A 57,382-nucleotide genomic window follows, 5' to 3' on the forward strand; every position below is an offset into this window, starting at 1 on the left:
GGTTGCCGAGGCGCTGGAATACGGCATGGTCGGGGTCAACACCGGGTTGATTTCGACCGCGGAAGCACCGTTCGGCGGCGTCAAGCTCTCCGGCCTCGGCCGCGAAGGCTCCAGATACGGCATCGAGGAATTCACCGAGATCAAATATGTCTGCCTCGGCGGTATCGCCTGACGCATTTGCAGCGTGAAACAATCAGATCGCGAAACCGGCTGGAAAGTTCTGGCCGGTTTTTTTGTTTGCCGCTAGAGAAGTTGCAGTCGTGAAAAGAGGAGATGACGCGATGCCGGCACCAGGCAACCCCTTCAAGGCAGCCCTTCGCGAACAGCGCTTTCAGCTCGGGCTCTGGGTCGCGCTGGCAAGCCCCTATGCGGCTGAGGTCGTCTCCGGCAGCGGCTACGACTGGCTGTTGATCGACGGCGAGCACGCGCCCAACGATCTGCCGCTGCTCTCGGCGCAGTTCCGGGCCGTTGTCGCATCCGCCAGCCACCCGATCGTCCGTCTTCCGGTTGGCGATACCGCGATGATCAAGCAGATCCTCGATGTCGGTGTGCAGACGCTGCTCATTCCGATGGTCGAAAGCGTCGAGCAGGCGAAAGAGCTGGTTCGCGCGACGCGTTATCCGCCGCATGGCATTCGCGGCGTCGGTGCGGCACTGGCGCGTGCGTCCGAGTTCGGCCGGATTACCGACTATCTCCACACCGCAAACGAGCAGATCTGCCTTCTGCTGCAGATCGAGAGCCGCGCGGGTCTTGCGGCGATCGACGAGATTGCCGCCCTTGAAGGCGTCGATGGCCTGTTCATCGGCCCATCGGATCTGGCCGCCGACATGGGCTATCTCGGCAGCCCGGGGCACCCGGAAGTGCGCGCGGCGATCATCGACGCCTTCGCGCGCATCGAAAAGGCCGGAAAGGCAAGGGGTATCATGACGCTCGATCTCGCACAGGCCCGCGACTACCGCGATCTCGGCGCCGATTTCATGGCGATCGGGACCGATGTCACGTCGCTGGTTCGGGCGACCCAGGCGCTGCGACAGGAGTTTACCGGCGAAGAAAGCCCGAAGGCCAACAAGATGGAATCCGGCTACTGATCGCAGATCGTGGTTAGCATCGGCATCGAAACGCCCGGGCTCCAGTGGCGGAGTCCGGCAATCCTCCTCACGATCTTTTCAGAGTGATGGTTGGCGATATCGGCGAGCCGATGATCGAGGAACGGATTTCGGAAGCGGTCGAGCGTGGTTTCGACATAGGCGCTGGCCTGTTGCCCAAGGCCCTTGGCGGCGAAGGCAGGAACCACTTCCCGGTCGTAGATATCGTCGAGCCGCCTGGCGATATCGGCATGGCCAAGGATCTGCCGGACCGTTTCGCCGGGATCGCGCCGCCCCCTGATCCATATATCCGCAAGCACCGTATGGCCGAGGTTGAGGATATGCAGCTTGAGCTTTTCATAGGGTGTCAGGTCGTCGACCAGCAGCACGCATGCGTGCGCGCAGGGCGCCTTCAGCCCGGGCTGTTTCTCGATCGCCCATAGGGCGTAAGGCTCGGCCACGGCGCCGGCCGGCTCGATCGGTTCGGAGACGATGCGGTCGACCAGCGTATTGGCCCAGATGACCTCGTTCGCCAGCCAGTCCGAGAGACGAGTGTCGTCAAGCCGCTCAAGCGCGAGCTCCAGCACGATCGCTTTCAGCACATCGCCGTTGCGCGACACCAGTTCGCAGGGAAGGACAGTGAGCGGCTGGCCGCCGGCGTCGAAACGCGCTTTCAGAAGCAGCAGCAGTTTACCGGGAAAAGACCTCGGCACGGGCGCCGAAAGGTCGTCGTCTGATGTGTCGTATCCAGTATCGCCGGTGTTCGAGATCAGAAACTCGGCCTCGGCCGCCACGACATCACGAACTGCATCCCAGTTGCCGTCGGTCGACAGCGCGCGGGTGACGCTCGTGACCCGCTCGACCTTGTCGACCGGTTCGCCGTCGACAAGCCCTCGGATCACCACCGGATATCCGCCAGGCTGCGTCAATGCCGCAAGACGTCCTGCTCGCTCGGCTGAACCTGTGGTCTGGACGACTGTGATGTGTCCGGGTGCCGCCTGCCGATGGAGCGCTTCGCTGATGAAGAGATCGGCATGGGCCTGGAGAAAACGGCTCGTCCCAAACTGCACAAACGGTGTCTTCATCATGGCGTTCCGGTAGCTGGCTATGGAATGGATTGCAGCAGCGTCTCGCGCGCCGAGCGCAGATGACGCCTGCAGGCTTCCTCGGCGCGTTTGGCATCGTGCGACCGCAGCGCTTCGATATAGGCAAGATGTTCTTCCAGCGCCCGCGCGTTTCGCTGCCGCGCGTTGGTCTTGTTCCATTGGTAGTGGTAGTGGAACACGATCGAGATGATGTCGTAGAAATCGACGATGAAACGATTGCTCGACGATTTGTGCACGAGCAGATGGAAGCGCTCGTCGAGCTCGGAGAATTCCTTGTAGCGGTTGTCGATGTCCGCGAGGATCTCGTGGTGCAGCGCTTCGATCCTGCTCAACTCCTGCCAGGCCGAATGGCTGTCCGGCAGCGCCACGAAGCTTGCAGCCGAGCGAAGCTCGAACATCTCGCGGACCTCGGTCAGTTCCAGCGCAAATTCGCGGGTAAAGCCCTTGAGGATCCAGTGGCTGTTCGGTCGCTTCTCGATCAGCCCGAACCGGCTGAAGCGGATCAGGAATTCCCGCACGCTGGTGGTGCCGGTACCGATTTCGCGCGCCAGTTCCAGCTCGTTGATCTGCATGCCCGGCTCGGCGCCGCCGGCCAGAATCCGGCGCATGAAGCTGCGCTCGATGATCTCGGCGAGTGAATCCGTTTCTTCCGTCGGGAAGTAATCGTCAGGCCGCGGTTGGCGCAGCACGATCTTCTTGCGCTTGTCCCAGGTGATCAACTTCGCCTCTTCGAAGCGGCCGAGAATGGCCCGCACCGTCGTCCGGCTGACGCCGAGCACCTGTCCCAGCTCCGGTTCGGAAGGCAGGGAGGATGTTTCCGCCAGCACTTTCAAGCAGCGGTTATAGGCATCCTTGAAGACAGTGTTCTGCTTTGCCATTACCAGGGTCCGGGCGGTTGAGGTTTCGCGGGCGACGGAGCGCTGATGCGATCAGCCTTCGTCGGCCGCCGATCTAGCCTGCCGCAACGCACTTGTCTTCGTCTGTCGCACGAAAATCATGACGTTTCTCCCCTGTGGTCGCTGTGCTCGCGGGCGCACGTCGTACCGCTGCACTTGTATCGCCGCATAATACCCATTGACGGCAATCTGTCTATTGTGGATAAAAGACAAATAAGCCCTTCTCGAAATCGCAGCAATTTTCACGGAGAAATTCAGGGTGTCTGTGCCGTCTTCAATCCTTCTGGCGCCCGAGGACAATGTGGTCGTGGCAACGCTTACGATCGCACCCGGTGAAGTTCTGCCGGGCGGCGTCCGCACGGCGACGAAGATCGATCCGGGCCACAAGGTTGCGATCCGGCCGATTCATGCGGGCGATCCCGTGGTCAAATATGCCCAGGCGATCGGACGCGCGACCAGCGACATAAAAGCCGGCGAGCATGTGCATTCCCACAACCTCTCCTTCGATCAGGATCGGCTGGCGATCAGCCCGCAAGGCGCGCCGGAAGAGGCGAGCGCTACCGACAGGGCGCGCACTTTCATGGGCTACCGACGCGGCGACGGACGGGCGGCGACGCGCAACTATATCGGCATCATTGCCAGCGTGAACTGTTCCACCACGGTCTGTCGCGCGATCGCCGAGGAGGCCAACAGGCGCATCTTGCCGAAATACGAAGGCATCGACGGCTTCGTCCCCATCGTCCATGACCAGGGCTGCGGCATGTCTTCGACCGGCGACGGCATGATGAACCTGCACAGGACGTTGGCGGGCTACGCAAGGCATGTGAATTTCGGTGGCGTTCTGATGGTCGGGCTGGGCTGCGAGGTCAATCAGCTGACGCTCTACGGGCAAAGCGGGGCAGGGCAGGAAAAGCGCCATTTCAATATCCAGGAGGCTGGCGGCTCGCGGCGTTCGGTCGAGCGGGCGCTCGGCATGCTCGACGAAATTGCCGAGGAAGTCGGCCGGCAGCATCGTGTTGCCATTCCGGTGAGCGAGATCATCGTCGGTCTGCAATGCGGCGGCTCTGATGGCCTGTCCGGCATCACCGCCAACCCGGCTCTGGGGGCGGCGGTGGATATCCTGGCGGCCGCCGGCGGCACCGCCATCCTGTCCGAGACCTCGGAAATCTACGGTGCCGAACATCTGCTGCGCAGCCGGGCCGCTAACGACGCGGTTGCCGCCAAGCTCGATGGTCTGATCGCCTGGTGGGAAAACTATGTGGCGCTGCACGGCGCCTCGCTCGACAACAATCCTTCGCCGGGCAACAAGCGCGGTGGTCTGACGACCATTCTGGAGAAGTCGCTGGGGGCTGTGGCCAAGGGCGGCCGTTCGCCGCTCAATGCGGTCTACGGCTACGCCGAGCGCGTCACCGAACACGGCCTCGTCTTTATGGATACACCCGGCTACGACCCGGTATCGGCGACCGGCCAGGTTGCCGGCGGCGCCAATGTGATTGCCTTTACCACTGGCCGCGGCAGCTGTTTCGGCTGCAGGCCGGCACCGTCGATCAAGCTGACCAGCAACACCGCGCTGTTTCAGTCGATGGAAGAAGACATGGACATCGATTGTGGCGTGATCGCCTCCGGGGAGGCGACGATCGCCGGTCTCGGCCGCGAGATCTTCGATCTGATCATCGATACCGCGTCAGGAAAGAAGACCAAGAGCGAACTCTTCGGTTACGGCGACAACGAATTCGTGCCCTGGCATCTCGGGGCGACACTCTGACGATGTGATTTCGCGCATCCTTGGGGGAGGAGACAAGGGAATGCAGACGAGAAAGATCGGTCGCACCGACCTGTCGGTGACCGAATACAGTTTTGGCGCCGCCGGCCTTGGCGGGCTCTATCGGGAGTGCACGCGCGACGCGGCGATGGCAACGCTTGATGCCGCCTGGGCCGCCGGCTTGCGCTACTTCGACGTTGCGCCGTACTACGGCCTCGGGCTTGCCGAGCGTCGGGTCGGAGACTTCCTGCGCGACAAGCCGCGTGACGAGTTTGTGCTGTCAACCAAGGTCGGGCGGCTGCTCCACCCTGTGCCTGAGGGCACGGTGCCGGACTATTCCTACGTCAAGCCGCTGAACTTCGACGTAGCGTACGACTACAGCTACGATGCCATCATGCGTTCGGTCGAATTCAGCTATGCGCGCCTCGGTCTCAATCGCATCGATATCCTCTATGTGCACGATATCGGCGTCTACACCCATGGCGCCGCCCGCAACGCCGTCTACCTGAAGCAATTGCTGGATTCGGGCGTGAAGGCATTGGAAGAACTGAAGGCTGCTGGCGTCATCGCCGCCTACGGTCTGGGGGTCAACGAGGTCCCGGTTTGCCTCGAGGTGATGCGGCATGCCGATATCGACTGCATCCTGCTTGCTGGCCGCTATACGCTGCTCGACCGGTCCGCCGTCGCCGAGCTTCTGCCGCTCTGCGAAAAGAAGAAGACGTCGCTTATCGTCGGCGGCGTGTTCAATTCGGGCATCCTTGCGACCGGCCCCGTCGATGGCGCGCATTTCGACTATATGCCGGCCAACAGCGAGGTCCTTGAGAAGGTCGGCGCGATGGAGCGGATCGCCCGGGAGTGGGGTGTACCGCTTGCCGCTGCCGCCATGCAGTTCCCGCTCGACAATCCGGTGGTTGCCTCGGTCCTGCTCGGGACAGCGAAACCGGAGAGCTTGCGGCGCAACATGGATGCGCTGAGGCACAGACTGTCTACGGACGGTTTCTCGGCCTTTGAGCCCTACACGCTTGTGGCGCCGGCGCTTGGACTGGAGGCTGTCCGGGCCTGACGCTTCGGGAGCCGGATCAGCGATCTTCGCGGGTAGGGTTCCCAGACGCCGCATATCGAAACGCAACGCCGGAGGAGGCAGCACAGTCACGCAAATCGCAGCAACGACTGCTTGCAAAGCGGACAGTGTTGTATTAGCGTTTCGATATGTTTTTTATCGATAAAAGATCGAACTGCAAGCACCTGGCAGATCGATCTCCATAAGATGGAACGAGGTGCACTGAGAGGAGAAACCCAATGAGCATAACCAAGCACATTCTTTCCCGTCGTGCCTTCACCGCTCTCGCCGGAGCTGCGATGATCGCCACCATGGCGCCGGCCGCATCCTTCGCGCAGGATGTCACCATTCCGATCATCGTCAAGGACACCACGTCGTTCTACTGGCAGATCGTGCTGGCTGGTGCGCGTGCAGCCGGCAAGGATCTCGGCGTCAACGTTCCCGAACTCGGCGCACAGTCCGAATCCGATATCAACGGTCAGATCAGCATTCTCGAAAACGCCGTTGCCGGTTCCCCGGCTGCCGTCGTGATCTCGCCGACGGAATTCAAGGCTCTGGGCAAACCGATCGACGAGGCCGCTAAAGCGGTTCCGATCATCGGCATCGACTCCGGCGCCGATTCCAAGGCCTTCTCCTCGTTCCTGACGACCGACAATGTCCAGGGTGGCAGGATCGCAGCCGATGGTCTGGCTGCAGCGATCAAGGAAATGTCGGGCAAGGAAGAGGGCGATATCGCCATTATCACCAGCCTGCCGGGCGTCGGTTCGCTTGACCAGCGCCGCGAAGGCTTCCTCGACCAGGTCAAGACGAAATATCCGGGCTTCAAGGTCGTTGCCGACAAATATGCCGATGGTCAGGCAACCACTGGCCTCAACATGATGACCGACCTGATCACCGCCAACCCGAACCTTGTCGGCGTCTTTGCCTCCAACCTGATCATGGCGCAGGGCGTTGGCCAGGCGATCGCCGAAAACAAGCTCGGCGACAAGATCAAGGTCATCGGCTTCGACAGCGACGAGAAGACCGTCGGCTTCCTCAAGGAAGGCGTTTTGGCTGGCCTCGTCGTCCAGGATCCCTATCGCATGGGCTATGATGGCGTGAAGACAGCGCTTGCGGTCTCGAAGAAGGAGAAGGTCGAGGCCAATGTCGATACCGGCGCCAATCTGGTGACCAAGGCGAACATGGCTGAGCCGAAGATCGACGCTCTGCTCAACCCGAAGGTCAATTGACGGCAATCGGCGGCAAGCGCGCGAGCGTCGCCTGCCGCCGAGAATACGGGTGCCAGCGGTCGGATACGAGGACCGGCCGCTGGCAGTCCGCACGATGGGGAGGAGTGCTGAGATGCCAGGTCTTGACGAGGTCAGCGATATCAAGAGCGACGGTTTGAGGACGGCTGCCCGCCACCCGGTGCCGAAGGGCGAACCGATCCTGGAAATGCGAGCGCTGCAGAAGAAGTACGGCGCTGTCGAAGCATTGAAACCCGCCTCAATCACATTCCTGTCCGGAGAAGTTCATGCCATCGTCGGCGAAAACGGCGCCGGCAAGTCGACGCTGATCAAGCTTTTGACGGGTGTCATCCGCCGCACCTCGGGCGAAATCTACTGGTGCGGCAAGCCGGTTCAGCTCGACAACCCGCAGGAGGCGATCGCGCGCGGCATCAACGCCGTGCATCAGGAGGTCGTGCTTTGCCCGCATTTGAGCGTGGCTGCCAACATGTTCCTCGGCGACGAGATCAACAGCGCCGGCCTGATGCGCAAGCGTGCCATGACCGAGGCGGCCCAGAGCGTGCTTGATGATCTCGGCTTCAACCTGCCGGCGGCCGCAACGCTCGGCAGCCTGACGATTGGCCAGCAACAGCTCGTCGCGACCGCCCGCGCCGCCATGCGCGGCACCCAGTTTTTGATCTTCGACGAGCCGACCGCCTATCTGACCCGCCAGGAATCCGCCCAGCTCTTCCGGCTCATTCGCCGGCTACAGGGCGAGGGGGTGACGATCGTCTATATCAGCCATCGCATGGAGGAAGTCTTCGAGCTGGCCGATCGGGTCTCGGTGCTGCGCGACGGCACCCATGTCGGCACACGAAAGATCGGCGAGACCAACGACGCCGAATTGATCACCCTGATGATCAACCGCACGATCGAGCAGATCTATCACAAGGAACATTTTCAAGCCGGTGAAACGATCCTCGAAACCCGGGGCTTGAGCGGCCCCGGCTTCGAGGATGTGTCGCTCACTGTTCGTGCCGGGGAGATCGTCGGCCTCTACGGCTTGATCGGTGCCGGACGAAGCGAGTTTGCCCTTGGCCTCTACGGCCGCCATGCGGCGACTGCAGGCGAGGTCTACTGGCAGGGACGCAAGGTCAATATCGCCAATGAACGCAAGGCGATGGACCTCGGCATCGCGCTGGCGCCCGAAAGCCGGCGCGATCAGGGCCTTTGCCTCAACCTGCCGATCGGCCTCAATATCAATCTGCCGATCTTCAGTCGATTGACCCGCGGTCTGACCATCAACCGTCAGAAGGAAATCGAGAATGCCGACCGACAGATCAAGGATCTGAAGATCAAGACGCCGTCGCGTCGCGTGCTGGCGTCCGCGATGTCCGGCGGCAATCAGCAGAAGATCGTCATCGGCAAGTGGCTGAGCCACGGCGCCAAGCTGTTCATCTTCGACGAACCGACGGTCGGCGTCGATGTCGGCACCAAGGCGGAAATCTACCGGCTGTTCGCCCGGCTTCTGGAGAACGGCGCAGGGATCATCCTGATCTCCTCCTATCTGCCGGAGGTCTACGAACTCTCCGATCGCCTTCACGTGTTTCGGCGTGGGCGGCTGGTCGCCAGCCACGATTATCGCGCGGCGAGCCATGAGGAAGTGCTGACGCAGGCAATCGGCGTCTGATTTCGACAATGAAAATCAAGGGCAAGCAGGGAGAACGACGATGAGTGCTGAAACGGTCGAAAGCGGAACGGGTCCGGCGCCGCGGAAAGGCGTGAGCATTCTGTTCGGCCTGACGCTTCTCGGGCTCCTGCTTTTCCTCTGGCTGCTCCTGGGCCTTGCCACCAACAGTTTCTGGACGCCGAACAACATCAGCAACCTCTTGCGCCAGGGTGCGATGACGGCGATCCTCGCCGTCGGCCAGACCTTCGTTATCATCACTGCCGGCATCGATCTGTCCGTCGGTGCCGTTGTCGGCTTCACCAGCGTCATCGTCGCCTGGCTGCTTGCCGCCGGCGTGCCGCTCTGGATCGCCATCATCCTGACGCTCGCCTTCGGCGTCTTGATCGGCGCTTTCCATGCCTTCGGCATCGTTCGCATGGGGCTGCCGCCGTTCATCATCACGCTCGCAACGCTGACGTCGCTGCGCGGCATCGGGCTCTTGATCACGAACGGCTCGACGATCTCGATTACCAACGAGGCCTTCACCAATTTTTCCCGCGCCGATTTTCTCGGCGTGCCAAGCCTGTTCTGGATGGTGATCGTGGTGGCGATCCCGGCCTATGTCTTCCTGCACCTGAGCCGCTTCGGCCGCTACCTCTTTGCCGTCGGCTCCAACAGCGAGGCGGCGCGGCTTTCCGGTGTCAACGTGCATCGCACCATCTATCTCGCCTACATTCTGTCTTCGACCTGCGCCGCCTTCGTCGGCCTGCTCCTCGCCTCTCGCATCGGCATCGGCAACGCCACCCAGGCCGAAGGCTGGGAACTGCAGGCGATTGCCTCCTCGGTCATCGGCGGCACCAGTCTCTTCGGCGCGGTCGGCTCGGTGCATGGCCCGCTGCTCGGCGCCTTCATCCTCGCCACGATCAACAACGGTGCCAACCTGCTCAACGTCAATTCGTTCTGGCAGCGCATCATCACCGGCGTGCTGATCATCGTGATCGTCTATTTTGACCAGCTCAGGCGGCGCGGCGCCCGTTAGGCGCCCGGCTCCCAACAACATACGGAAAATGCCATGAAAGCCGTCCTTTGCCCGCAACCCGGTCGCCTGGAGATCGTTGACCGTGCGCCGGTGCCGGCCCCACCCGCGGGTTGGATCAGCGTCGCCGTCAGCCATGTCGGCATCTGCGGCACCGACTATCACATCTTCGCCGGCAAGCACCCGTTCCTGGAATATCCGCGCGTCATGGGCCACGAGATCTCCGCCACCGTGCTTGCTAACGGACCGGGAACGGTGATCGCGCCAGGCACGCCTGTCGTGGTCAATCCCTATCTCTCCTGCGGCCTGTGTGTCGCCTGCCGCCGTGGAAAGCCGAACTGCTGCACGGCGATCAAGGTGCTCGGTGTCCACACGGACGGCGCCTTCTGCGAGGAAATCCTCGTGCCCGAAGGCAATCTTTATCCGGCCATCGACCTCACGCCGGAAGCGGCCGCGACGGTGGAGTTTCTCGCCATCGGCGCCCACGCTGTGCGCCGGGCTGCCGCACCGGCCGGTGCGCGCGCCCTGGTCATCGGTGCCGGGCCGATCGGGCTTGGAACGGCCATTTTCTCGCGCATCGCCGGCCACGTCGTCACGCTGATGGATACCAGCACTGAAAGGTTGGCTTTCGCGACCGACCGACTCGGTTTCGGCGGCGGCCTCGTCGCTGACGAAGCAGCCGGCCGCCGCATCGCCGAAGCCACGGATGGCGACGGATACGACGTCGTCTTCGATGCCACCGGCCACGCCGGCTCGATGGAAGCTGCCTTCGGCCATGTGGCGCATGGGGGAACGCTGGTGTTCGTCAGCGTCGTCAAGGACGAGATCCGCTTCTCCGATCCGGAATTTCACAAGCGGGAGATGACGCTGATCGGCAGCCGCAACGCCACACGCGAGGATTTCGACCATGTGGTCAATGCGATCAGGCAAGGGCTGGTGCCGGTGGAGGCGCTGATTACCCATCGAACGACGATGGACGCGGTGGTTGAAGATTTGCCGCGCTGGGCAAACGAGAAATCCGGCCTGGTCAAGGCGATTGTCCGGATCGCGGCGGCGTGACGCCCCGGTCCTGCTGCAATGCGGAAGATCGGATTGGGGCCTGGCGGCCGTGGGGCGCTTCAGAAAAAAGCGTCTGCCCGTGCCCAAAAACGCGAATTTCTGAAGAAAACGGACGGTTTCGGCCAGCTCCGGGCAAGTCCGTTTGTTAAATATCAGCAATCCGGGCGCATTCTCGCAGAAGTCGCTTGTATCGAGGTGAAACGGGTATACTTGTTGCAGTGCACAAGAAACATGGTAGTCTTGCAAGGATTGCGGACACCAAGACAAACAATCGCAAGCTTGCGTCCGACTGGGAGCGGCGTTGTCGTTGATTGAACCAAGGGGTACGCTTCCTATGTTCTACCAGCTCTACGAATTGAACCATGCGATGATGGCGCCGTGGCGGACGGCGGCGGATGCCATGCGGCTTGCTTTCAGCAATCCGATGAACCCGATCTCGCACACCTATTTCGGCCGCGCGACAGCCGCTGGCCTCGAGGTCTTCGAACGAACGACGCGTCGCTACGGCAAGCCGGAATTCGGCCTTCCCGAAACGCTGATCGACGGACAGCCCGTCGGCGTTCACGAGCGCATCGTCTGGCGCGAGCCGTTCTGCAACCTGATCCATTTCGAACGGGCGCTGCCCAAGGGCAGGGCTGCCGATCCGAAAGTGCTGATCGTTGCGCCGATGTCGGGCCACTATGCGACACTGCTGCGCGGAACCGTCGAAGCCCTGCTGCCGCATTCCGATATCTACATCACCGACTGGATCGACGCGCGCATGGTGCCCTTGAGCGAGGGCAATTTCGATCTCGATGATTACATCGACTACGTCATACAGATGCTGCACTTCCTTGGGCCTGACACGCACGTGATCGGGGTCTGTCAGCCGGCGGTCCCGGTGCTCGCAGCGGTCGCAGTGATGGAGGCGGCTGGCGATCCGCTGTCACCGGCCTCGATGACGCTGATGGGCGGGCCGATCGATACGCGCATCAACCCGACGGCCGTCAACAAGCTGGCCGAAGAGCGGCCGATCGAGTGGTTCCGCGACAATGTCGTCATGCCGGTGCCGTGGCCGCAGCCGGGCTTCATGCGTATGGTCTATCCCGGCTTCCTGCAGCTCTCGGGTTTCATGTCGATGAACCTCGACCGTCACCTGATCGCCCACAAGGAGTTCTTTGCCCACCTGGTGAAGAACGATGGCGATGCCGCCGAGAAACACCGCGATTTCTACGACGAATATCTTGCCGTGATGGATCTGACGGCTGAGTTCTACCTTCAGACCGTTCAGGTCGTCTTCATGCAGCATGCGCTGCCGAAGGGCGAGATGATGCATCGCGGCCGACGCGTCGATACCACGGCGATCAAGAAGGTCGCGCTCTTGACGGTCGAAGGCGAGAACGACGATATTTCGGGTCTCGGCCAGACGAAGGCGGCGCAGACGATCTGCACCAACATCCCCGAGCATATGCGCATGCACTATATGCAGCCTGATGTCGGGCACTACGGTGTGTTCAACGGCTCGCGTTTCCGTCGTGAGATCGCACCGCGCATCGTCGCCTTCCAGCGCGAGCATGCCCGGCATACCAACCCGGTAAAGCAGGTGATCAAGGGCGGAAAAACCGCCTGATTTGTGAAAATCAGGGCTTTTGACCGCGTAGTGTCAAGGGCTTGTCCGATTCCGGGGAAGGGCGTCTTGTAGTCGATAGCGCGCCTTCCCACATCGTTTTCACCGGGCTGCAATGGGTGGTCCGGTTGATTGCGAGGAATCCTGAAGATGAACCAATCTGCTTTGATCCGTCCGGATTGGACGCCTGCGACCATTGCATTGATGGTGCTCGGTTTCGTGGTTTTCTGGCCGCTCGGCCTGGCCATGCTCGCCTACATCCTCTTCGGCGAGAAACTGAAAACGTTCAAGAAAGACGCCAACGGCACGGTCGACAGCATGTGCTCAGCCTTCAAGCGCGGCAATCGCGCCAACTGGACGCAGCCGCATCGCACCGGCAACGTTGCCTTTGATGACTGGCGTGAAGCCGAACTTGCCCGCCTCGACGAAGAGCGCCGCAAGCTCGATGAAATGCGCGAAGAATTCGATTCCTACGTGCGCGAGCTTCGCCGCGCCAAGGACCAGGACGAGTTCGACCGCTTCATGCGCGACCGCCGTAACGGCGGCTCCGGTCCTGTTGCCCCGTTTGAGGCAAACTGAGTGATGAAAAAGACATCCGGTGTTTCACATGAAACGCCGGATGTCGCGATCGGCATAAGGCGCCACCTGTCGCTTCAAACGCGCAAATGGCGCCGTCTCATGTCGATCAGCAACACCGGCAATTCCCTGGATCGCGGCGCGCTTTAGGGAATTATGCATTAGCCGAAAAGGCCGCGAATCGGATAGAAAGCCGTCATGTTCCCTTCTTTTACGCGGCGGCGCACCCCTCCAGTTCCTGTCGACACGACCCGAGAAATCGAAGTCGCGGGCAAGATGCTTCCGCTGACCATAAGGCAGAATTCGCGCGCCACCCGCATGACGCTGCGCATTGAGCCCGGTGGCCGCGCGCTGAAGTTGACGATCCCGCAGGGGCTTGCCGATCGTGAGGTGAACGCCTTCCTCACTCGCCATCAGGGCTGGCTGATGACCAAGCTGGCGCGGTTCTCCGGCGAAAGCCAGCTGGAAGAGGGTGGTTCGATCCTGATCCGCGGCATCGCCCATCGGATCGAAAGAACAGGAAAAATCAGAGGGTTGACTGAAGCAGTGATCGACGGTGACGAGGCGATACTGCACGTCAGCGGCGGCGAGGAACATCTGCGCCGCCGTATCGTCGATTTTCTGAAGAAGGAAGCGCGGCACGATCTTGATCGCCTGGTCGCGGTCTATGCCGGGCGGATCGGCCGGCGGCCCAAATCGCTGAGCCTGAAGGATACGCGCAGCCGCTGGGGATCCTGTTCGGCCGATGGGGCTTTGAGTTTTTCATGGCGCATCGTCATGGCGCCGCCGAAGGTCATCGCCTATCTCGCCGCGCACGAAGTGGCGCATCTTCAGGAAATGAACCACGGGCCCGATTTCTGGGCGCTTTGCGAGAAGCTTTGCCCCGACACAAACGATGCCAAGCGCTGGCTGAGGCGCAACGGCACGATGCTGCACGCCATCGATTTCAACTAGACTGCTCTTTGAGATCAGCCGCGACTGCGGCCGGCAAGCGCTGCCTGGATCTTCTCGTCCGTCTTGTATTGGCTGAGTGCGTAGACGGACCAGATCGCTGCCGGTACCCAGCCGATCAGGGTCAACTGCAGGACAAGGCAGATGATGCCGGCAAAGGGACGGCCGATGGTGAAGAACTGAAGCCAGGGCAGAATGAGGGCAAGCAGCAGACGCATTCGTCTCTCCGTTGTGATAGAATGCATATGGTGAGCGCAGGCCGAGACCGCAATGCCGCACCCTCTGGACGACGGTGCGCAGGGTGGTTTTTGGCTCGACTCCAGCGACATTTCATGCAAGGTCGCTTCTCATGAAAACCGAAGTGAAGATATGCGGCCTGAAGACCGCGGAAGCGGTGGATCGCGCGGTTGCGCTCGGCGCATCGCACACGGGCTTCATCTTTTTTGCCAAGAGCCCGCGCAACCTCGAACCCGATGACGCCGGCCGTCTGGCGGACAGGATCCGCGGCAAGGCCAAGATCGTCGCTGTCACCGTCGATGCCGACAATGACGATCTCGACGAGATCGTCGCAGCGCTCAATCCCAACATTTTGCAGCTTCATGGCAGCGAAACGCCCGACCGGGTGCTCACCGTCAAGGCGGTCTATGGCCTTCCGGTGATGAAAGCCTTGTCGATCCGCGACGCCGACGATCTGAAAAAGGTCGAGCCCTATATCGGCATCGCCGATCGGTTTCTCTTTGATGCCAAGCCTCCGGCAGGATCGGAATTGCCCGGCGGCAACGGTGTTTCCTTCGACTGGACGCTGCTCGATGCGCTTGACGGCAGCGTCGATTACATGCTTTCCGGTGGTTTGAACGTGAATAACATCGGTGAAGCCCTAGCGCAGACGCGCGCCCGTGCCATCGATACGTCCTCCGGCGTCGAGAGCGCGCCGGGCGTCAAGGATCTGAAGCTCATGGAATCGTTTTTCGATGCCGTTCGCCACGCGGAGGCGATTACGGCACGGTCAGGGAGCAAGACGTGAACGAGGCGCCAAAACTGAATTCCTTCCGGGCGGGACCTGACGAAGACGGCCGTTTCGGCATTTTCGGTGGCCGCTTCGTTGCGGAAACCCTGATGCCCCTGATCCTCGACCTGCAGGCCGAGTGGGACAAGGCCAAGAACGATCCGGCGTTCAAGGCCGAACTCGACAATCTCGGCGCCCACTACATCGGTCGTCCGAGCCCGCTTTATTTCGCCGAGCGGCTGACGGAAGAACTTGGCGGCGCCAAGATCTACTTCAAGCGCGAGGAGCTGAACCATACTGGTTCGCACAAGATCAACAATTGCATCGGCCAGATCCTGCTGGCCAAGCGCATGGGCAAGACACGCATCATCGCCGAAACCGGTGCCGGCCAGCACGGCGTGGCGTCTGCGACCGTCGCCGCCCGCTTCGGCCTGCCTTGCGTCGTCTACATGGGCGCGACCGACGTCGAGCGCCAGGCGCCGAACGTCTTCCGCATGAAGCTTCTCGGCGCCGAGGTGAAGCCGGTCACAGCTGGCAACGGTACGCTCAAGGACGCCATGAACGAAGCGCTGCGTGACTGGGTCACCAATGTCGACAACACCTATTATCTGATCGGCACAGCTGCCGGTCCGCATCCCTATCCGGAGATGGTCCGCGACTTTCAAGCCGTCATCGGCCAGGAGGCGAAGGCGCAGATGCTTGAAGCCGAAGGCCGGCTTCCCGATCTCGTCGTTGCTGCCGTCGGCGGCGGTTCCAACGCGATCGGTATCTTCCATTCGTTTCTCGACGATGAAGGCGTGAAGATCGTCGGCGTCGAGGCTGGGGGCAAGGGGCTCGATGGCGACGAGCATTGCGCGTCGATCACCGCCGGCTCGCCGGGCGTACTGCACGGCAACCGTACCTACCTGCTGCAGGACGGCGACGGCCAGATCAAGGAAGGCCATTCAATTTCGGCAGGCCTCGACTATCCCGGCATCGGTCCGGAACACTCCTGGCTCAACGATGTCGGTCGCGTCGAATATGTGCCGATCATGGACCACGAGGCATTGGAAGCCTTCCAGATGCTGACCCGTCTTGAAGGCATCATCCCGGCACTGGAGCCGTCGCACGCGCTCGCCGAGGTCATCAAGCGCGCGCCGACGATGGGCAAGGACGAGATCATCCTGATGAATCTCTCCGGTCGCGGCGACAAGGACATTTTCACCGTCGGCAAGATTCTGGGTATGGGGCTGTAACGATCATGACCGCACGCATGGACAGAAAGTTCGCCGATGTGGCGTCGGAAGGACGTCCGGTCCTCGTCACCTATTTCATGGGCGGCGACCCCGATTTCGAAACCTCCGTCTCCATCATGAAGGCGCTGCCGAAGGCCGGTGCCGATGTCATCGAACTCGGCATGCCGTTCTCGGACCCGATGGCCGACGGACCGGCGATCCAGCTTGCCGGCCAGCGTTCGCTGAAGGCCGGCCAGACGCTGGCTAAGACGATCGAGATCGCCCGCCGTTTCCGCGAGGAAGACCAGCGCACGCCGATCGTGCTGATGGGCTACTACAATCCGATCTACATCTACGGTGTCGATCGCTTCCTGACGGACGCCGTGGACGCTGGTATCGATGGGTTGATCGTCGTCGATCTCCCACCGGAAATGGATGACGAGCTCTGCATCCCGGCGCTTGAGAAGGGCATCAATTTCATTCGCCTGGCGACGCCGACGACGGATGACCGCCGTCTGCCGAAGGTGCTCGAAAATACCTCGGGCTTCGTGTACTACGTCTCGATGAACGGCATCACCGGGTCGGCCTTGCCGGACCCGTCATTGATCGCCGGTGCCGTAGACCGTATCAAGACCCATACGAAACTGCCTGTTTGCGTCGGTTTCGGCGTCAAGACGGCGGAACATGCAAGAGCTATCGGTGCATCTGCCGATGGCGTCGTCGTCGGTACGGCGATTGTCAATCAGATCGCGTCGAGCCTGACCGAAGAGGGTAAGGCAACGGACGCGACGGTACCGGGTGTCGAAGCGCTTGTAAGGGGCCTGTCGGCAGGCGTGCGATCCGCACGGCTCGCAGCAGCCGAATAATTGCCTATATTAGCGCGCACAACCCGAAGAAAATCTTCAGGAGACTATTAAGTGAACTGGATCACAAACTACGTTCGGCCGAAAATCAATTCGATGCTGGGCCGCAGGGAAGTGGCGGAGAATCTCTGGATCAAGTGCCCGGAAACCGGCGAGATGGTGTATCACCGCGATCTCGAGGAAAACAAATGGGTCATCCCGCAATCCGGCTTCCACATGAAGATGCCGGCCAAGGCACGGTTGAAGGATCTGTTCGACGGTGGCATCTACGAGGCCCTGCCGCAGCCAAAGGTGGCGCAGGATCCGCTGAAGTTCCGCGATTCCAAGAAATACGCCGACCGTCTTCGTGACAGCCGCGCCAAGACCGAACTGGAAGACACGATCGTCGCCGGTCTCGGCCGCGTCCAGGGCGTCAAGCTTGTCGGCGTGGTACATGAGTTCAACTTCATCGGCGGTTCGCTCGGCATGGCCGCAGGCGAAGCGATCGTGAAGGCCTTCGAAAAGGCGATCGCGGAGAAGTGCCCGCTGGTCATCTTCCCGGCCTCCGGTGGCGCCCGCATGCAGGAAGGCATCCTGTCGCTGATGCAGTTGCCGCGTACCACTGTTGCCGTCAACATGCTCAAGGAAGCCGGTCTTCCCTATATCGTCGTGTTGACCAACCCGACCACCGGCGGTGTTACTGCCTCCTACGCCATGCTCGGGGATATTCAGATCGCCGAGCCCGGCGCCGAAATCGGCTTTGCCGGCAAGCGCGTGATCGAGCAGACGCTGCGCGAGAAGCTGCCCGAAGGCTTCCAGACAGCCGAATACCTGCTGGAACACGGCATGATCGACATGGTCGTAAAGCGCCACGACATCCCGTCGACGCTGGCACGCGTGCTGAAGATCCTGATGAAGAAGCCGGCCGATGCGGTAAAGCTCAACGGCGGCGGTGCAGACCCAGTGGCCTTGCCAGTAGCGGCAAGCGCATAGCATACGATCCTATCGGGGCAGGGCGAGATGACAGCGGTGGAAGCCAGCGAAGCAGGCTACGAGATCGAAAAACTCCTTGCCTTGCATCCGAAAGGCTTCGACCTGTCGTTGGACAGGATAACCCGGCTTCTGGCCGCGCTCGGCAATCCGCAGGACCGCCTGCCGCCGATCATTCACGTGGCGGGCACCAACGGCAAGGGCTCCGTCACCGCGTTTTCGCGGGCGCTGCTCGAGGCCGCGGGCTTGAGCGTCCACGTCCATACCTCTCCGCACCTAGTCAACTGGCACGAGCGCTACCGGCTCGGGGTCAAGGGTGGCAAGGGCAAGCTCGTCAGCGATCCGGTTCTGGCCGATGCGGTTCGACGCGTGGCGGAAGCCAATGGCGGCGAGAAGATCACCGTCTTTGAAATCCTGACTGCCGTCACCTTCGTGCTTTTTGCCGAACATCCGGCCGACGTCGCGATCATCGAGGTCGGTCTCGGTGGCCGCTTCGACGCGACCAATGTCATAACCAATCCGGCCGTCTCGGTGATCATGCCGATCTCGCTCGATCACCAGGCCTATCTCGGCGATCGGGTCGAGCTGATCGCGGCGGAAAAAGCCGGCATCATGAAGCGTGGCTGCCCTGTCGTCATCGGCCAGCAGGAAGAAGAAGGCGTTCGCGACGTCCTGACCTCGACCGCCGAGCGCCTCGGCTGCCCGATGTCCGTCTACGGTCAGGATTTCCTGGCGCATGAGGAATTCGGCCGCCTTGTCTATCAGGACGAGCGTGGTCTGTCCGACCTGCCGCTGCCGAAGCTGCCGGGTCGGCATCAATATGCCAATGCGGCTGCAGCCATTCGTGCCGTGCGAGCGGCCGGTTTCGATGTGCCGGATGCCGCGATCGAGCGGGGCGTTGCCGGGGTCGAGTGGCCGGGGCGCCTTCAGCGCCTGGGCGGCGGTAAGCTTGGCCATTACGGCCCGCAGGATGCGGAGATTTGGGTCGATGGCGGCCACAATCCCGGTGCCGGGCAGGTGATCGCCGAAGCGATGGCGAATTTCGAGGAGCGCGAATCCCGGCCGCTATTCCTGATCATCGGTATGATCAACACCAAGGATCCGCTCGGCTATTTCCGAGCCTTCGTCGATCTTGCCGAGCAGGTCTTTACCGTGCCGATCCGGGCTTCGGATGCCGGGCTCGATCCGGTGGCGCTGGCGCAGGATGCCGCCTCTGTCGGCTTCGAGGCGTCCGCCGTTTCATCGGTGGCCGAGGCGCTGACGATCATTGCCAATCTTGTCGACGAAGACCCTGTGCCGCCACGCATCCTGATCGGCGGTTCGCTCTATCTCGTCGGCGACGTGCTTGCCGACAACGGCACGCCGCCGAAGTGATCGGCTGCTGCGACAAGGATCGCAGCGATCTTTGCAGGACCATCCACGCGCAACATTCAAGGCAAGAAAAAAGCCCGGCAAGCCGGGCTTTGAAGTCGGTTCGAGAAGGTGGCCTTAAGCGGCCGCAGTCGAAATCCAGGACGTCAGGGCCGTCTTCGGCGCAGCACCAACCTTGATGTCGGCAACTTCACCAGCCTTGAACATGGCAAGCGTCGGGATCGAGCGCACGCCGTACTGCGCGGCCAGTTCCGGGTTCTCGTCGATGTTCAGCTTCACGACCTTGACCTTGCCGGCGAGCTCGTTGGAGATTTCCTCGAGGCTCGGCGCGATCATCTTGCACGGGCCGCACCATTCAGCCCAGAAATCGACAACCACCGGCTCGGCGGCGTTCAGCACTTCCTGCTGAAAATTGGATGTATCGACTTTTACAGTAGCCATCGGCTGCTCCTTGCGTTCGAAATGTCGGTGTCCAGATGTTGTGTCTCATGTGAGACCGCCCCACTGGATTTTCAATATCGGGTATCTCACTTTGTCGCGAGGTCTTCAAGGCTCCTGTCCAGTCGTGCATCCTCAAGCACGTGGATGATCGGTCCCTCCGTGAAAATCAGAGCACATTGGAAGCGGTGCGCCGGATAAAGCGGCCTGAGCAGCTCGCGATAGATCGCCAGCTGGGTAATGTAGGCAACGGGGACGTCCTTGGGTGTCGCCGGCACGGTGCGATTGGTCTTGAAGTCGGCGATCGTCACGACGCCATCCGCCACCGACAGCCGGTCGATCCGGCCGGAGACGGCAAATTCCTGATTTCGGAGCTTCAATGTGCCCATGACCGAGACTTCCGCCCGGCTGGCACCGGAAAAGAGCGATTGCAGCTTGCCATGATCGAGCACCTGCAGCACGGCATCGCGCAGGCGCGCGCGCTGGGTTTCGGGCCAGCGCGGCACCGAACGGGCGAGATAGCGATCAGCCGCCGTCGGGCGCTCGGAAGCGGCGATCGACGGCAGGACCTGCAGCAGTCGATGCAGGATGGCGCCGCGCAGCATCGAGATATCGGCTGGCGCCTTCTGCGAAAACAGCGCCGAACCGACGATCATGTCACCTTCGTCTTCGTCCACCGCAATACCGACGCCCGATGGGCTGAGCGGCCGCGGCAATCTGCGTGGCGGCGGCAGCGGCGTGGAAAGAGCGATCGGCAATCCGGTTTTCGCGGGTGTTGCGAGATCGGAGGCTTCGTCGCCCGTCGCAACTTCGCGCGGTACATGTGCTTCGCGCCAAGAGTGCCCCGCCCATTCCTCGTCACCCGCCTTGAACAGGACAGGGGTGCTGCGACCGTTGTCGTCCACAGACAGGCTCGCCTGCACCATGGCGTGCCAGGTGTCGGTGCTGGCCCGTTGCCCACGATAGCCACACACGACCAGCCGGTCGGCAGCCCGGGTCATGCCCACATAAAGCAGACGGCGGTATTCTTCCTCGGCCAGCGTCTTCAGCCTGTCGCTGTCGGCGGCGACAAGCGAATTCGATGCAGAGCCCGGAGCACGCCAGACGGGCAGGGGATAGCTCGAGCCATCCGAAAGCGGCATCTCCAGGAAACGAAGATCGGGCACGTGCTGCGAGTTGAACGGCTTGCCGCCGCCGTCGACCAGAAATACCACCGGCGCTTCCAAACCCTTGGCGGCGTGCACGGTCATGATGCGGACCTCGTCACGCTCCTTGTCCTGCTCGCGCTTGACGGTCGGCGCCTCGATCTCGAGCGTCGAGATGAAGGCCTGCAGTCCAGGCAGGCCGCTTCTTTCGTGTTCGAGCGCAAAGGTCAGGAACTCGTCGAGAATGTCGCTCACCTCGCTGCCAAGCCGGGCGAGAAACGCCGCGCGGCCGCCATGGACGCCAAGCACGCGCGCAAAAAAGTCATGCGGAGCGAGCTGCTGGGAGAGGACGGCATAGCGAAGAAGTGCCTTGACGGTTGCTTCGTACAGCGAGCCTTCTCCGCCACCGAATTCCTGCAACCTCTGCCAGAGGCTAACACCTTCGTCGCGTCGGGCCGCGAGCTCGAACAACGTGTCTTCGTCGAGGTTGAAGAGTGGGCTCTTCAGCAGTGCCGCCAGTGACAGGTCGTCTTCCGGCAGCAGCATGAAGCGCCCGAGCGCCAACAGGTCCTGGATGGCGATATGGCTGGTCAGGACCAGTCGGTCGGCGCCGGCGACGGGAATGTCGCTGCGGCGCTTCAGGGCGCGGGTCAGCGCATTGACGAAGGCGTCGCGCTTGCGCACGAGCACGATGACATCGCCCGGGCGCATGAAGCGGCGCACGCCCTTCTCGATGATCGTCTCGCGGCCGATCCAGTTGTCGAGCACGGCGGCTATGCGTCGGGCAAGAATGTTGACCGGTGCCGTTTCCGGGGTGGCGTCGAAGGGGGCCGTCCATTCGTCGTCGGTTTCTGTCGGTTCGGCGGCGATTACGTCCCAGATATCGACGGCACCGGGATGGCCGATGCGATTGGAGGCATGCACCACCGCCTCGTTTTGAGCACTGAGCCCACGCGCATGCACCGGGTTGGCAAAGACGGTGTCGACGGCGGAAAGCACGTCGACGGTAGAGCGGAAGGAGAGCTGCAGCCGGATCGGGCTGAAGGCCTTGCCGCCGTCGCGCACGCGCCGCTCCGTCTCGATGCTTTCACGGGAGAAGCGCTCGGGCCGCGCGCCCTGGAAGGAGTAGATCGACTGTTTCTCGTCGCCGACGGCAAACATGGTGCGGTCGGTTCCGCGGGCGCTGTCGCCGGAGAAGAAATCCGCCGCCAGCGCCTGGATGATCGTCCATTGTGTCGGGCTGGTATCCTGGGCCTCGTCGACGAGAATGTGATCGATGCCCTGGTCGAGCTTGTAGTGAACCCAGGCGCTGACGTCGCCGCGCGCAAACAGGCTGGCGGTGCGGTTGATCAGGTCCTCGAAATCGAGCTGGCTGCGAGTACGCTTGAGCGCTTCATAGTCGTTGCTGAGCCGATCGGCGAGGGTCAGCGCCGACAGCGTCGCCTCGTACATCTGGACGATGCTCAGGCGGTCGGCGCAGGCGACGACATGATCGCGGGCGGCTTCGACCAATTGGAGCAGGTCTGGTGCTGCCTGAAGCATGGCCTTGTTGACGAAAGCGGAATCGGCGCGCGGCTTGCCGGTACCGGTGAAGAACAGCTCCTGCAGCCCTTCGTAACGCGCCATGGGATCGGCAAGCTTGGCAGTCGCCCGCAGTCCCTCGGCAAAATCGAGCACCTTGGCGCCGCCGGAACTGGCGGCAAGTGAGAGATAGCGCTCCAGCGCCGGACCGTTGAGGCCTGCAAGCGGCCAGACGCCTTGAAGGACGCGCTCGACGCTATCCTCGGGCTCAAGCTTGAGGGCCGCGCGCAGTTGCACGGCGATGCCGCCATGGGCATCGGCATGGTCGAGAAAAGCCTGTATCGCCGTGCGGTTGGAAACGATCGCGCCCAGCAGCTTTTCAAGCCCGGTGTCGTCGGCAAGTTCGAGCACGGTGGCAAAGGCCTCGGCGAGTGCCGAATCGTCCTCGGCGGCGGTCGCGGTCAGCAAGGCACGGCGTGCATCCGCGAGCAGCACCGCCGCCGCGCGGTCGTCGAGCACCGAGAAGTGTCCGGCAACGTTGGCTTCCAGCGGAAACTGGTGCAGCAGCGCTTCGCAGAAGGCGTGGATGGTCTGGATCTTCAGGCCGCCCGGGGTTTCGAGCGCGCGCGCAAACAGCCGCCGTGCCTCCTGGAGCTTCAGTCGCGAAGGTAGTTCGCCTTCGATGGCCTCGATCCGCCTTTCCAGTGCCTCGTCGTCGAGCGTGACCCATTCGGCAAGGCGTTCGAAGACCCGGTTGGACATTTCGGAGGCGGCAGCCTTGGTATAGGTCAGGCAGAGAATGGCAGACGGCCTGCAGCCGGCGAGAAGCAGGCGGATGACGCGCTGCGTCAGCACGTGGGTCTTGCCCGACCCGGCGTTGGCGGAAACCCAGGCGGAGCGGGCGGGATCGGAGGCGAGCGACTGTCGGCGCGAGGTCCAGTCGAGCCAGGCTTCGGGCGTCCTTTCGTCGGGGCCGGTGCTTTCATCCCTCATCGCTGTCATCCTCGCTGTCGGCGGTCGACCATTCGGCAACACGTGCCAGATGGTCGTATTCGCCGCCGTAGTCGCGCTCCTTCTGGACGATGAGGCGGGAGGCAAAGCCGTGTCTCCCCGACATCAGGGCGGTCAGCAGCTTCCTGAGCTCGACCAGGGCTTCGTCAGCCAGCTGGTCAGCCGTTTTCATTTCCTTCGCCCGGCTGTTCTCGTTGTTGACCGCTTCCACCTTGAAGCGGGAGCCTGGTTTCAGCCTGACATAGAGCAGTGATTGCGGGTGGCCGGGACCCATTCCCTTGAACGCACCGGCTTTCAGCGCCGCTGCTTCGAGCGCCAGCTGCGGATCGAGCAAGACCCGCGCTTCCTTGATCGAAGGGCTGGAGCCGGTCTTGTAGTCGATGATCTCAAAGGTGCCGTCCGTCAGCGCATCCAGCCGGTCGGCAATGCCGGTCAGCCGGATGTCGGCCACGCCGACGTCCATCGATGCCGCGACTTCGGTCAAGGGCTTGCGGATAAAGCGTGCACGCTCGCGCTCCCAGGCGAGGAAGGCTTTGCCGACGGCGGCAAAGCGCGGCCGCCAGATGGTGTCGATATGGGCGGGCAGGCGCTCTTCGTCGAAGGCTTCGTTGAGCAGGCGGACCATCGCCTCGTCGGCTGCCGGGGACTGGATGTCGAAATTGCCGCGCACGAAGCGGTCGACGATGCGGTGGTAGAGCGTGCCGCGCTCGGACGCACCCGGATCGCGGTTGAACGGGTCGAGCGGATGCAGCCGCAGGATCCGGCGTGCATAGATCGAATAGGGGTCGCGACGGAGCCGGGAGACTTCGCTGAATGAATATTTGCGCGGCTGCAGCTCGACCGGCGGCTTGGGTGCCGGGCGTTCAGCCAGTGTCTGGCGGCCGCCCTTGTCGAGCATGCGCGCCCACAGCAGATAGTCGCTGCCGTTGGATCGCAGGTTCTCCGCCAGCCGTTTGCCGCCTAGCGCCAGGAGCCGCTGCAGCCACCGCGATGCGACGGTGGGCGCCGATCCCTGCCGCATTGAGCGGGTCAAGATCAGCTTGCGCGTGCCGCACGCCATCTGGAAGTCGTGCGCAAGCTGGCCGACGCGACGTTCGGGCGGCTCGAGGCCGATCCCGGTTTTCATGGTGCGGGAGAGGAAGGGATCATTTGCCGTCTGCCCCGGCCAGTTGCCTTCGTTCAGGCCGCCAAGCACCACCAGATCCATGCTCTGCAGGCGCGATTCCAGCGCGCCGAAGATGAAAACGCGGGGGTGGCGCATCGAGCGTGGCTTGACGGCCTCGCTGGCGGCGAGCGCCTCCATGATGTCGCACCATTGCGGTCCGTCGGCATCCATCTGCCCTTCGGTCTCGATGATGCCGCGCAAAAGCGTGGCCAGTGCTTCGCCTGCCTCGCCGGACCAGAGACCGCTGAGGTCGGCACGTTCATCGCCGCAGACGGCCTCCAGCGCCTGGCCAGTCCGTGTTGCCCATTCGGCAAAGGTGAATGTTTCCGAGAACGGGCGACGCCCGTCGCTGCGCCGGACCAGCGCACCGGCAAGCGGGTCTGTTGCCGCCTTTACCCGCGCGGCAAGGTCCTTGGCAGCAAGAATGTCGTCTTCGGTGATGCCGATCCGCCACTCCGGAGGGTGGCGGTCGACGTTGTGATCGGCGACTGCCTGGTCGAGCAGCGGTTCCAGCAGCGAGATATCGGCGATCTCAGTGCCGCTGCGCAGCGCCATTCGCTCCAGCACGTCGGCGCTGCGGCGCAACTCCGCCTTCGAGAGACCGAAGCGCGCCAGCGGATGTTTGAACAGCGCCACCAGTGGCACTGGATCGCCGGGCCGAAGGCTTGCCTCCAGGAGAAGCCGCATCAGCGTACCGGCTGATGTCGAGGCGAGCGGTGTGCCGGCCGAATCGTCGGCTTCGATATCGAAACGCGCCAGTTCCGCACCGACGCGGCGCGCCAGATTGCGGTCGGGGGTAATCAGCGCCGCCTGGCTATCGTCGCTGCCCTCAAGCGCCAGCCGGAGCGCAATGGCAATCGCGGTCGCCTCCTCGCGCTCGTTGGCGGTCTCGATCAGCGCAACGTCGCCAAAGGCCCGTTGCAGCGTTTCCGGCTCGAGCCCGTTGCGGGTCTCGGTCCAGCCGTTGGTCGCCTTGGCCGGCAACAGCGCATGCGACAGGATCTCGCTGCGATCGGTCAGTCCCGCGTCGGCCTGGTCAAGGGTTGGCACATCGCGGCGCTCGACCTGCATGCGTTGCAGCAGACGGTGGAAGCCGTATTGCGGGTGGCTGCGGCTTGCCGGTTCGGGCCGGCCGGCGGCAACGGTTTCGCCAATGATCATGCCCCATTCCGCATCGGTCATCGTCTGGTCGAGCCCGGGCAAAACGATGGTGCCGTTGGGCAGCTTCTGGACGGCGGCGATCAGCGCGGCCGTCGCCGGGATCGAGCCGGTCGAACCGGCGATGACAATCGGCCCCTGAAGCGCGCCTGAGGCGATGCGCTGGGTCTCTGCCTGCAGGATCGCGTTGCGATGCCGGGCCGGCGAGGATTGCTTGAGTTCCTCCAGCCGCTCCGGCCAGTAGACCCGGGCGATCTTCAGGAATTCGAGCGTCAACTGCCACCAGAGTGCATGCTCGCCAGCGTCGAGACCGTCGAGCGCTTCCCAGTCGAGTTCTTCCGTCTCCATCGCATCGACGAGTTCGGCCAGATTGCGCGCCAGCCAGATGGCATCCGCCGGGCTTGCCGGCGCTATCAGCGGGCTTTCCGCATGAATGTCGAGCACCACCTTCGGCAGGCGGTTACGCCAGGCGAGGATGAGGCGGCCAAGTTCGATGAGGCGTGCGGTGCCGGGAAGGGGCGGCGCCAGGTCGAGGATCGCAGGCACTTCGGCATCGAAGAAGCCGCTGTCGTCGTCGGTCTCGCCCAGCGCCCGGATCGTCGGCAGGATCGCCGAACGGCCGCCGAGCAGGTCGACGAATTCGGAGCGCAGCACGCGGGCGGAGCGGCGGGTCGGAACGAAAATCGTCACGCCGGCAAGCGGCAACGGGTCGGCGGGGTCGTAGCTAAAATCCGGTGTCAGCGTGCCATCGCAGAGCTTGCGCGCGAGTGTCTTCAGGAAGGGCAGGCCCGGCGGGATCGTGAAGACATTTGGCTCGCGATAGGACACGCTCATCCCCCCGGTTGGTAGCGGCGGATTGCGGCTTCAGCCTCTTCGATCGCCTCCGGCGTGCCGACCGTCATCCAGTGGCCGTCGAGCACAATGCCGTACAGTCGGCCTGACGCAATCGCCCGATCGAAATAGATATTCAGATTGAACGCATCATCAGGCGCATCGGCAAACAGTTTGGAATCGAGCGCGATCGCACCGGCATAGACGACGGGGTTGTCCATGCCCTCGGCATAGCGCACCAGGCTCCCATCGGCGCCTAGCGAAAAATCCCGCTTACCGTTATGGCCGGTCGTATCTTCGTCGCGCACGCAAAGCAGCGCCATGTCCATGCGCCCGGGATCGAAAAAGTCGGCGAGCCGTTCGAGATTGCTGCGAGCGTCAGTGTCTTCGCCGATCCAGAATAGATCGGCGTTCATCACCAGGACGGGCCCGTCTGCCAGCAGCTTCAGGCCCTTGACCAGCCCGCCGCCCGAATTCATCAGCGCGTTACGCTCGTCGGAGATCACGATCTCGGGCGCCGCACGCTGCGCCAGGTGCGCTTCCATCTGGTCGGCGAAGTGGTGGACGTTGATGGCTGCCCGGGTGACGCCGGCGTTCACCAGCAGATCGAGAACGTAGTCGATCATCGGCTTGCCGGCGATCTTCACCAGTGGCTTGGGGATGGTATTGGTGATCGGGCGTAGGCGGGTACCGAGGCCCGCCGCGAGCACCATCGCATTGCTGATCGCCATTGCTTCTCTGTCAGTTCGCTGATTCGGGACCGATTAATCCCGTCTTCATACACCAGTCGCGCAAGGGTTTCAGCGCTTCGTGCTGGAGGGCGACTTCAAGATAGGCGAAAGTGCGCGGCATGTGTTTCATGTAGCCGGGCTTGCCGTCGCGCTGCATCAGCCGAACCCAGATGCCGACGAGCTTGCAGTTGCGCTGGGCCGACATCAGATGCCAGTCGCGCAGGAACAGGGGCTCGTCGAACGGGCCGGCGGCGCGGCGATCCGCGAAATAGGCGTCCATCATTCGGTTCGCCAGCGCGGGTTCGATCGTCACTCGCGCGTCCTGAACCAGCGATGCCACGTCATAGGCCGTCGGTCCGATCATCGCATCCTGGAAATCGATCACGCCGACACGTTGAAGTCCTTCGTGACCGGCGCGCCAGATGATGTTCGGCGAATGAAAGTCGCGCAGCAGCAGGTTCGTCTCGGCGGTCTCGATGAGGTCGATCAAATCGTCCCAGATCGCGGCGTATTCCTGCTTTTCCTGTTCCGTTGCCGGCGCGCCACGCTTCCAGGGCAGGTACCAGTCGATGAGCAGCCGCGTCTCGATCTTCATCGCGGTGCGGTCGAAATCCGGGATATGGTGCTCGATACCGCCGGCAAGCGCGATGTCGCGCTTGGTCGGTGCCGTGTGGAGCTGGGCAAGCAAGCGCACGCTTTCGACATAGCGTGCCTCGATCGGTCTACCGTCGTCATCGAGCACGCCGTCGGAACCGAGGTCCTCGATCAGCAGAATTCCCTGGTCCAGATCGCGCGCGTAGATCGTCGGCGCTGCGAAGCCGCGTTCTCGGAGCAGCTCGTCGATGGCAACGAATGGCGTCACGTCCTCGGCGATATGCGCGAGCTGCTGGTAGTATTTGCCATCCTGAAGGATAGGGCCGGGCTTGTGTCGCGCGGCATCCATCAGGATTTTCGCCGGAAGGCCATCCCGGCCGTCGACGCGTTCGTACGCCCTGACTGAGGCATCGCCGCTCAGATGGCGCCGTCGTGCGTCTGCAAAGCCGTTCTGCGCGAGGAAGTCGCGGATTGCGAGCGTGCGGGCAATCCGCTGGAGGGCGCTCTCTGGTCCGGAGATGCTGACGCTCCGCCCGGCCGCTTCATGGGTGATCGACAGGACGATCCTGCTCGTTGGCAATGCTCCGTCGGCTCGCTCGGGCCATTCGACAAGGCAGATACCTAGAGACAGGGCTTCGTCGAAACCGAGTTCGTCGAGTTCGCTGGCGTCGGCAAGGCGATAGAGATCGAAATGCGCCACGGGAATGCGCAGGTCGTAGCTCTGCACCAGCGTAAAGGTCGGACTTGGGACTTCGAGGCCGTCGTCATCGGCCACCGCGCGCAGTAAGGCGCGCGCCAGGGTCGATTTTCCGGCCCCGAGATCGCCAGACAGCGCGAGACAGTCGCCCGTCTTCAGCGCCAGCGCCAGGTCTTCGCCGAGCTGGATCGTGGCTGCCTCGTCCGCCAGGAAGCGCGTGATCGGCTGCATTATTCCGCCGCGACGATCTTCGGGATCTCTGCCGAAGGAATGCGGCAGCTGACCTCAGTGCCTTCGCCCTCGCGACTGCGGATCGATACGGTGCCGTGATGAAGGCTGACGAAGCTCTCGACGATCGAGAGGCCAAGGCCGGCGCCACCGCGCTGGCCGTGGCTTTCGAAGCGGTTGAACACGGTGTCGAGCACGTCCTGTGGAATGCCGGGACCGCTGTCGGAAACCGAGAAGACGAAGTCTCCGCCTTCCCGCCGGCAGGCAAGCTCGATGACGCTGCCGTCAGGCGCAAAATTTGCGGCATTGGTCAAAAGCTTGATGAAAATCTGCTTCAGCCGCTGCTGGTCGGCGACCATGCGGCCAAGGTTGTCGGGGGCCGCGACCCGTAGCGTGACACCGCCCTCGACCAGCCGGTCGGCCATCTGGTGGGCGATGTCGTCGAGGAAATCCGTGAGATTGATCTCCGACATGTCGAGCTCGACAATGCCGGCATCGACGGTCGCAAGATCGAGAATGTCGTTGACGATGGTCAGGAGCAGCGACGACGACGTGGCGATATGGTCGACATACTCCGCCTGGCGGTCGTTGAGGTCGCCGAAGGCTGGTGTTTTCAGCAGATCGGCAAAGCCGATGATGTTGGTCAGCGGCGAGCGCAGTTCATAGGACACGTGATGGACGAAGTCGTTCTTCAGCGCATCCGCCTTGCGCAGGGCGTCGTTCTTTTCGGTCAGGGCGCGCTCGACGCGGACACTGTCGGTGATGTTGACGAAGGTCAGCATCGTCTGTGCGTTCGGCAGCGGAATGACGGCGAAGTCGAGGATCAACCCCGTCCGCAGTTCCAGAATGCCGCGGCTCGACGGCCGCTCGTCATCGAAGCTGGTGATGATGTGGGAGAACCGCTTCCAGCCATCCGGCTGGTCGTAGGACATCAGGCAGGCCTGCTCGATCGCACGGATATGTGTGCCCGGCTTCGCCTCGGTCTCGTTGATGCCCCAGATCGCGCGGAAGGCGGGGTTGGAAAGCCGGATACGGCCATCGGGACCGAACACGGCCACGCCTTCGGCCAGATGGTCGATGGTTTCGCCCTGGACCTGGACCAGCGTGTTGTAGCGGGTTTCCAGATCGACCTTTTCGGTCAGGTTCTCGAACACCCAGGTGACGCCGCCCTGCGGCCGCGCCGTTGCGAAGACCCGCAAGGTCTGGCCGTTCGGCAGGTGCCAGAGGTCGGATTGCGTATCGAGCGCCTGATAGACGGAGAGCGCGTTCGCCTTCCACTGTTTCCAGTTGAGCTGTTCGGGCAGCTGGCCGCCGGAGCGCAAGCGATCAAGCACTTCACCATTGTCCGGTTTGCGCTCGAGGAAGCCCATATCCAGGTTCCAGAGGCGCTGGAAAGCCTGATTGTAGAATTGCAGCCGTTGGTTGCCGTCGAAGATGGCGACCGGCGTCGCGAGATGGTCGAGCGTCTCGGCATGGCTCTTGAGCGTACGGTCGAGTTCTTCGCGAACGGCCTCGACGCCGGAGACGTCGATGGCAATTCCTGTGGTTCCGGCCGGGCTGCGGGCATCGACGACATCGAAAAATGTACGATTGCCCCTGACGACGGTGGAAAGCTTGTCGCGGAAGGGCGCATCGAAGGTCGAGACGGCGCGGATTTTCTCGCGTGCGATCGTCGCCAGCAGTTCACGACCCTCGGCAATCGCTGCAGCGACGTTTGGTGCCTCCACCGCATCGGCATAGGCCTCGTTGACCCAGCTCAGCGCTCCATCTGTGCCGCGCTGCCAGACCGGCAGGTCGATCGCGTCAAGCAGCGTGCGGAAGGACATCAGCGAGTTGTTGAGGCGGTCGCGCTCGAGCTTCAGCTCGGCGAGTTCCGCCCGCATGTTGTTGAGTGCGATGAAGCGCACGAAAGCGCGTCCGCCGGAAACGCGGCCCTGTGCCTCCAGCACCTCGTTGCGCTGCGTTTCGAGCACCAGATCGAAGCTGCGCGCCTGGGTGCGCAGGGCGTCGATCGCCTTTTCGAGTTCGCTGGCGGAATTTCCCTTGATCCAGCGGCCGAATGCCAGGAATTCGCGATCGTCTGACGGCGCCCCGGTTTCCGCCGGCAGCTGGCCGAGCATTTCCGCCCGCTCCGCAAGCCCGTCCCAGATGACGATGCGGCGATTCTTGTCGGCAATGAGTGCCTGGAAGCGCGAAAGGCGCTGATTGGCGTCCGAAAGGTCGGACCTGAGCTCGCGGTTCTCGGCCTCGATGTTGCCGCGCTGGCGGATCAACCAGATCGCGGAGATCATTGCCGCGGAGATGACGCCGATCAGGACTGAAAAGGTGATGACTTCCGACGAGCCGAAGATGTTCGCCTTCTGCGCCGAGACCTGGGCGACCGCATCCGTTGCGGCGAACAGCGCCGTGCAGGCCATCAGGCGGCGAAGAAGCACCGGGCCTTTGCGGCGACCGCCCGATGAGGTTTCGTGTGCTGTTGTCATGGCGCTGCCGTCCCCGTCTGTCCGAAGGGTGCTGCCGGCTCTCGTGCCATGCGCAGTTCCGGCGATACCCTGAAGGGTTCGCGTCAGTTCTGGTTGCATCCCCGGTCTGTCTCCGTCTGTTTGCCGCTTGCCGACAAGACATCCCACTCGCAATGCCCGAAGGTCCGCACCGGCATCACGAATCAATGGGTTAGAGCATACTTCGTTGACGAATCGCCGGGAAGGGAGCCGCCCAAAAAAGAGGCCGCGCTCTCTTGTCAAGAACGCGGCCACAACATGTTGTGGATTGCCCGGGTAACGATTAGTACCGGTAGTGTTCAGCCTTGAACGGACCCTGCTGGCCGACGCCGATATAGTCGGCCTGTTCCTTCGACAGTTCGGAGAGCTTCGCGCCGAGCTTGTTCAGGTGCAGGCGAGCGACCTTCTCGTCGAGCGCCTTCGGCAGAACGTAGACTTCGTTCTTGTAGTTCTCGCCCTTGGTGAAGAGCTCGATCTGGGCCAGCGTCTGGTTGGTGAACGAGGCGGACATCACGAAGGACGGGTGACCGGTGGCGTTGCCGAGGTTGAGCAGGCGACCTTCCGACAGCAGGATCATGCGGTTGCCCTTCGGGAACTCGATCATGTCGACCTGCGGCTTGATGTTCGTCCACTTCAGGTTACGCAGCGCGGAGACCTGAATTTCGTTGTCGAAGTGGCCGATATTGCCGACGATCGCCATGTCCTTCATCTCGCGCATGTGGTCCATGCGGATGACGTCCTTGTTGCCGGTCGTGGTGATGAAGATGTCGGCAGACGAAACGACGTCTTCGAGCTGGACGACTTCGAAACCGTCCATGGCGGCCTGAAGCGCGCAGATCGGGTCGACTTCGGTCACCTTGACGCGAGCGCCGGCGCCCGAGAGCGAGGCTGCCGAGCCCTTGCCGACGTCGCCGTAACCGCAGACGACGGCAACCTTGCCGGCCATCATCACGTCGGTGCCGCGGCGGATGCCGTCAACCAGCGATTCCTTGCAGCCGTACTTGTTGTCGAACTTCGACTTGGTGACGCTGTCGTTGACGTTGATCGCCGGGAACGGCAGCAGGCCCTTGGCCTGGAGCTGGTACAGTCGGTTGACGCCGGTCGTCGTTTCTTCGGTCACGCCCTTGATGGCGTCGCGCTGCTTGGTGAACCAGCCCGGCGAAGCGGCAAGGCGCTTCTTGATCTGCGCGACCAGGATCTCTTCTTCTTCCGAACCCGGGTTGGAGAGAACGTCTTCGCCGGCTTCGGCGCGGGCGCCGAGCAGGATGTACATGGTGGCGTCGCCACCGTCGTCCAGGATCATGTTGGAGACGCCGCCGTCGGCCCACTGGAAGATCTTGTCGGTGTAGGTCCAGTATTCCTCAAGCGTTTCGCCCTTGACGGCGAACACCGGGATACCGCTGGCAGCGATCGCTGCGGCTGCGTGGTCCTGGGTCGAGAAGATGTTGCACGAAGCCCAACGGATGTCGGCGCCGAGAGCGGCGAGCGTCTCGATCAGCACGGCGGTCTGGATGGTCATGTGCAGCGAACCGGTGATCCGGGCGCCCTTCAGCGGCTTGGATGCGCCAAACTCTTCGCGGCAGGCCATCAGGCCCGGCATTTCCGTTTCGGCGATCGTAATTTCCTTGCGACCGAAATCGGCAAGACCGATGTCGGCGACGATGTAATCCTGAGTGGTGGTCATGAAATTCTCCAGGCTGATCTCTTCAAGCCGCTCTGGCCCTCTGGCGATCCGGCGGCACGACTATGCCTCCCGCGCATACCATCGCGGTGAGAGTGCGTCCGATCTATCAGGAATTCTGGGGCAGAGCAACCTCGATATAAAGAAGTCTTTATATCTTTATATTGTCGGTTACATTTCTTCGCCGAACTTGTCGCGGACCAATGCGTCGAGCGCATTGAGGGCCTCTTCGGCCTGTGCGCCGCTGGCCGTGACGCAGACGCTGGAGCCGGTGCTGGCGGCCAGCATCATCAGGCCCATGATCGAGGTGCCCCCGACCGTGCTTCCGTCCTTCGACACCGTGATTTCGGCATCATAGGCCTCGACGGTCTGCACGAACTTGGCCGAGGCGCGCGCATGCAGTCCGCGCTTGTTGACGATGAGAAGTTCGCGCGTCAGCGACATGTCGGGACGGTGATCCATCATTTTCCGCTCAGGACACGGCTGGCGACGTTGATGTATTTGCGTCCAGCTTCGGAGGCTTCCGCGAGCGCCTTGTCCATGTCGCTTTCGCCACGCACGCCGGCGAGCTTGATCAGCATCGGCAGGTTGACGCCGGCGATGACTTCGACGGTGCCGCTGCGCATCACCGAGATGGCGAGATTGGACGGCGTGCCACCGAACATGTCGGTGAGAATGATCACGCCGTGGCCCTCGTCGACGTTGGTCACGGCGTCGAGGATATCCTGCCGACGCTGATCCATGTCGTCCTCGGGGCCGATGCAAACGGTCTCGATAGCTTTTTGCGGACCGACAACATGCTCGAGTGCATGTCGGAATTCCTCAGCCAGCTTGCCATGGGTGACAAGCACAAGTCCGATCATGGGTATCTTTTCTCCGACTGCACGCGCAATTCACTGATGGTCAGATATCGCAATGCAGCAATTTCGTCCACCTGTTGGGGCGGCCATCTTGGCAAGGAAAAGGCGAAGTGCAAGCCAAAAATGCCGAAAAACCAGCCCCGTTGCCTGCAACTATAGCTAAAATCCTAATTTTTCGGGTAGCAGCGCACGCAGAGCAGCAAGCATGTGCACACCATTTTCAATGGGAACGCGAACAATCGGCAGGCTGCGACCGAAGGGGAGGGGAAGTTCCTCGTTTTCGGGCGGCATGCGCGGATCGAATGGCGCGTTCACCGGCAGGATCGCCCAATCCATCACCGCGGCAGGCACCGTTTCGAGCCTGGCGATGCCGGCGCCACGGATCTCGATCAGACCTTCAATCGACGATGGGCACCGGGCGATGATCTGGTCCTGTCCAATCGACAGATCGACACGGTCGTCGGCGACCAATGCCGCAAAGTGCCCCATCTGGCGGGCTGCCGAAATGCAGGCGAGCGCCAGTCTCGATTTGCCGATGCCGGAAGGGCCGGTGACCAGGAAACCGGCCGTGCCGAGGACGATCGCCGTACCGTGAACATTATGCGGCGGTGTCACGCGTGCGGCTCGGCAGGCAGGGAAAGTACGAAGCGGGCACCGACGATCTTCCCATCCGGACCCATGACGTTCTCGGCCTTCAGTGTGCCGCCATGCGCTTCGGCGATCTGCCGGGAAATCGACAGGCCGAGGCCGGAGTTCTGGCCGAAATCTTCGCCCTCCGGTCTGTCGGTATAGAAGCGCTCGAAGATCCGATCGATGTCTTCCGCCTGTATGCCGGGACCATTGTCCTCGACATAGACGAGGCAGCGCGACCGGGAACGGGTGAGGCGCACGACGATGCGGCCGCCCTGCTCAGGTACGAAGGAGCGGGCGTTTTCGATCAGGTTGGTGATGATCTGGCCGATGCGCAATTCGTAACCATTGATGGCGAAGCGCGCCTTGGGGCTGTCCTTGCGGTCGACGACGAAATCGAGCAGCACCGGCTTCTTTTTGCTGCGGATCTGGCGGGAGATCTCGACGAGGTCGCCAAGCAGCCTTTCGAGGTCGACGACCTTGGCGTCGCTGCGTGCAAGTTCCGCGTCGAGCCGCGAGGCGTCGGAAATATCGCTGATCAGGCGGTCGAGGCGGCGCACGTCGTGCTGGATGACGTCCATCAGCCGCTTCTTCGATTCGTCGGTGCGGGCAAGCGGCAGGGTTTCCACCGCGCTGCGCAGCGAGGTCAGCGGGTTCTTCAGTTCATGGCTGACGTCGGCCGCAAAATTCTCGATCGCCGCGATCCGGTCGTAGAGTGCTGTCGTCATCTCGCGCAGCGCCACCGACAGGTTGCCGATTTCGTCCTGGCGCGAGGAGAAATCGGGGATTTCTTCCCGTTCCTTGGCGCCGCCGCGGCGGACCCGGATGGCGGCGGCAGAGAGGCGCCGCAGCGGATTGGCGATCGTCGACGACAACAGCAGCGACAGAATGACGTTGACGAGGGCGGCGACGCCGAACACGCGAATGATGGCGAGGCGCTCGGCATGCACGATCTTGTCGATGTCGCCCGCCTGGGTGGACAGCAGCAGCACGCCGAGCACGGCGCGCGACCGCTGCACCGGCACGGCGACCGAGACGATGAGTTCGCCCTTTTCGGTGACGCGGCGCACCGCACCGCGCACGCCGGTCAGCGCATTCATCACTTCGGGATAGATCGAGCCGTTGCCGCCAGGTGGTTCCTTGTAGAGCGGCAGGTCGCCCGACTGCAGCAGGCGGTTGATCCAGCTTCCGAACTTTTCCTCGATGCCGGTCGCTTCCGGGTCGACGGGCGGCAGGTCGAAGCGCAGCACCTGGCCGCCGCTATAGAGGTGGCGCGAATCGAGCAGCAGGTCCGCATCGGCGTCGAAGAGCCGCGCGCGGGTGCGGGTCGGCGAGATCAAGCGTCTGAGGACGGGAGCAACCCGCTCCTGAATGATCGGAAAATCCAGGTCTTCGTCGCTCGGCAGCGGCGTGATGCTCTGGCCGGCCTGCAGCTCCAGCAGTTTTTCGGGATCGATGGTGATCGAATTGGTGTCGACGGAGGCGGACGCCGAAATGGCGCCGGCGATGATTTCGCCCTGGGTCAGCAGGCTTTCGACGCGCGCGTCGATCAGGCCCTCGCGGAACTGGTTGAGATACATGATCCCGCCGACCAGAACCACGAGCGCGACGAGGTTGAAGAAGACGATCCGGCGCGTCAGGCTCGAAAAGACCGCGTTGCCGAACAGGCGGCGAATCAGCGTGAAGGAATAGGCCCAGCGCCGGCCGTTGTGGGCCGATGACCTTCCGTCAAGTTCGTCGATATCGCCCTGCAAGACTTCCACCAAGTCTTTCCGCTCCCGCAGCGGATCATCCCCGCCGTATCTTCCGATTGCGGACACCCATTACCCGTAAGCCGGGTTTCGCAGGTCCGCCGATGTTCTTTTTTCTGGTCTTCGGTCTCGTGGATTCAATGCCACCGGCCAAGCCAAGTGGCGGGCCGAAGCCTGCCCGCCATCGCATCGGTTCTGAATGCTCCACAAACGACGCGATGGCAAGGGCTGAGACCGCGTGTCGCCTCAGGCCATTTCCCGGAAGCGGTAGCCGACGCCATAGAGCGTCTCGATCATGTCGAAGTCGTTGTCGACCATCTTGAACTTCTTGCGCAGCCGCTTGATGTGGCTGTCGATGGTGCGGTCGTCGACATAGACCTGCTCGTCATAGGCAGCATCCATCAGGGCATCGCGGCTCTTGACCACGCCCGGTCGCTGCGCAAGCGAGTGAAGAATGAGGAACTCGGTGACCGTCAGGGTGACCGGCTCGTTCTTCCAGGTGCAGGTGTGGCGCTCCTGGTCCATGGCCAGCTGACCGCGCTCGAGCGACCGCGTCGGCGTGTCGGAGGTCTTCGGGGCGCCAGTGGTGCCGCCGGCTGCAGCGGCTTCGCGGTTGGCGGCCCGACGCAGGATCGCCTTGACGCGCTCGACGAGCAGGCGCTGGGAGAACGGCTTGGTGATGAAATCGTCGGCGCCCATCTTCAGGCCGAAGAGCTCGTCGATTTCCTCGTCCTTCGATGTCAGGAAGATCACCGGCAGATCCGACTTCTGGCGCAGCCGGCGCAACAGTTCCATGCCGTCCATGCGCGGCATCTTGATGTCGAAGATCGCAAGCTGCGGCGGCCGGGCCAACAGGCCTTCGAGCGCGGAGGCACCATCCGTGTAGGTCTCGACCTTGTAGCCTTCAGCTTCAAGGGCGATGGATACGGACGTCAGGATATTCCGGTCATCATCGACAAGCGCGATGGTCTGCATCGTGTTCAACTCCGTCATTTGAGGCCGATCGCCGGTTTCGTCTTCGAATCCACGGCAACCGCGAGTCACGGGTGCGTTACTTGAGTATAAAGGTGGAACAAATTGTGGCGAAGCCCAAAATGCCCTCAAGCGTACACTCCGTCGCTGAGAGGCAGATATGGCGCAGGGAACTCGGATTCAACCGATTAAAAAAACGATAATTTTCTTTAAATCGATTAATATACTGAAATCATTATTCTTTTTTTGATGTCACCTTGTTTTTGAGCGAGCATGCAAGTATGTTCCGGCCAAATTCAACGCCAATGGCCAAACACGAAGGAAGCTTGACCATGGAGCAACTCGGCACTCGCAACGCAGCGAACGGCTTGGAAAAACTCGGCTTTACGGATCTCGACGTGGTCCGCTACAACCTCGAAGCCGCAGACCTTTATGAAGAAGCCCTTCGCCGCGGCGAAGCTCAGTTGACCGCACATGGCGCGATCGTTGCGCGCACCGGCCAGCACACCGGCCGCTCGCCGAAGGACAAGTTCGTCGTCCGCGACGCCTCCACCGACGATCAGATCTGGTGGGACAACAACAAGCCGCTGTCCCCGGAGCATTTCGCCGTCCTGCGGAAGGACATGCTCGACCATGCCAAGGGCATGTCGCTTTATGTCCAGGATCTCGTCGGCGGTGCCGACAAGAACCATGCGCTGCCGACGCGTGTCGTTACCGAATATGCCTGGCATTCGCTGTTCATTCGCAACCTCCTGATCCGTCCGGACCGCGCAGACCTTGCTTCCTTCCTGCCGAAGCTGACGATCATCGACTTTCCGAGCTTCAAGGCTGACCCGGAGCGCCACGGTTGCCGCACCGAAACTGTCATTGCCTGCGATCTGACCAACGGCCTCATCCTCATCGGCGGCACGTCCTATGCCGGCGAGATGAAGAAGTCGGTGTTCACGGTCCTCAACTACCTCTTGCCGAAGAAGGGCGTCATGCCGATGCACTGCTCGGCCAATGTCGGACCTGAAGGCGATACCGCCATCTTCTTCGGCCTGTCGGGCACCGGCAAGACCACGCTTTCGGCCGATCCGACCCGCACACTGATCGGCGACGACGAGCACGGCTGGAGCGACGAGGGCGTCTTCAACTTCGAGGGCGGATGCTACGCCAAGGCCATCCGTCTTTCGGAAGCCGCCGAACCGGAAATCTTCGCGACGACCCGCCGCTTCGGCACTGTCATGGAAAACGTCGTTCTCGACGAACGCCGCGTTCCCGATTTCAATGACGGCTCGCTGACGGAAAACACCCGCTGCGCCTATCCGCTGGATTTCATCCCGAACGCCAGCGAAACCGGCACCGCGCCGCAGCCGCGCACGATCATCATGCTGACGGCCGACGCCTTCGGCGTGATGCCGCCGATCGCCAAGCTGACGCCGGAACAGGCGATGTACCACTTCCTGTCCGGCTACACCGCCAAGGTTGCCGGCACCGAAAAGGGCGTTACCGAGCCGGAAGCAACCTTCTCGACCTGCTTCGGCGCACCGTTCATGCCGCGCCACCCGTCGGAATACGGCAACCTCTTGAAGGACCTGATCGCCAAGAACGGCGTTACCTGCTGGCTGGTCAGCACCGGCTGGACCGGCGGTGCCTATGGTACCGGCAGCCGCATGCCGATCAAGGTGACCCGCGCTCTGCTCGCGGCAGCCCTTGACGGTTCGCTGAACGCCGCCGAGCTGCGGACCGATGCCAACTTCGGCTTTGCCGTGCCGGTCTCGGTACCGGGCGTCGACGACGGTATTCTCGATCCGCGCTCGACCTGGGCTGATGGCAACGCCTATGACGCCCAGGCCCGCCGCCTGGTCGACATGTTCATCGCCAACTTCGCCAAGTTCGAAGACCATGTCGATGGCAGCGTCCGCAATGCAGCTCCCGGCACGAAGATTGCCGCCGAGTAAACATTGCCGGCTATGATTCACGTGAAACTCGGTCTTCCATGGCCGGGTTTTCCGTTTTCATGGCGAATGTTTTCAAGAGGTTCGCGCTGTGCCATAGATCGGGGCGAGGTGAATCATGGCTAGCGACCCGCTTTACATAAACGACAATATCGTCATTGCCGGCTGGGAGCTGACGGAGCAATTCGTGCTGGCCGGCGGGCCCGGGGGGCAGAACGTCAACAAGGTCTCGACGGCCGTCCAGCTGTTCTTCAACGTCCAGGCGTCACCGGCGCTCACCGATCGCATCAAGGCCAATACCTTGAAGCTCGCCGGTCGTCGCGCCTCGAAGGATGGCGTGCTGATGATCGAGGCCAGCCGCTTCCGCAGCCAGGAGCGCAATCGCGAAGATGCGCGCGAAAGGCTGAAGGAGATGATCCTGAAGGCCGCCGAACCACCGCCGCCGCCGCGCAGGAAGACCAAACCGACCCGCGGTTCGATCGAGCGCCGGCTGAAGGAAAAAACCGGGCGCGGCGAGACCAAGAAGCTGCGTGGACGCCCGACCGGCGACTGACGTGCGGTTGCGAAATCTTTTCAACCGTCTCTTGTCTTTTGCCGCTATGCGCCCTCTCTTATCCCAAGCGACTTTTGCAGAAGGAGGGATCCATGGGCCTTTTCAGTTTTATCAAGAACGCTGGCAAGAAGTTGGGCATCGGCGGTGACGACGACGCGCCGGATACCGAAAGCGTCCAGAAGGAACTCGCTTCGCACGATCTCGGCACCAAGGACGTCCAGGTCGAAGTCGTCAATGACAAGGTGGTGCTGAAGGGTGTCGTCAAGGACCAGACGGCGTTCGAGAAAGCCGTGGTCGCCGTCGGCAACACGCTTGGCGTTTCCGCGGTCGAGGCCTCCGAGCTCAAGGTTGCCGATGCGGGTGCAGCGCCGGCACCCGCCAAGGCGCCTGTCTTCTATACCGTCAAGAAAGGCGACAACCTCTGGAAGATCGCCGAGGCACAATACGGCAAGGGCAAGGGCGCCAAGCACACGGTGATCTTCGAGGCCAACAAGCCGATGCTGACCCATCCCGACAAGATCTATCCCGGCCAGGTTCTGCGCATTCCGGATCTGGACGCCGCGTGACAGCCTTGTCGACGCGATCATTTTTCAGCGTCGTTCTGACGGTGGCAAGTCTTGGGCTTGCCACGACCGGTTTCGCGCAAACGCTGCGCGAGCCGGCCAAGGGCAGTTCGGAGCGCGCAGCAATCCTCGACGCCTTGCGGCCTGCCGTCGAGGCGGAGATGCGCGGTTCGGTCGAATTCGTCGTCACCACCATGCGGGCGACGCCGAACTGGGCCTTCGTGCAGGTCGAGCCGCAGCGGCCGGGAGGTGGCGCCATCGATCTCTCACAGACCGGATTTCGCGATGATGCCGACATGATGGATGGTTCGACGGTGTTCGCGCTCGTCAGCTTCCAGGGCGGTCGATGGAATCTCGTTGATCACGTCGTCGGCCCGACGGATGTCGCCTATGCCGGCTGGTCCGAGCGCTACGGCGTCCCGGCAAGGCTGCTCGGGCTGGAGTGAGGGCAACCTCATGCTGGTTCTCCCCAAGGGCATAAAACACATCCCAGGCTTTCTCGACCGGGGCCGCCAGGAAGAGATCGTCGAGGCGATCCGCGGCGTGGTCGCCGAAGCGCCGCTGTTCGTGCCGGAGATGCCAAAGACCGGCAAGCCGATGTCGGTGCGCATGACCAATTGTGGACCGCTCGGCTGGGTGACCGATCGCGAGAAAGGCTATCGCTACCAGCCGCAGCACCCTGGCACCGGCAGGCCGTGGCCGCCGATGCCCGAGATTCTCCTAGAAGTCTGGAACGCGGTTTCGGCGAGCGACAAGCAGCCGGAAGCCTGCCTGGTGAATTTCTATTCCGAAGAGGCCCGCATGGGCCTGCATCAGGATCGCGATGAGCGCGACCTGGAGACAGCCGTCGTTTCGATTTCGCTTGGCGATAGCTGTCTGTTTCGCGTCGGCGGTAAGGAGCGCGGCGGCCAGACGGTGTCTTTCAGGCTCGAAAGCGGCGATATCGTCGTGCTCGGTGGCGAGGGGCGCCTGGCCTTCCACGGCGTTGACCGGATCTATCCTGATACGTCAACGTTGCTCAAGAACGGCGGCCGCCTCAATCTGACGCTGCGCCGGGTCAATCCCTGACAATCGACGGAAATACGCATGCCGGATCGGGCCCGATCTGGCTGCGCTAGACTGATTGCATGCGCCAGCTGCGGCGAACGTTCAGAGCTTGCGCAGGGCCACCGTCTCGGTGAGGTGGTCGGGGCCTTTCTGCAGGATGAGGTCGGCGCGCGGTCGCGTCGGCAGAATGTTCTGGTGCAGGTTCTTCAGGTTGATGTTGTGCCAGAGCCCTTCGGCGATCGCCCGTGCCGCATCCTCGCTGATGGTCGCATAGCGATGGAAGTAGGATTCCGGGTTCTTGAAGGCCGTTTCCCTAAGGCGCATGAAGCGGTTGACGTACCAGCTGTGGATCAGGCTTTCCTCGGCGTCGATATAGATCGAGAAGTCGAAGAAATCCGAGACCATCGGCACGATCTTGCCGTCGGCCGGCAGGTTGCGCGACTGCAGGACATTGATACCCTCGAAGATCAGAATATCGGGCCTGTCGATGACCGTGTACTGATCCGGCAGCACGTCATAGGTCATGTGCGAATAGCTTGGCGCCCTGACGTTCGGCTGTCCGGCCTTGATTGCCGACAGGAAGCGCAGGAGCGCGCCGACGTCGTAGCTCTCCGGGAAGCCCTTGCGATCCATCATGTTTTCGCGCTGGAGCACGGCGTTCGGATAGAGGAAGCCGTCCGTCGTCACCAGATCGACCTTCGGGCTCGAGGGCCAGCGCGACAGAAGCTGCGCGAGAATACGCGCTGTCGTCGACTTGCCGACCGCCACCGATCCGGCAATGCCGATGACGAAAGGCGTCTTCGTTTCGGACATGCTGAGGAAGCGCTTGCGCTGCTCGAACAGCATCTGCGACGATTCCACATGGGTGGAAAGCAGCCGCGACAGCGACAGATAGATTTGTCGGACCTCGCCGAGATCCACCGGGTCGTTCAACGAGCGCAGCCGCTGCACTTCGTCGGCGGTCAGCGTCATGGGCGTGTCGGCACGAAAACGCGACCATTCCTCGGCGGAGAAGAAATGATAGGGCGAATAGTCCCGTCTCTGAAGATTGTCCGGGAGATCGGCCATTTCGATATCTTGCGCAGCTAGGGTCATGGATCCCGCCGATTAGCCTTTTCCTGCAGACCGGATTGGCTTGTCCGCCGTGCAAGTTCGTCGAGCACATCCTGCAACGGAATGTCTGCAATTTTCAATACGACCATCAGATGATAGAGGAGATCGGCGCTCTCATCGACGAGATTTTGCCGATCGTTCCCTATCGCCGCGATCACGGTTTCGACTGCTTCCTCGCCCAGTTTCTTGGCCGCCTTCTGCTGACCGTGTGCGACCAGTTTCGCCGTCCAGGATTCGTCCGGTGACGCCTTGGCGCGTTCGGCGACGATGGTCTCGAGGTCGGAAAGGGAAAAATCACTCATAACGAAACCCTGAAAACTCAATCGAGACGCATGGCGATGCCATGTTCGGCCATATAGCGCTTGGTTTCGCCAATGCTATAGGTGCCGAAGTGGAAGATCGACGCGGCCAGAACCGCCGTTGCATGGCCGTCACGGATGCCGGAAACCATGTGATCAAGCGTGCCTACGCCGCCGGACGCGATAACCGGCGCGCGCACCGCATCGGCGACCGCGCGTGTCAGCGCGATGTCGTAGCCGCTCTTGGTTCCGTCACGATCCATCGAGGTCAGGAGAATTTCACCGGCGCCGAGATCGACGACGCGACGGGCAAAATCGATGGCGTCGATGCCGGTCGTCTGGCGGCCGCCATGGGTGAAGATTTCCCAGCGGTTCTCTTCGCCGTCCTTCGAGACCTTCTTGGCATCGATCGCCACCACGATGCACTGGTTGCCGAACTTGTCAGCGGCTTCGGCGACGAAGTCCGGGTTTTTCACGGCGGCCGTGTTGATCGAGACCTTGTCGGCGCCTGCGAGCAGCAGCTTGCGGATATCGGCCACCTGGCGCACGCCACCGCCGACGGTGAGCGGCATGAAACATTGTTCGGCCGTGCGGGCGATGACGTCGAAGATGGTTTCGCGGTTGTCCGAAGACGCGGTGATGTCGAGGAAGCAGAGTTCGTCGGCGCCTGCCGCATCATAGGCGCGAGCCGCTTCCACCGGGTCGCCGGCATCGATCAGGTCGACGAAGTTGACGCCCTTGACGACACGGCCGTCCTTGACGTCGAGGCAGGGGATTACGCGGGCTTTGAGGGTCATAGGCTCATGCCTTTCTCGTGGCGCGGATCAGCGCCAGGGCTTCCTGCGGATCGATGCGGCCGTCATAGAGCGCGCGGCCGGAGATGGCGCCTTCGAGCTTCGCCGCATCCGGCGCGATCATTCGACGGATATCGTCCATCGAGGCAAGGCCGCCCGACGCGATCACCGGGATCGAAACGGCGTCGGCAAGCTCCAGGGTCGAATCCCAATTGATCCCCGTAAGAATGCCGTCGCGATCGATGTCGGTGTAGATGATCGCCGAGACGCCGGCGCCCTCGAATTTCCTGGCAAGCTCGATCACGCCGAGTTCAGACGCTTCCGCCCAGCCTTCGACGGCGACCTTGCCGCCCTTGGCATCGATGCCGACGGCAACCTTGCCCGGAAACTTTCGGCAGGCTTCGATCACGAGCGCCGGGTCGCGCACCGCGACTGTGCCGAGGATGACGCGGGCCAGCCCGCGCGACAGCCAATTCTCGATATGCTCAAGCGTGCGGATGCCGCCGCCGAGCTGCACCGGATTCTTCGTCGACTTCAGGATCGCGTCGACGGCGTCCCCGTTGACGGTCTCGCCGGCAAAGGCACCGTTGAGGTCGACCACATGCAGCCACTCGAAGCCCTGCTCCTCGAAGGCGCGCGCCTGCGCACCGGGATCCGGGTTGTAAACGGTCGCCTGCTCCATGTCGCCGAGCTTCAGGCGCACGCATTGCCCGTCTTTCAGGTCGATAGCGGGGAAAAGGATCATGTGTCTATCCGATCAGAGGTCGCTCAAAACCGTTACGGCTTCCAGCGCAGGAAATTCGAGATGAGGGCAAGGCCGAGCGCCTGGCTCTTTTCCGGATGGAACTGCGAACCGGCCTTGTTGCCATTGGCGACGAAGGCGGTGACGGTACCGCCGTAGTCGGCTTCGGCCACGACATCGCCGGCGTTTTCCGCTGCCAGATGGTAGGAATGCACGAAGTAGGCGTGCAGGCCGTCGTCGCCGGTGCGAATGCCGTCAAACAACGGATGCGCGCGCGCCAGTCTGAGTGTGTTCCAGCCGATCTGCGGGATTTTGAGCGACGGATCCGTCGGCTTCATTTCGACGACGTCGCCGGGGATCCAGCCGAAACCATGGGTCGTGGTCTTTTCGAGGCCACGCGACGACATCAGCTGCATGCCGACACAGATACCGAGAAACGGCCGGCCGGCCCCTTCGACGACCTCGGTCAGTGCCTGTTCCATGCCATCGACGGCCGCAAGGCCACGCCGACAATCGGCATAGGCGCCAACGCCCGGCAGCACGATGCGATCGGCGGTCGCGACGCGTTCCGGCCTGTCGGTCAGGTCGATCTCGGCGTCGATACCGGCTTCTCGCGCAGCCCTTTCGAAGGCCTTCGTTGCCGAGCGCAGATTGCCCGATCCATAGTCGATAATGGCGACGCGCATCAGCGTTCTCCGTAGGATTCAAAAAGTCCAAGACCCGGGCCGGTGCTTGCCGGCGCTTGCCTTGGCCAGTCGACGGCTGGCCGAGCAACTGTTGCTCGGTCGACCGAGGGCACGTTTGCGAAGTAGATTTCTTCCGCCGTCTCGAGATCGCGCGCCGGCACGATGGCGCGCAACGTCCAGTCGCAGGTTATGAGCCGGCGAACAATGAGCACGGGGCCTTCCAGCGCGACCAGCAGGGCGAGCGCCAGATGCAAAAGAAGCGCTGCCAGTAGGCCGCCGGTAATCGTCGCCAGGGAGATTAACAAAATCTGCAGAACAGCAACTGCGATTCCGAAGAGCCATAGGCGCTTGGAAAAAAGCCAGAGCGCCGGGAACAGAAAGGCGCCCCAGGAGAAGCCATCAGCAACAAAGCGTGCCCGGTCGTCGTCGGCGCGGCCGCCCGGCGGGGTCAGGATCATGTAAGAGGCCATGGTCATCAGCCAGATAATGACCGCTCAGGCAAGCGTACCCTTGGTCGAGGGAACGCGGCCGGCCTGGCGCGGGTCGATTTCGGTTGCCGTGCGAAGCACGCGGGCGACGGACTTGAAGCAGGTCTCGGCGATATGATGGTTGTTGGCGCCGTAGATGTTCTGGATATGCAGCGTGATGCCGGCGTTCTGGGCGAGCGCCTGGAAGAATTCGCGCACCAGTTCGGTGTCGAAGGTGCCGATCTTCGGCGAGGTGAAGGCGACGTTCCAGACGAGGAACGGCCGGCCGGACACGTCGACTGCAGCGCGCGTCATCGTTTCGTCCATGGCAAGGTCGAGGGAGGCGTAGCGGGTAATGCCGCGCCGGTCGCCAAGTGCCTTGGCGATGGCCTGGCCGATGGCAATGCCGGTGTCTTCGACCGTGTGGTGATCGTCGACGTGCAGGTCGCCTTCGGTCTTGATCTCCATGTCGATCAGCGAATGGCGGGAAAGCTGGTCCAGCATATGGTCGAAGAAGCCGACACCCGTCGCGATCTTCGAGGTTCCGGTTCCATCGATGTTGACGGATACGGACACGGCCGTTTCATTCGTCTTACGCGAAACTTGGCCGGTGCGGCTGGACGTGGCTTCTGCCATCAGGCTCTCCTGTATGCGCTGGAGCCGCTCCTTATCAGGGGAGCGGGAAAATATCCAGAACCGCGGCGGAGATTTGACGGATTCGGCGAAGGTCCCGATTTACGGTCAACTCCATGGCCCACCGGGATTTGCAATCGCGCAAGAGGCACTTACATAGGCTTCAAGCAACCAGGCTCGTTCGAGCCCCCAACGCCCCTGGTTCTGGGGCCGACAGGTATCTTCAATGAGTGAACACAATCCCTACGGAACGATGCACGCGACCACCATCATCACGGTGCGCAAGGACGGCAAGGTGGTCATGGCCGGCGACGGCCAGGTCAGCCTTGGCCAGACGGTGATGAAGAGCAATGCCCGCAAGGTCAGGCGGCTGGCCAAGGGCGACGTGATCGCCGGCTTTGCCGGCGCGACGGCCGACGCCTTCACGCTGCTGGAGCGGCTCGAGGCCAAGCTCGAACAGTACCCGGATCAGCTGATGCGCGCGGCGGTGGAACTCGCCAAGGACTGGCGTACCAACAAGTATCTGCGCAATCTCGAGGCGATGATGCTGGTCGCCGACAAGTCGATCACGCTGGCGATTACCGGCAACGGCGACGTGCTGGAGCCGGAACATGGAACGATCGCCATCGGCTCGGGTGGCAATTACGCCTTTGCCGCGGCCCGCGCCCTGATGGACAGCGACAAGTCGGCTGAGGAAGTCGCGCGCCGGGCGCTCGAAATCGCAGGCGACATCTGCGTCTATACCAACCACAATATCGTGGTGGAGACGCTGGATGCCCAATGATCAGGCCCATGTCAGCTTCGAAAGGGTGGCCGATGGCCACCTGCCGATGCTGCATGGCTGGTTGAGCGAGCCGCATGTGCGGCAATGGTGGGGTGATCCGGACAAGGAAGTCGCGTTGATCCGCGACGGCTGCGCCTCGGGCGAGGTGGATGGCTTCATTTTCCACGTCTCGGGCGAGCCGGCAGGCTACATCCAGTCCTGGACACCATCAGAATATGACGAAGAGCCGTGGGCGAAGGATCTGCCCGGCGATGTCCCCGGCGTCGATATTTTCATCGGTCCGCCGGAGATGACCGGGAAGGGCGTCGCGTCCCTGGCGCTTCGGGCCTTTGCCCAGACGCTCTTTGCCGCCGGTGCGCCGCGGATCGTGATCGACCCCGATGCCGGCAACAGACGAGCCGTCCGGGCCTATGCGAAAGCGGGCTTCGTGCCCTTTGGCGAATGGATAGATGCATCCGGCCGCACGCTCCTGATGGAGCTGACGCGGACCGAGTTTGAGAGGACTACATGAGTATTTTTTCACCCCGGGAAATCGTGTCGGAACTCGACCGTTTCATCATCGGCCAGAACGACGCCAAGCGCGCGGTCGCGATCGCGCTGCGCAACCGCTGGCGGCGCCAGCAGCTCGGCGACGATCTGCGCGACGAGGTCATGCCGAAGAACATCCTGATGATCGGGCCGACCGGTGTCGGCAAGACGGAAATCTCCCGCCGTCTGGCCAAGCTCGCCGGCGCGCCTTTCGTCAAGGTCGAGGCGACCAAGTTCACTGAAGTCGGCTATGTCGGCCGCGATGTCGAACAGATCATCCGTGACCTCGTCGAAGTCGGCATCGGTCTCGTGCGCGAGAAGCGCCGGGCCGAGGTCAAGGCCAAGGCGCACCAGAATGCCGAAGAGCGCGTTCTCGACGCGCTGGTCGGCGCCACCGCCTCGCCGGCCACGCGCGATAGCTTCCGCAAGAAGCTGCGCGCCAACGAGCTGGACGACAAGGAGATCGAGGTCGATATCGCCGAGACCGGCGCGCCCGGCGGCTTTGAAATTCCGGGCATGCCGGGCGCCAATATCGGCGTGCTCAACCTGTCGGAAATGTTCGGCAAGGCGATGGGCGCGCGCACCAAGAAGGTCAAGACCACGGTCAAAGCCTCCTATGAAGTGCTCGTCAACGACGAGTCCGACAAGCTGCTCGATAACGAGCAGATCCAGCGCGAGGCGGTGAGGGCAGTCGAGGACGACGGCATCGTCTTCCTCGACGAGATCGACAAGATCGCGTCGCGCGAAGGCGGCATGGGTGCGGGCGTATCGCGCGAAGGCGTGCAGCGGGATCTGTTGCCGCTGGTCGAAGGAACGACGGTTGCGACGAAGTACGGACCGGTGAAGACCGATCACATTCTCTTCATTGCCTCGGGCGCGTTCCATGTGTCGAAACCATCAGATCTTCTGCCCGAACTTCAGGGTCGTCTGCCGATCCGCGTCGAGCTGCGCGCGCTGACTAAGGAAGACTTCCGCCGCATCCTGACGGAGACCGAGGCGAGCCTCATCCGCCAGTACAAGGCGCTGCTTGAGACGGAAGAAGTGAAGCTCGACTTCACCGACGATGCCATCGACGCACTTGCCGATGTGGCTGTGCAGCTCAACTCGAGCGTCGAGAACATCGGAGCCCGTCGTCTGCAGACGGTGATGGAGCGCGTGCTGGACGAGATCTCGTTCAACGCTCCCGATAGTGCCGGCCAGGCGGTTACGATCGATGCGGAATATGTCCGCAAGCACGTCGGCGATCTCGCCGCCAACACGGATCTGTCGCGCTACATCCTGTAGCGCCGTCGTCCCATCCTGGAACGACCGGACGTGGCGGCAATGCCTTGCCGTCAAGCAACTCTAAAGATGAAAGGCGCCTGTCCCTCGACAGGCGCCTTCATTTTTTCTAACACGGTCGGGCAAGCGATTGTGGCCGGAGGCATTATTCCGACATGATCTTGTCGTAGGAGCCGCGCCGCCGGATAGGGCGTCTCCACCGTTGATAGGAAGAAGAGATCGTGCGTTTTACCGCCTGCATGCTCGCTATTGCCACGTTCTGCCTGACTGTAGGCCAGACGTTGGCGGCCAACGTTGTTCCGCCGGGCAACCGGAACGTCGAACAACCCGGCATACCGGGCGCATCCGTTCGCCGCACCAAGGCCGGCCGCACCTCCTTCGACGCCAAGTTCGAGAAGGTCCGCGACCTGCTTGCCAGTGACAAGCAATTGATGAGCAAGATCAAGTCGACGTCGCGCGCCTATGGCATCGCACCGATCCACATGATCGGTGCCATCGTCGGCGAGCACACCTACAATGTCGATGCCTACGACCGACTGCAGTCCTATTACGTCAAGGCCGCCGCCTATGCCGGCAACAGCTTCCAGTTCGGCTATGATGGCGAGACGGTGGCCGAGTTCGTCGCCCGTCCGCAGTTTGCCGATTGCACCGGTAAGAAGAGCTCCTATTCGCTGTGGAGCTGCCGCGAGCGGGTCTGGGACGCCGAGTTCCGCGGCAAGTCCGTCGGCGGCAAGTCCTTCCCGAACAACCGTTTCAGCGCGGTCTTCTTCCAGCCCTTCTTTGCCGGACAGACCTTCGGCCTCGGCCAGATCAATCCGCTGACGGCGCTGATGTTGACCGATATCGTCGCCAAGACCTCGGGCTATGAGCGTCTCGACGAGACCAATGCGGCCGGCGTCTATGAAGCGATCATGGATCCGGATGTCTCACTCGCCTATATGGCCGCCTCGATCCGCCATTCGATCGATGTCTACAAGTCCATCGCCGGCGTCGATATTTCGGGCAATCCCGGCATCACCGCCACGCTCTATAATATCGGCAATCCCGATAGCCGTGCGGCCGCCCTTGCCGCCCGGAACCAGGGCGGCGAGACCCAGTGGCCGGAGGAAAACTATTACGGCTGGCTGGTGAACGACAAGCTGGCGGAACTCGAAAGCCTGTTGTGATTCACGTGAAGCACTTTCCTTGATTGCGCCGTAAAAACCTGAAATCCTGGCGCAATCGAGAAAGGCAATCACCATGGACATGCGTCCGGAGCCATTCGAACCACCGGCTCCCACTCCGCGGGTCGGCGTGCCGTCCTACCTCAAGATCATCAAGACCGTTCTGCGCAATCCGCTCGAACTCTGGGGCGAGCCGTCCTACACGCTGCCGTGGATCGAGACGAAATTCATCACGCAGCGCACTCTGATCGTCAACGATCCCGGCCTCATCCGTTACATCCTCGTCGAAAACGTCAGCAATTATGAGATGTCCAAGGTCAGGCGGCTGATCCTGCGGCCTATCCTGCGCGACGGCCTGTTGACCGCCGAAGGTGAGGTCTGGAAGCGATCGCGCAAGGCCATCGCCCCGGTGTTCACGCCCCGCCACGCCAAGGGATTTGCCGGCCAGATGCTGCGCCGGTCGGAAGAGTTCGTGGAACGCTACGCGCACGCCAAGGTGCAGCCGTTCACCACCAATGTCGCCAGCGACATGACCGAACTGACCTTCGATATCCTGGCGGAAACGCTGTTCTCCGGCGAGGTCGCGGTTGAAAGGGAGGGCTTCGTCCAGAGTGTCGAAGAGCTTCTTCACCGCATGGGCCGCGTCGACCCCATGGATATTTTGTTGGCGCCGGAATGGCTGCCGCGGCTGACCCGTATCGGCGGCAAGAAGGTGATGAACCGCTTCCGCACGATCGTGTCGGAAACGATGGCGCTCCGGCGACAGCGCATGGCGACGGATCCCGCCGGCACGCCCAATGATTTCCTCACGCTCCTACTCCAGACCGAGGGCGCAAACGGTCTTTCGACTGAGGAGATCGAGGACAATATCCTCACTTTCATCGGTGCCGGGCATGAAACCACAGCCCGGGCGCTCGCCTGGACTCTCTATTGCGTCGCCAACACGCCGGCTTTCCGTGAGGCGATGGAGTCGGAGATTGACGGCGTCGTGAAGAGCGGTGCCGAGCCGGTCGAATGGCTGACGCTGATGCCGCACGTGCTGGCGGCCTTCGAGGAGGCGATGCGGCTTTATCCGCCGGCGCCGTCGATCAATCGCGCCGCCATCGAGGAGGACGAGTGGACGTCCCCGACCGGCGAGCGCGTGAGGATACCCAAGGGTATCGCCGTTCTGGTGATGCCGTGGACACTGCATCGCCACGTGCTCTATTGGGATAAGCCGCGCGCCTTCATGCCCGAGCGCTTCCTGCCGGAAAACCGCGAGAAGCTGCATCGCTTCCAGTATTTGCCGTTCGGTGCCGGTCCGCGCATCTGCATCGGCGCGACCTTCGCGCTACAGGAGGCCGTCATCGCGCTCGCCGTGCTGATGCACCGGTTCCGCTTCGACGTCACCGACGAGACGAAACCCTGGCCGGTGCAGCGGCTGACTACTCAACCGCGGGGCGGCTTGCCGATGCGGGTTTCGGCTCGCTGAATGTCTTGCCCGGAATGGCCGATTGCACGCCACGCACCGGCGAATCTGCCGGCATCGGCTGTGGCAACTGCTTCGATGGTTTCTTGATCGTCTTGATTGCGGCGCAGGTCGCGTCCCCGACATTGTCGCAGGGCTTGTAGACGACGATCTCGCTGCCGGCGCCGTCGTCCCATACCGCCTGGATCGTCAGCGTCTTGGCTTCGTTGGCGGGAAGCGAGATGTAGACATATTCGGCGGTTTCGTCTGCGGGCAGGTTGAAGGGGATCTGCGGATTGCATTTGGCGAGCGGGAAGCGCCTGTCGAGCGCGTCCGAATTGATCGAGTAGCGGATTTCCGATAGCCGGCAATGCATCGTCTGCAATGCGGTAAAATAGATCAGCTGCCGGCCATCGTAGTTGCGAAACTGGATCCACCCGGTCTGCTTGTTGGCGTCCAGCATCGCCTTGTAGATCGAGACATCGGGCAATTGAGGTTTGTATTCCTCTTCCTCGGCGTCCTGTGCGCCACCCGGTTGGGCAAACAGCAGCCCGGCAGCAAGAATGCTGGCGACTGCCGACCTCCTGGAAAATCTCATGCCGCTCTCCCGTTCGTGTCGCACCGATGACCGCGAATGTCCTCGACACGATGGCCTTCTCTTCCAATATGTCATATCACCGGATCGATCCCCAATGAACCCGGGGCTGCCCCCGGCCGAAACACTGGACTGGCTCGAATTGACGTCCCATTTTCTTCTTGGCATCGATACCGGCGGAACCTACACCGACGCGGTCCTCTTCAGCGAAACGGCGGGTGTAGTCGCCAAGGCAAAGGCGCTGACCACGCGCCACGATCTGGCCGTCGGGATTTCCGGCGCCGTCGAACAGGTGTTGCAGAAGGCGGATGTTCCGGCTTCGGCCATCAGCCTCGTGTCGCTGTCGACCACGCTTGCCACCAATGCGCTGGTCGAGGGCCAGGGCGGCCGCGCCGGGCTGGTGATGATCGGCTTCGGCCCTGAAGATCTCAAACGCGACGGACTGCAGGATGCGCTCGGCTCCGATCCTGTGATCTTTCTGCCTGGGGGCCACAATGTTCACGGCGGCGAGACGCCGCTCGACATGACCGCGCTGGACGAAGCCCTGCCGGTCCTGGCCGATCAGGTGTCCTCCTTTGCGATTGCCGGCTATTTCGCCGTGCGCAATCCTGCCCATGAACAGCGCGTGCGCGATCACATCCGCGAAGTCTCGCATCTGCCGGTCACCTGCAGCCACGAGCTTTCGTCCAAGCTCGGCGGCCCGCGCCGGGCGCTGACGACGCTTCTGAATGCCCGTCTCGTCTCGATGATCGATCGGCTGATCGGCTCCTGCGAGGGCTTTTTGAAGTCTCGCGGCATCGATGTGCCCATGATGGTAGTGCGCGGCGATGGTGCCCTGATCTCGGCCGAGGAGGCAAGGCTCCGGCCGATCGAGACGATCCTGTCGGGCCCCGCTGCAAGCCTCGTCGGCGCGCGGCACCTGACCGGCCTCGACAATGCCGTCGTCTCGGATATCGGCGGCACCACGACGGATGTCGCTGTGCTCGACCGCGGTCGTCCTCGGCTCGATGCCGACGGTGCCGTCGTCGGTGGCTTCCGCACCATGGTGGAAGCAGTGGCGATGCGCACCTATGGCCTCGGTGGCGATTCGGAAGTTCGCATCAACGATCGCGGGCTGAAGGCGAAGATCGATCTCGGCCCCCGGCGGCTGATGCCGCTCAGCCTTGCCGCCGCGCTGCATGGCGATGCGGTGCTTTCGGTGCTCGAAAAGCAGTTACGGGCCCAGCATGCCGGCCGCAACAACGGCCGTCTGGCCGTCCGCACCGGCCTGCCCGATCATTTGGCAAGTGGCCTGCAGCCGCAGGAGCAGGCGCTCTACGAGCGCATCGGCGCTTCGCCGATCTCGCTTGAGAACCTTTTGACGTCGACGCCGCAGCGCGCCACATTGGACCGGCTGGTGGCGCGGGGCCTGGTGCATATCTGCGGGCTGACGCCTTCCGACGCCATGCATGTGCTCGGCCGCCAGTCGCAATGGAGCGCTGAGGCTGCCCGTCTCGGCATAGAGCTTGCAGCACGCACCCGCGATGGCTCCGGCCAGCCGATCGCTGCGTCTGCCGAGGCGATGGCCGAGATGATCGTCGATCGCGTCACGCGGCAGTCTTCCGAAGTCATCCTGCAGGCCTGTCTTGGCGAGGATGGGGCAGGGGCCATCGATCCGGCGGTGTCGCAGGCCGTCGACCGTGCGCTCACGCGCGCGCCGGGCATCGTGCGGTTTTCGCTTGGCCTCGATCGACCGCTCGTCGGACTGGGCGCCTCGGCCCCCGTCTATTATCCCGCCATTGCCGATATGCTTGGCACGGACGCCGCGATCCCCAATGAAGCCGACGTCGCCAATGCCGTCGGTGCCGTCGTCGGCCAGGTCAGGGCATCGGTTACGGTGTTCGTCACCGCGCCGGAAGAGGGCATCTTCATCGTCAACGGGGCAGGGGTGAGCGAACGTTTCCTCGATCAGGACAGGGCTTTTTCCGCCGCCCGCCGCCGCGCCGAGACGATGGCGCTGGAGGCAGCCCGCACCAACGGTGCCGACGAGCCGGTCTCGATGCTGCGCGAGGAAATCGATGCCCCCGAAGTCGAAGGAAGCCGCAAGCTGATCGAGGCCCGCTTCATCGCCCAGGCGAGTGGGCGGCCACGCATCGCCCATGGGTGATCTTTTCCATTTTGGAAACAATTCTTCGCATCCTTGCTGAATTGACAGGGAATGAATTGATGAGAAACTGCCGGCCTTTCACGCGCGCGAGTGGCCTGTTTCAAGGAGTAAGATAATGGACCGCATTGAGAAGTTTGGTTTGAAGATCGATGCAGGTCTGCATGACTTTCTGGTGAAAGAGGCGATGCCCGGAACCGGCGTCGATGCCGAGCGGTTCTTTGCCGAATTGTCTAAGATCGTCCACGACCTCGCGCCGAAAAACCGCGCCTTGCTTGCCAAGCGCGACGACCTGCAGGCGAAGATCGACGCCTGGTATCGCGACAATGGCGCTCCGAACGATCTCGAGGCCTACCAGGGCTTTCTGAAGGACATCGGCTACCTGCTGCCGGAAGGCCCCGAGTTTGCCGTTTCGACCGACAATGTCGATCCGGAGATCGCGACGATCGCCGGCCCGCAGCTGGTCGTCCCCGTCATGAACGCCCGCTACGCGCTCAACGCTGCCAATGCGCGCTGGGGCTCGCTCTATGACGCGCTCTACGGCACCGACGCCATTTCCGACGAGGACGGTGCGGAAAAGGGACGCGGCTACAATCCCAAGCGCGGCGCCAAGGTTATCGCCTGGGCGCGCGACTTCCTCGACGCGAGCGCGCCGCTGGATAGCGGCAGCTGGAAGGATGTTTCATCGCTGACGGTCGCTTCGGGCAGCCTCTCGGTCATGCTTGCGGGCGGTGCCAAGACCGCACTTCGCAATTCCACGCAGTTTGCCGGCTATGACGGTTCGGCTGACGCACCGTCGCAGATCGTTCTCCGGCACAACAATCTGCATGCCGTCGTCGCTCTCGATGCGACGACGCCGATTGGCAAGGACGATCCGGCCCATATTTCCGACGTCATTCTCGAATCGGCGATCACCACCATCATGGACTGCGAAGATTCGGTCGCCGCCGTCGATGCCGAGGACAAGGTCGTCGTCTATCGCAACTGGCTCGGCCTGATGAAGGGCGATCTGGAGGAAGAGGTCGTCAAGGGCGGCCGCAGCTTCACGCGCCGCCTCAATGCCGACCGCACCTACACGGCGGCCGCCGGTGGCACGCTGTCGCTTCCGGGCCGCTCGCTGATGCTGGTTCGCAATGTCGGGCACCTGATGACGAATCCGGCTATCCTTGATCGCGACGGCAACGAAGTGCCGGAAGGCATCATGGATGCGATGGCAACCGCGCTGATCGCTCTGCACGACATCGGCCAGGGTGGCCGCCGCATGAACTCGCGTGAAGGTTCGATGTATGTCGTCAAGCCGAAGATGCACGGGCCTGAGGAAGTCGCCTTTGCCTGCGAGATCTTTTCTCGTGTCGAGACGGCGCTCGGCATGCCGGCCAACACCATGAAGATGGGCATCATGGACGAGGAGCGCCGCACGACGGTCAACCTCAAGGAATGCATTCGTGCGGCCCGCGAACGCGTGGTCTTCATCAACACCGGCTTCCTCGACCGCACCGGCGACGAGATCCATACCTCGATGGAAGCAGGCCCGATGATCCGCAAGGGCGACATGAAGCAGGCTGCATGGATCGCGGCCTACGAAAACTGGAACGTCGACATTGGCCTCGAATGCGGCCTTTCCGGTCACGCGCAGATCGGCAAGGGTATGTGGGCCATGCCCGATCTGATGGCGGCGATGCTCGAGCAGAAGATCGCCCACCCGAAGGCTGGCGCCAACACCGCCTGGGTTCCGTCGCCGACGGCTGCCACCCTGCATGCGACCCACTACCACCGGGTCAATGTTGCCGACGTTCAGGCTGGCCTGAAGAGCCGGGCACGCGCCAAGCTCAGCGATATCCTGTCGGTGCCGGTCGCAACCCGTCCGAACTGGACGCCGGAGGAAATCCAGCGCGAACTCGACAACAATGCGCAGGGTATTCTCGGTTACGTCGTTCGCTGGGTCGATCAGGGCGTCGGCTGCTCCAAGGTGCCCGATATCAACAATATCGGCCTGATGGAGGATCGCGCCACGCTGCGCATTTCCGCCCAGCACATGGCCAACTGGCTGCATCATGGCGTCGTCACGCAAGACCAGGTGGTTGAGACGATGAAGCGCATGGCCGCTGTCGTCGATGGCCAGAACGCCGATGATCCGCAGTATGTCGCCATGGCCGGCAATTTTGACGGTTCGATCGCCTTCCAGGCGGCACTTGAGCTTGTCCTCAAGGGCCGCGAGCAGCCGAACGGTTACACCGAACCGGTCCTGCACCGCCGTCGCCGCGAGCTGAAAGCCAAACTGGCGGCCTGATCGGGCCGCCAGCTGAACTCATCGAGGCTGGGTCAGAACTCGGCCCAGCCTTCGGTGGCCAACGCCGTGTTTCCTTGCACCAGTGGCACAGCAGCTCGTCTTACGGCCGGGCGGGCATTGCTGTCAGCGTATTGATGGGCGCTAACGGTGCGCGGCGCGGCTCTGCGCGCTCCCGATTGGGGCGAGGTGCTGGTTTCGCCGGACAGTTGGAACCTGTCGATCAGGGCTCGAAGATTGCTGCCCTCCTGCGCAAGCGTCGCCGAAGCGGCATTTGCCTCCTCGACCATGGCGGCGTTGCGCTGCGTCACCTGGTCCATTTGGTTGACAGCCGTGTTGACCTCGGCCAACCCGACGGATTGCTCCCGCGCTGATGTGGCGATGGCGGCCATATGCTCGTTGATGGTGATGACGTGCGCCTCGATGGTCTTCAGGGCCTGGCCGGTATCGCGCACCAACCGCACGCCGCTTTCCACCTCCGAGCTGGAGCTGCGAATCAGTTCCTTGATTTCCTTGGCGGCTTTTGCCGAGCGCTGCGCCAGCTCGCGCACTTCCTGCGCCACGACCGCAAAGCCCTTGCCGGCTTCACCCGCCCGTGCTGCCTCGACCCCGGCATTCAGCGCCAGCAGGTTGGTCTGGAAGGCGATTTCGTCGATTACACCGATGATGCTGGAAATCTGGCTGGATGATTCTTCGATCCGCCGCATCGCCTCGACGGCATTTGCAACGACGACGGCAGACTGCGTCGCGCTGGTCTTTGCTTCGCCGGCGACATCACGGGCTTCCTCCGTCCGCCGCGAAGAATTGCTGACATTGGCGGTGATCTGGTCGAGTGCCGCGGCCGTTTCCTCCAGGGATGCTGCCTGCTGCTCCGTGCGCTTCGACAGGTCATCGGCGCTCTGGCTGATTTCGCGGGTTCCCAGGCCGATGTTGCCGGCGCTGTCGGCGACTGCAAGCATGGCATCGTTG

At 62.5% G+C, this 57,382-nt stretch carries 53 protein-coding genes (1 of these 53 cut by a window edge); 29 read left to right on the forward strand and 24 right to left on the reverse strand.

Going from position 1 to position 57,382, the window contains the following annotated elements; all coding sequences use genetic code 11:
* A partial coding sequence (locus AC1Q80_RS29925; protein ID WP_492362873.1) for an aldehyde dehydrogenase family protein occupies positions 1-172 on the forward strand: 172 nt, incomplete at its 5' end.
* Positions 173-281: 109 nt separating this feature from the next.
* On the forward strand, positions 282-1,088 hold the full coding sequence (gene hpaI / locus AC1Q80_RS29930) for a 4-hydroxy-2-oxoheptanedioate aldolase (protein ID WP_492362840.1): 807 nt from the start codon (positions 282-284) through the stop codon (positions 1,086-1,088).
* On the opposite strand, the gene AC1Q80_RS29935 is transcribed toward hpaI, so the two are convergent.
* Together AC1Q80_RS29935 and AC1Q80_RS29940 are read right to left on the reverse strand one after the other, a co-directional pair.
* On the reverse strand, positions 1,082-2,173 hold the full coding sequence (locus AC1Q80_RS29935; protein WP_492362841.1) for a mannitol dehydrogenase family protein: 1,092 nt from the start codon (positions 2,171-2,173) through the stop codon (positions 1,082-1,084). The genes hpaI and AC1Q80_RS29935 overlap by 7 nt on opposite strands.
* 17 nt (positions 2,174-2,190) lie before the next feature.
* On the reverse strand, positions 2,191-3,069 hold the full coding sequence (locus AC1Q80_RS29940; protein WP_173418474.1) for a GntR family transcriptional regulator: 879 nt from the start codon (positions 3,067-3,069) through the stop codon (positions 2,191-2,193).
* 277 nt (positions 3,070-3,346) lie between these two features.
* Between AC1Q80_RS29940 and AC1Q80_RS29945 the strand changes: the two genes are divergently transcribed.
* From AC1Q80_RS29945 to AC1Q80_RS29990, 10 genes are all read left to right on the forward strand, one after another.
* Positions 3,347-4,852 carry a UxaA family hydrolase gene (locus AC1Q80_RS29945; protein WP_492362842.1) on the forward strand — a complete coding sequence of 502 codons (1,506 nt, stop codon included), beginning with the start codon at positions 3,347-3,349 and terminating at the stop codon, positions 4,850-4,852.
* Between the two features lie 40 nt (positions 4,853-4,892).
* Positions 4,893-5,912 (forward strand): aldo/keto reductase, encoded by a 1,020-nt coding sequence (locus tag AC1Q80_RS29950; protein WP_492362843.1) that lies wholly within the window; start codon positions 4,893-4,895, stop codon positions 5,910-5,912.
* Between the two features lie 236 nt (positions 5,913-6,148).
* Positions 6,149-7,138: an ABC transporter substrate-binding protein gene (locus AC1Q80_RS29955; RefSeq protein ID WP_492362844.1), complete on the forward strand. Its 990-nt coding sequence runs from the start codon at positions 6,149-6,151 to the stop codon at positions 7,136-7,138.
* A gap of 112 nt (positions 7,139-7,250) precedes the next feature.
* On the forward strand, positions 7,251-8,804 hold the full coding sequence (locus AC1Q80_RS29960) for a sugar ABC transporter ATP-binding protein (protein WP_492362845.1): 1,554 nt from the start codon (positions 7,251-7,253) through the stop codon (positions 8,802-8,804).
* Positions 8,805-8,844: 40 nt separating this feature from the next.
* Complete coding sequence (locus AC1Q80_RS29965; RefSeq protein ID WP_173418479.1) at positions 8,845-9,822, forward strand: ABC transporter permease; 978 nt, start codon at positions 8,845-8,847, stop codon at positions 9,820-9,822.
* Positions 9,823-9,855: 33 nt separating this feature from the next.
* On the forward strand, positions 9,856-10,878 hold the full coding sequence (locus AC1Q80_RS29970; RefSeq protein WP_492362846.1) for a zinc-binding alcohol dehydrogenase family protein: 1,023 nt from the start codon (positions 9,856-9,858) through the stop codon (positions 10,876-10,878).
* 334 nt (positions 10,879-11,212) lie between these two features.
* Positions 11,213-12,487 (forward strand): polyhydroxyalkanoate depolymerase, encoded by a 1,275-nt coding sequence (gene phaZ / locus AC1Q80_RS29975; protein ID WP_173418481.1) that lies wholly within the window; start codon positions 11,213-11,215, stop codon positions 12,485-12,487.
* A gap of 147 nt (positions 12,488-12,634) precedes the next feature.
* Positions 12,635-13,063, forward strand: a complete 429-nt coding sequence (locus AC1Q80_RS29980; RefSeq protein ID WP_492362847.1) for a DUF2852 domain-containing protein — start codon at positions 12,635-12,637, stop codon at positions 13,061-13,063.
* A gap of 3 nt (positions 13,064-13,066) precedes the next feature.
* A complete protein-coding gene (locus tag AC1Q80_RS29985; protein WP_492362848.1) occupies positions 13,067-13,210 on the forward strand; it encodes a hypothetical protein in 144 nt (47 codons plus the stop codon).
* A 48-nt stretch (positions 13,211-13,258) separates the two neighbouring features.
* Positions 13,259-14,014, forward strand: a complete 756-nt coding sequence (locus AC1Q80_RS29990) for a M48 family metallopeptidase (RefSeq protein WP_492362849.1) — start codon at positions 13,259-13,261, stop codon at positions 14,012-14,014.
* A gap of 14 nt (positions 14,015-14,028) precedes the next feature.
* On the opposite strand, the gene AC1Q80_RS29995 is transcribed toward AC1Q80_RS29990, so the two are convergent.
* Positions 14,029-14,229, reverse strand: a complete 201-nt coding sequence (locus AC1Q80_RS29995; RefSeq protein ID WP_173418484.1) for a YqaE/Pmp3 family membrane protein — start codon at positions 14,227-14,229, stop codon at positions 14,029-14,031.
* A gap of 131 nt (positions 14,230-14,360) precedes the next feature.
* Between AC1Q80_RS29995 and AC1Q80_RS30000 the strand changes: the two genes are divergently transcribed.
* From AC1Q80_RS30000 to AC1Q80_RS30020, 5 genes are read left to right on the forward strand one after another with little or no spacing between them, the layout of a single operon-like run.
* Complete coding sequence (locus AC1Q80_RS30000; RefSeq protein ID WP_492362850.1) at positions 14,361-15,035, forward strand: phosphoribosylanthranilate isomerase; 675 nt, start codon at positions 14,361-14,363, stop codon at positions 15,033-15,035.
* Complete coding sequence (gene trpB, locus AC1Q80_RS30005) at positions 15,032-16,252, forward strand: tryptophan synthase subunit beta (protein ID WP_112810491.1); 1,221 nt, start codon at positions 15,032-15,034, stop codon at positions 16,250-16,252. Before AC1Q80_RS30000 ends, trpB begins: the two co-directional genes overlap by 4 nt.
* A 5-nt stretch (positions 16,253-16,257) precedes the next feature.
* On the forward strand, positions 16,258-17,097 hold the full coding sequence (gene trpA / locus AC1Q80_RS30010) for a tryptophan synthase subunit alpha (protein WP_492362851.1): 840 nt from the start codon (positions 16,258-16,260) through the stop codon (positions 17,095-17,097).
* A gap of 51 nt (positions 17,098-17,148) precedes the next feature.
* Entirely contained in the window at positions 17,149-18,066 is a 918-nt protein-coding gene (gene accD / locus AC1Q80_RS30015; protein WP_492362852.1) for an acetyl-CoA carboxylase, carboxyltransferase subunit beta, read from the forward strand.
* A 27-nt stretch (positions 18,067-18,093) separates the two neighbouring features.
* Positions 18,094-19,437, forward strand: a complete 1,344-nt coding sequence (locus AC1Q80_RS30020; protein WP_173418489.1) for a bifunctional folylpolyglutamate synthase/dihydrofolate synthase — start codon at positions 18,094-18,096, stop codon at positions 19,435-19,437.
* A 114-nt stretch (positions 19,438-19,551) separates the two neighbouring features.
* Here the strand turns inward: AC1Q80_RS30020 and trxA are convergent, their stop codons facing one another.
* The 12 genes from trxA to chvI all read right to left on the reverse strand — a co-directional run bounded on the left by trxA (position 19,552) and on the right by chvI (position 37,351).
* Entirely contained in the window at positions 19,552-19,875 is a 324-nt protein-coding gene (gene trxA / locus AC1Q80_RS30025) for a thioredoxin (protein WP_025425335.1), read from the reverse strand.
* 86 nt (positions 19,876-19,961) lie between these two features.
* Positions 19,962-23,531, reverse strand: coding sequence for a double-strand break repair helicase AddA (gene addA / locus AC1Q80_RS30030; protein WP_492362853.1), 3,570 nt, complete (start codon positions 23,529-23,531; stop codon positions 19,962-19,964).
* On the reverse strand, positions 23,521-26,706 hold the full coding sequence (addB, locus tag AC1Q80_RS30035) for a double-strand break repair protein AddB (protein WP_492362854.1): 3,186 nt from the start codon (positions 26,704-26,706) through the stop codon (positions 23,521-23,523). The genes addA and addB overlap by 11 nt, the downstream gene beginning before the upstream one ends.
* On the reverse strand, positions 26,703-27,434 hold the full coding sequence (locus tag AC1Q80_RS30040) for a nucleotidyltransferase family protein (RefSeq protein WP_492362855.1): 732 nt from the start codon (positions 27,432-27,434) through the stop codon (positions 26,703-26,705). Before AC1Q80_RS30040 ends, addB begins: the two co-directional genes overlap by 4 nt.
* A 10-nt stretch (positions 27,435-27,444) precedes the next feature.
* Positions 27,445-28,956, reverse strand: coding sequence for a tRNA (adenosine(37)-N6)-threonylcarbamoyltransferase complex ATPase subunit type 1 TsaE (tsaE, locus tag AC1Q80_RS30045; RefSeq protein WP_492362856.1), 1,512 nt, complete (start codon positions 28,954-28,956; stop codon positions 27,445-27,447).
* Positions 28,956-31,436 carry a sensor histidine kinase gene (locus tag AC1Q80_RS30050; RefSeq protein ID WP_173418494.1) on the reverse strand — a complete coding sequence of 827 codons (2,481 nt, stop codon included), beginning with the start codon at positions 31,434-31,436 and terminating at the stop codon, positions 28,956-28,958. The genes tsaE and AC1Q80_RS30050 overlap by 1 nt, the downstream gene beginning before the upstream one ends.
* 301 nt (positions 31,437-31,737) lie before the next feature.
* Entirely contained in the window at positions 31,738-33,138 is a 1,401-nt protein-coding gene (ahcY, locus tag AC1Q80_RS30055; protein ID WP_173418495.1) for an adenosylhomocysteinase, read from the reverse strand.
* Positions 33,139-33,306: 168 nt separating this feature from the next.
* The gene (locus AC1Q80_RS30060) at positions 33,307-33,600 is read right to left on the reverse strand and encodes an HPr family phosphocarrier protein (RefSeq protein ID WP_077505416.1); all 294 of its coding nucleotides are present in this window, start codon (positions 33,598-33,600) and stop codon (positions 33,307-33,309) included.
* On the reverse strand, positions 33,597-33,998 hold the full coding sequence (locus tag AC1Q80_RS30065; RefSeq protein WP_077505418.1) for a PTS sugar transporter subunit IIA: 402 nt from the start codon (positions 33,996-33,998) through the stop codon (positions 33,597-33,599). Before AC1Q80_RS30065 ends, AC1Q80_RS30060 begins: the two co-directional genes overlap by 4 nt.
* 156 nt (positions 33,999-34,154) lie before the next feature.
* Entirely contained in the window at positions 34,155-34,610 is a 456-nt protein-coding gene (locus tag AC1Q80_RS30070; protein ID WP_492362857.1) for an HPr kinase/phosphorylase, read from the reverse strand.
* Positions 34,607-36,388, reverse strand: a complete 1,782-nt coding sequence (locus tag AC1Q80_RS30075) for a sensor histidine kinase (protein ID WP_327795848.1) — start codon at positions 36,386-36,388, stop codon at positions 34,607-34,609. The genes AC1Q80_RS30070 and AC1Q80_RS30075 overlap by 4 nt, the downstream gene beginning before the upstream one ends.
* A gap of 234 nt (positions 36,389-36,622) precedes the next feature.
* Positions 36,623-37,351 carry a two-component system response regulator ChvI gene (gene chvI / locus AC1Q80_RS30080; protein WP_115421109.1) on the reverse strand — a complete coding sequence of 243 codons (729 nt, stop codon included), beginning with the start codon at positions 37,349-37,351 and terminating at the stop codon, positions 36,623-36,625.
* 329 nt (positions 37,352-37,680) lie between these two features.
* Between chvI and AC1Q80_RS30085 the strand changes: the two genes are divergently transcribed.
* From AC1Q80_RS30085 to AC1Q80_RS30105, 5 genes are all read left to right on the forward strand, one after another.
* Entirely contained in the window at positions 37,681-39,291 is a 1,611-nt protein-coding gene (locus tag AC1Q80_RS30085) for a phosphoenolpyruvate carboxykinase (protein ID WP_492362858.1), read from the forward strand.
* A gap of 115 nt (positions 39,292-39,406) precedes the next feature.
* A complete protein-coding gene (gene arfB / locus AC1Q80_RS30090; protein WP_173418499.1) occupies positions 39,407-39,841 on the forward strand; it encodes an alternative ribosome rescue aminoacyl-tRNA hydrolase ArfB in 435 nt (144 codons plus the stop codon).
* A gap of 92 nt (positions 39,842-39,933) precedes the next feature.
* Positions 39,934-40,407, forward strand: coding sequence for a peptidoglycan-binding protein LysM (gene lysM, locus AC1Q80_RS30095; RefSeq protein ID WP_053251199.1), 474 nt, complete (start codon positions 39,934-39,936; stop codon positions 40,405-40,407).
* Positions 40,404-40,850, forward strand: a complete 447-nt coding sequence (locus AC1Q80_RS30100) for a hypothetical protein (RefSeq protein ID WP_492362859.1) — start codon at positions 40,404-40,406, stop codon at positions 40,848-40,850. The genes lysM and AC1Q80_RS30100 overlap by 4 nt, the downstream gene beginning before the upstream one ends.
* A 10-nt stretch (positions 40,851-40,860) precedes the next feature.
* Entirely contained in the window at positions 40,861-41,472 is a 612-nt protein-coding gene (locus AC1Q80_RS30105; protein ID WP_173418500.1) for an alpha-ketoglutarate-dependent dioxygenase AlkB, read from the forward strand.
* A gap of 81 nt (positions 41,473-41,553) precedes the next feature.
* Here the strand turns inward: AC1Q80_RS30105 and coaA are convergent, their stop codons facing one another.
* Genes coaA through hisB form a run of 7 tightly spaced genes read right to left on the reverse strand, consistent with a single transcriptional unit; the run spans position 41,554 to position 46,188 of the window.
* Positions 41,554-42,546 (reverse strand): type I pantothenate kinase, encoded by a 993-nt coding sequence (coaA, locus tag AC1Q80_RS30110; protein WP_173418501.1) that lies wholly within the window; start codon positions 42,544-42,546, stop codon positions 41,554-41,556.
* The gene (locus tag AC1Q80_RS30115; protein ID WP_173418502.1) at positions 42,543-42,866 is read right to left on the reverse strand and encodes a phosphoribosyl-ATP diphosphatase; all 324 of its coding nucleotides are present in this window, start codon (positions 42,864-42,866) and stop codon (positions 42,543-42,545) included. Before AC1Q80_RS30115 ends, coaA begins: the two co-directional genes overlap by 4 nt.
* Positions 42,867-42,883: 17 nt before the next feature.
* Positions 42,884-43,660: an imidazole glycerol phosphate synthase subunit HisF gene (hisF, locus tag AC1Q80_RS30120; protein ID WP_492362860.1), complete on the reverse strand. Its 777-nt coding sequence runs from the start codon at positions 43,658-43,660 to the stop codon at positions 42,884-42,886.
* 4 nt (positions 43,661-43,664) lie between these two features.
* On the reverse strand, positions 43,665-44,402 hold the full coding sequence (hisA, locus tag AC1Q80_RS30125; protein WP_492362861.1) for a 1-(5-phosphoribosyl)-5-[(5-phosphoribosylamino)methylideneamino]imidazole-4-carboxamide isomerase: 738 nt from the start codon (positions 44,400-44,402) through the stop codon (positions 43,665-43,667).
* Positions 44,403-44,434: 32 nt separating this feature from the next.
* On the reverse strand, positions 44,435-45,085 hold the full coding sequence (gene hisH / locus AC1Q80_RS30130) for an imidazole glycerol phosphate synthase subunit HisH (RefSeq protein ID WP_173418505.1): 651 nt from the start codon (positions 45,083-45,085) through the stop codon (positions 44,435-44,437).
* Entirely contained in the window at positions 45,085-45,555 is a 471-nt protein-coding gene (locus AC1Q80_RS30135; protein WP_492362862.1) for a DUF2628 domain-containing protein, read from the reverse strand. Before AC1Q80_RS30135 ends, hisH begins: the two co-directional genes overlap by 1 nt.
* Positions 45,556-45,579: 24 nt before the next feature.
* Complete coding sequence (gene hisB, locus AC1Q80_RS30140; protein WP_492362863.1) at positions 45,580-46,188, reverse strand: imidazoleglycerol-phosphate dehydratase HisB; 609 nt, start codon at positions 46,186-46,188, stop codon at positions 45,580-45,582.
* Positions 46,189-46,411: 223 nt separating this feature from the next.
* Between hisB and hslV the strand changes: the two genes are divergently transcribed.
* The 5 genes from hslV to AC1Q80_RS30165 all read left to right on the forward strand — a co-directional run bounded on the left by hslV (position 46,412) and on the right by AC1Q80_RS30165 (position 51,412).
* Positions 46,412-46,969, forward strand: coding sequence for an ATP-dependent protease subunit HslV (hslV, locus tag AC1Q80_RS30145; protein ID WP_077505445.1), 558 nt, complete (start codon positions 46,412-46,414; stop codon positions 46,967-46,969).
* Positions 46,959-47,480, forward strand: coding sequence for a GNAT family N-acetyltransferase (locus AC1Q80_RS30150; protein WP_492362864.1), 522 nt, complete (start codon positions 46,959-46,961; stop codon positions 47,478-47,480). The genes hslV and AC1Q80_RS30150 overlap by 11 nt, the downstream gene beginning before the upstream one ends.
* Positions 47,477-48,781, forward strand: a complete 1,305-nt coding sequence (hslU, locus tag AC1Q80_RS30155) for an ATP-dependent protease ATPase subunit HslU (protein WP_173418509.1) — start codon at positions 47,477-47,479, stop codon at positions 48,779-48,781. The genes AC1Q80_RS30150 and hslU overlap by 4 nt, the downstream gene beginning before the upstream one ends.
* A 218-nt stretch (positions 48,782-48,999) precedes the next feature.
* Positions 49,000-49,944 (forward strand): DUF1402 family protein, encoded by a 945-nt coding sequence (locus AC1Q80_RS30160; RefSeq protein ID WP_492362865.1) that lies wholly within the window; start codon positions 49,000-49,002, stop codon positions 49,942-49,944.
* Between the two features lie 73 nt (positions 49,945-50,017).
* The gene (locus AC1Q80_RS30165) at positions 50,018-51,412 is read left to right on the forward strand and encodes a cytochrome P450 (protein ID WP_173418510.1); all 1,395 of its coding nucleotides are present in this window, start codon (positions 50,018-50,020) and stop codon (positions 51,410-51,412) included.
* Here the strand turns inward: AC1Q80_RS30165 and AC1Q80_RS30170 are convergent.
* Positions 51,366-51,986, reverse strand: coding sequence for a hypothetical protein (locus tag AC1Q80_RS30170; RefSeq protein ID WP_492362866.1), 621 nt, complete (start codon positions 51,984-51,986; stop codon positions 51,366-51,368). The two genes, AC1Q80_RS30165 and AC1Q80_RS30170, sit on opposite strands and share 47 nt — an antisense overlap.
* 139 nt (positions 51,987-52,125) lie before the next feature.
* On the opposite strand from AC1Q80_RS30170, the gene AC1Q80_RS30175 reads away from it, so the two are divergent.
* Both AC1Q80_RS30175 and AC1Q80_RS30180 read left to right on the forward strand, forming a co-directional pair.
* Positions 52,126-54,129: a hydantoinase/oxoprolinase N-terminal domain-containing protein gene (locus AC1Q80_RS30175; protein ID WP_492362874.1), complete on the forward strand. Its 2,004-nt coding sequence runs from the start codon at positions 52,126-52,128 to the stop codon at positions 54,127-54,129.
* A 115-nt stretch (positions 54,130-54,244) separates the two neighbouring features.
* Positions 54,245-56,416 (forward strand): malate synthase G, encoded by a 2,172-nt coding sequence (locus AC1Q80_RS30180; RefSeq protein ID WP_492362867.1) that lies wholly within the window; start codon positions 54,245-54,247, stop codon positions 56,414-56,416.
* 32 nt (positions 56,417-56,448) lie between these two features.
* Here the strand turns inward: AC1Q80_RS30180 and AC1Q80_RS30185 are convergent, their stop codons facing one another.
* Positions 56,449-57,382: the final stretch of a methyl-accepting chemotaxis protein gene (locus tag AC1Q80_RS30185; RefSeq protein ID WP_492362868.1), read on the reverse strand. 1,004 nt of this gene lie beyond the right edge of the window; the window shows 934 of its 1,938 coding nt (coding positions 1,005-1,938); the start codon falls outside the window, past its right edge; the stop codon is at positions 56,449-56,451.

This window comes from Ensifer sp. GW823-FHT05D09, from assembly GCF_058795755.1.

Coding starts and splice junctions, on each gene's coding strand:
- AC1Q80_RS30065 (WP_077505418.1), bottom strand. CDS start 33,998: ATGATCGGACTTGTGCTTGTCACCCATGGCAAGCTGGCTGAGGAATTC.
- AC1Q80_RS30020 (WP_173418489.1), top strand. CDS start 18,094: ATGACAGCGGTGGAAGCCAGCGAAGCAGGCTACGAGATCGAAAAACTC.
- hpaI (WP_492362840.1), top strand. CDS start 282: ATGCCGGCACCAGGCAACCCCTTCAAGGCAGCCCTTCGCGAACAGCGC.
- AC1Q80_RS30040 (WP_492362855.1), bottom strand. CDS start 27,434: ATGGCGATCAGCAATGCGATGGTGCTCGCGGCGGGCCTCGGTACCCGC.
- addB (WP_492362854.1), bottom strand. CDS start 26,706: ATGAGCGTGTCCTATCGCGAGCCAAATGTCTTCACGATCCCGCCGGGC.
- AC1Q80_RS29935 (WP_492362841.1), bottom strand. CDS start 2,173: ATGATGAAGACACCGTTTGTGCAGTTTGGGACGAGCCGTTTTCTCCAG.
- tsaE (WP_492362856.1), bottom strand. CDS start 28,956: ATGCAGCCGATCACGCGCTTCCTGGCGGACGAGGCAGCCACGATCCAG.
- trpA (WP_492362851.1), top strand. CDS start 16,258: ATGACCGCACGCATGGACAGAAAGTTCGCCGATGTGGCGTCGGAAGGA.
- AC1Q80_RS29990 (WP_492362849.1), top strand. CDS start 13,259: ATGTTCCCTTCTTTTACGCGGCGGCGCACCCCTCCAGTTCCTGTCGAC.
- hisB (WP_492362863.1), bottom strand. CDS start 46,188: ATGGCAGAAGCCACGTCCAGCCGCACCGGCCAAGTTTCGCGTAAGACG.
- AC1Q80_RS29970 (WP_492362846.1), top strand. CDS start 9,856: ATGAAAGCCGTCCTTTGCCCGCAACCCGGTCGCCTGGAGATCGTTGAC.
- coaA (WP_173418501.1), bottom strand. CDS start 42,546: ATGACCCTAGCTGCGCAAGATATCGAAATGGCCGATCTCCCGGACAAT.
- hisA (WP_492362861.1), bottom strand. CDS start 44,402: ATGATCCTTTTCCCCGCTATCGACCTGAAAGACGGGCAATGCGTGCGC.
- phaZ (WP_173418481.1), top strand. CDS start 11,213: ATGTTCTACCAGCTCTACGAATTGAACCATGCGATGATGGCGCCGTGG.
- hisH (WP_173418505.1), bottom strand. CDS start 45,085: ATGCGCGTCGCCATTATCGACTATGGATCGGGCAATCTGCGCTCGGCA.
- chvI (WP_115421109.1), bottom strand. CDS start 37,351: ATGCAGACCATCGCGCTTGTCGATGATGACCGGAATATCCTGACGTCC.
- AC1Q80_RS30115 (WP_173418502.1), bottom strand. CDS start 42,866: ATGAGTGATTTTTCCCTTTCCGACCTCGAGACCATCGTCGCCGAACGC.
- AC1Q80_RS29955 (WP_492362844.1), top strand. CDS start 6,149: ATGAGCATAACCAAGCACATTCTTTCCCGTCGTGCCTTCACCGCTCTC.
- addA (WP_492362853.1), bottom strand. CDS start 23,531: ATGAGGGATGAAAGCACCGGCCCCGACGAAAGGACGCCCGAAGCCTGG.
- AC1Q80_RS30135 (WP_492362862.1), bottom strand. CDS start 45,555: ATGGCCTCTTACATGATCCTGACCCCGCCGGGCGGCCGCGCCGACGAC.
- AC1Q80_RS29995 (WP_173418484.1), bottom strand. CDS start 14,229: ATGCGTCTGCTGCTTGCCCTCATTCTGCCCTGGCTTCAGTTCTTCACC.
- ahcY (WP_173418495.1), bottom strand. CDS start 33,138: ATGACCACCACTCAGGATTACATCGTCGCCGACATCGGTCTTGCCGAT.
- arfB (WP_173418499.1), top strand. CDS start 39,407: ATGGCTAGCGACCCGCTTTACATAAACGACAATATCGTCATTGCCGGC.
- AC1Q80_RS29980 (WP_492362847.1), top strand. CDS start 12,635: ATGAACCAATCTGCTTTGATCCGTCCGGATTGGACGCCTGCGACCATT.
- AC1Q80_RS29965 (WP_173418479.1), top strand. CDS start 8,845: ATGAGTGCTGAAACGGTCGAAAGCGGAACGGGTCCGGCGCCGCGGAAA.
- lysM (WP_053251199.1), top strand. CDS start 39,934: ATGGGCCTTTTCAGTTTTATCAAGAACGCTGGCAAGAAGTTGGGCATC.
- trxA (WP_025425335.1), bottom strand. CDS start 19,875: ATGGCTACTGTAAAAGTCGATACATCCAATTTTCAGCAGGAAGTGCTG.
- hslU (WP_173418509.1), top strand. CDS start 47,477: ATGAGTATTTTTTCACCCCGGGAAATCGTGTCGGAACTCGACCGTTTC.
- hslV (WP_077505445.1), top strand. CDS start 46,412: ATGAGTGAACACAATCCCTACGGAACGATGCACGCGACCACCATCATC.
- AC1Q80_RS29985 (WP_492362848.1), top strand. CDS start 13,067: ATGAAAAAGACATCCGGTGTTTCACATGAAACGCCGGATGTCGCGATC.
- AC1Q80_RS30170 (WP_492362866.1), bottom strand. CDS start 51,986: ATGAGATTTTCCAGGAGGTCGGCAGTCGCCAGCATTCTTGCTGCCGGG.
- AC1Q80_RS30165 (WP_173418510.1), top strand. CDS start 50,018: ATGGACATGCGTCCGGAGCCATTCGAACCACCGGCTCCCACTCCGCGG.
- hisF (WP_492362860.1), bottom strand. CDS start 43,660: ATGACCCTCAAAGCCCGCGTAATCCCCTGCCTCGACGTCAAGGACGGC.
- AC1Q80_RS30150 (WP_492362864.1), top strand. CDS start 46,959: ATGCCCAATGATCAGGCCCATGTCAGCTTCGAAAGGGTGGCCGATGGC.
- AC1Q80_RS29960 (WP_492362845.1), top strand. CDS start 7,251: ATGCCAGGTCTTGACGAGGTCAGCGATATCAAGAGCGACGGTTTGAGG.
- AC1Q80_RS30085 (WP_492362858.1), top strand. CDS start 37,681: ATGGAGCAACTCGGCACTCGCAACGCAGCGAACGGCTTGGAAAAACTC.
- AC1Q80_RS29950 (WP_492362843.1), top strand. CDS start 4,893: ATGCAGACGAGAAAGATCGGTCGCACCGACCTGTCGGTGACCGAATAC.
- AC1Q80_RS30050 (WP_173418494.1), bottom strand. CDS start 31,436: ATGACAACAGCACACGAAACCTCATCGGGCGGTCGCCGCAAAGGCCCG.
- AC1Q80_RS29940 (WP_173418474.1), bottom strand. CDS start 3,069: ATGGCAAAGCAGAACACTGTCTTCAAGGATGCCTATAACCGCTGCTTG.
- AC1Q80_RS30105 (WP_173418500.1), top strand. CDS start 40,861: ATGCTGGTTCTCCCCAAGGGCATAAAACACATCCCAGGCTTTCTCGAC.
- AC1Q80_RS30180 (WP_492362867.1), top strand. CDS start 54,245: ATGGACCGCATTGAGAAGTTTGGTTTGAAGATCGATGCAGGTCTGCAT.
- AC1Q80_RS30000 (WP_492362850.1), top strand. CDS start 14,361: ATGAAAACCGAAGTGAAGATATGCGGCCTGAAGACCGCGGAAGCGGTG.
- AC1Q80_RS30060 (WP_077505416.1), bottom strand. CDS start 33,600: ATGATGGATCACCGTCCCGACATGTCGCTGACGCGCGAACTTCTCATC.